The sequence below is a fragment of the Mycobacterium sp. IDUB_9 genome, from assembly GCF_055419505.1.
Genome location: NZ_JBVAXU010000001.1, coordinates 111884 through 166102 on the forward strand (window position 1 = coordinate 111884; position 54219 = coordinate 166102).

The 54219-nt window shown below is 66.6% G+C and carries 59 protein-coding genes and 1 riboswitch (2 of these 60 only partly in view); of the genes, 36 read left to right on the forward strand and 23 right to left on the reverse strand.

The annotated features are described in order from the left end of the window. The 3 genes in view from ACZY08_RS00620 to ACZY08_RS00630 are tightly spaced (at most 1 nt apart) and all read left to right on the forward strand, a layout consistent with a single transcriptional unit that may run on beyond the window. On the forward strand, nucleotides 1-340 hold the end of the coding sequence (locus tag ACZY08_RS00620; protein WP_463742686.1) for a phosphatidylserine decarboxylase. The gene continues 362 nt to the left of window position 1, outside the view; the window shows 340 of its 702 coding nt (coding positions 363-702); the start codon falls outside the window, past its left edge; its stop codon occupies nucleotides 338-340. Next, nucleotides 337-1218 carry a CDP-diacylglycerol--serine O-phosphatidyltransferase gene (pssA, locus tag ACZY08_RS00625; protein WP_463742687.1) on the forward strand — a complete coding sequence of 294 codons (882 nt, stop codon included), beginning with the start codon at nucleotides 337-339 and terminating at the stop codon, nucleotides 1216-1218. Before ACZY08_RS00620 ends, pssA begins: the two co-directional genes overlap by 4 nt. Nucleotide 1219: 1 nt before the next feature. Further along, nucleotides 1220-3442 carry an AAA family ATPase gene (locus ACZY08_RS00630; protein WP_463742688.1) on the forward strand — a complete coding sequence of 741 codons (2223 nt, stop codon included), beginning with the start codon at nucleotides 1220-1222 and terminating at the stop codon, nucleotides 3440-3442. A 474-nt stretch (nucleotides 3443-3916) separates the two neighbouring features. On the opposite strand, the gene ACZY08_RS00635 is transcribed toward ACZY08_RS00630, so the two are convergent. Both ACZY08_RS00635 and ACZY08_RS00640 read right to left on the reverse strand, forming a co-directional pair. Next, nucleotides 3917-4372, reverse strand: coding sequence for an SRPBCC family protein (locus tag ACZY08_RS00635; RefSeq protein ID WP_463742689.1), 456 nt, complete (start codon nucleotides 4370-4372; stop codon nucleotides 3917-3919). Between the two features lie 37 nt (nucleotides 4373-4409). After that, complete coding sequence (locus ACZY08_RS00640; protein ID WP_463742690.1) at nucleotides 4410-4994, reverse strand: TetR/AcrR family transcriptional regulator; 585 nt, start codon at nucleotides 4992-4994, stop codon at nucleotides 4410-4412. Between the two features lie 21 nt (nucleotides 4995-5015). Here ACZY08_RS00640 and ACZY08_RS00645 point away from each other — a divergent pair, with 21 nt between their 5' ends. From ACZY08_RS00645 to ACZY08_RS00655, 3 genes are read left to right on the forward strand one after another with little or no spacing between them, the layout of a single operon-like run. Then, a complete protein-coding gene (locus ACZY08_RS00645) occupies nucleotides 5016-5405 on the forward strand; it encodes a hypothetical protein (RefSeq protein ID WP_463742691.1) in 390 nt (129 codons plus the stop codon). Further along, on the forward strand, nucleotides 5402-5896 hold the full coding sequence (locus ACZY08_RS00650) for a hypothetical protein (RefSeq protein WP_463742692.1): 495 nt from the start codon (nucleotides 5402-5404) through the stop codon (nucleotides 5894-5896). The genes ACZY08_RS00645 and ACZY08_RS00650 overlap by 4 nt, the downstream gene beginning before the upstream one ends. Nucleotides 5897-5956: 60 nt before the next feature. Beyond that, nucleotides 5957-6406: a DUF1707 domain-containing protein gene (locus ACZY08_RS00655; RefSeq protein WP_463742693.1), complete on the forward strand. Its 450-nt coding sequence runs from the start codon at nucleotides 5957-5959 to the stop codon at nucleotides 6404-6406. A 5-nt stretch (nucleotides 6407-6411) separates the two neighbouring features. Here ACZY08_RS00655 and ACZY08_RS00660 read toward each other — a convergent pair whose 3' ends face one another. Then, a complete protein-coding gene (locus ACZY08_RS00660; RefSeq protein ID WP_463744094.1) occupies nucleotides 6412-7845 on the reverse strand; it encodes an FAD-dependent oxidoreductase in 1434 nt (477 codons plus the stop codon). Nucleotides 7846-7995: 150 nt separating this feature from the next. Between ACZY08_RS00660 and ACZY08_RS00665 the strand changes: the two genes are divergently transcribed. Genes ACZY08_RS00665 through ACZY08_RS00700 form a run of 8 tightly spaced genes read left to right on the forward strand, consistent with a single transcriptional unit; the run spans nucleotide 7996 to nucleotide 15793 of the window. Next, nucleotides 7996-10878 carry a Na+/H+ antiporter subunit A gene (locus tag ACZY08_RS00665; protein WP_463742694.1) on the forward strand — a complete coding sequence of 961 codons (2883 nt, stop codon included), beginning with the start codon at nucleotides 7996-7998 and terminating at the stop codon, nucleotides 10876-10878. Then, nucleotides 10875-11339 carry a Na(+)/H(+) antiporter subunit C gene (locus tag ACZY08_RS00670; protein WP_463742695.1) on the forward strand — a complete coding sequence of 155 codons (465 nt, stop codon included), beginning with the start codon at nucleotides 10875-10877 and terminating at the stop codon, nucleotides 11337-11339. Before ACZY08_RS00665 ends, ACZY08_RS00670 begins: the two co-directional genes overlap by 4 nt. Next, nucleotides 11336-12937, forward strand: a complete 1602-nt coding sequence (locus ACZY08_RS00675; protein WP_463742696.1) for a Na+/H+ antiporter subunit D — start codon at nucleotides 11336-11338, stop codon at nucleotides 12935-12937. The genes ACZY08_RS00670 and ACZY08_RS00675 overlap by 4 nt, the downstream gene beginning before the upstream one ends. Before the next feature lie 2 nt (nucleotides 12938-12939). Next, nucleotides 12940-13482 (forward strand): Na+/H+ antiporter subunit E, encoded by a 543-nt coding sequence (locus ACZY08_RS00680; RefSeq protein WP_463744095.1) that lies wholly within the window; start codon nucleotides 12940-12942, stop codon nucleotides 13480-13482. Then, nucleotides 13479-13778 carry a monovalent cation/H+ antiporter complex subunit F gene (locus ACZY08_RS00685; protein ID WP_463742697.1) on the forward strand — a complete coding sequence of 100 codons (300 nt, stop codon included), beginning with the start codon at nucleotides 13479-13481 and terminating at the stop codon, nucleotides 13776-13778. Before ACZY08_RS00680 ends, ACZY08_RS00685 begins: the two co-directional genes overlap by 4 nt. Continuing rightward, nucleotides 13775-14128, forward strand: a complete 354-nt coding sequence (gene mnhG, locus ACZY08_RS00690) for a monovalent cation/H(+) antiporter subunit G (RefSeq protein ID WP_463742698.1) — start codon at nucleotides 13775-13777, stop codon at nucleotides 14126-14128. Before ACZY08_RS00685 ends, mnhG begins: the two co-directional genes overlap by 4 nt. After that, complete coding sequence (locus ACZY08_RS00695) at nucleotides 14115-15029, forward strand: SAM-dependent methyltransferase (protein WP_463742699.1); 915 nt, start codon at nucleotides 14115-14117, stop codon at nucleotides 15027-15029. The genes mnhG and ACZY08_RS00695 overlap by 14 nt, the downstream gene beginning before the upstream one ends. Beyond that, nucleotides 15026-15793 carry a hypothetical protein gene (locus tag ACZY08_RS00700; RefSeq protein ID WP_463742700.1) on the forward strand — a complete coding sequence of 256 codons (768 nt, stop codon included), beginning with the start codon at nucleotides 15026-15028 and terminating at the stop codon, nucleotides 15791-15793. The genes ACZY08_RS00695 and ACZY08_RS00700 overlap by 4 nt, the downstream gene beginning before the upstream one ends. A gap of 155 nt (nucleotides 15794-15948) precedes the next feature. Here ACZY08_RS00700 and ACZY08_RS00705 read toward each other — a convergent pair whose 3' ends face one another. Together ACZY08_RS00705 and ACZY08_RS00710 are read right to left on the reverse strand one after the other, a co-directional pair. Beyond that, nucleotides 15949-16755 carry an alpha/beta fold hydrolase gene (locus tag ACZY08_RS00705; protein ID WP_463742701.1) on the reverse strand — a complete coding sequence of 269 codons (807 nt, stop codon included), beginning with the start codon at nucleotides 16753-16755 and terminating at the stop codon, nucleotides 15949-15951. 18 nt (nucleotides 16756-16773) lie between these two features. Continuing rightward, nucleotides 16774-17400 carry an LON peptidase substrate-binding domain-containing protein gene (locus ACZY08_RS00710; RefSeq protein WP_463742702.1) on the reverse strand — a complete coding sequence of 209 codons (627 nt, stop codon included), beginning with the start codon at nucleotides 17398-17400 and terminating at the stop codon, nucleotides 16774-16776. Between the two features lie 61 nt (nucleotides 17401-17461). On the opposite strand from ACZY08_RS00710, the gene ACZY08_RS00715 reads away from it, so the two are divergent. After that, a complete protein-coding gene (locus ACZY08_RS00715; RefSeq protein WP_463742703.1) occupies nucleotides 17462-18463 on the forward strand; it encodes an Lrp/AsnC family transcriptional regulator in 1002 nt (333 codons plus the stop codon). Here ACZY08_RS00715 and ACZY08_RS00720 read toward each other — a convergent pair. Genes ACZY08_RS00720 through ACZY08_RS00740 form a run of 5 tightly spaced genes read right to left on the reverse strand, consistent with a single transcriptional unit; the run spans nucleotide 18441 to nucleotide 21527 of the window. Continuing rightward, on the reverse strand, nucleotides 18441-18854 hold the full coding sequence (locus ACZY08_RS00720) for a hypothetical protein (protein ID WP_463742704.1): 414 nt from the start codon (nucleotides 18852-18854) through the stop codon (nucleotides 18441-18443). The genes ACZY08_RS00715 and ACZY08_RS00720 overlap by 23 nt on opposite strands. A gap of 11 nt (nucleotides 18855-18865) precedes the next feature. Continuing rightward, entirely contained in the window at nucleotides 18866-19996 is a 1131-nt protein-coding gene (locus tag ACZY08_RS00725) for a glutamate--cysteine ligase (protein WP_463742705.1), read from the reverse strand. Beyond that, nucleotides 19977-20687: a superoxide dismutase[Cu-Zn] gene (gene sodC / locus ACZY08_RS00730; protein ID WP_463742706.1), complete on the reverse strand. Its 711-nt coding sequence runs from the start codon at nucleotides 20685-20687 to the stop codon at nucleotides 19977-19979. Before sodC ends, ACZY08_RS00725 begins: the two co-directional genes overlap by 20 nt. 9 nt (nucleotides 20688-20696) lie before the next feature. Further along, the gene (locus ACZY08_RS00735; RefSeq protein WP_463742707.1) at nucleotides 20697-21167 is read right to left on the reverse strand and encodes a LytR C-terminal domain-containing protein; all 471 of its coding nucleotides are present in this window, start codon (nucleotides 21165-21167) and stop codon (nucleotides 20697-20699) included. A gap of 48 nt (nucleotides 21168-21215) precedes the next feature. Further along, nucleotides 21216-21527, reverse strand: a complete 312-nt coding sequence (locus ACZY08_RS00740) for a DUF3263 domain-containing protein (protein WP_217154878.1) — start codon at nucleotides 21525-21527, stop codon at nucleotides 21216-21218. A 138-nt stretch (nucleotides 21528-21665) separates the two neighbouring features. Here ACZY08_RS00740 and ACZY08_RS00745 point away from each other — a divergent pair, with 138 nt between their 5' ends. Genes ACZY08_RS00745 through ACZY08_RS00780 form a run of 8 tightly spaced genes read left to right on the forward strand, consistent with a single transcriptional unit; the run spans nucleotide 21666 to nucleotide 30031 of the window. After that, the gene (locus ACZY08_RS00745) at nucleotides 21666-22259 is read left to right on the forward strand and encodes a peptide deformylase (protein WP_463742708.1); all 594 of its coding nucleotides are present in this window, start codon (nucleotides 21666-21668) and stop codon (nucleotides 22257-22259) included. Nucleotides 22260-22267: 8 nt separating this feature from the next. Next, nucleotides 22268-23173 carry an N-acetylglutamate synthase, CG3035 family gene (locus tag ACZY08_RS00750; RefSeq protein WP_463742709.1) on the forward strand — a complete coding sequence of 302 codons (906 nt, stop codon included), beginning with the start codon at nucleotides 22268-22270 and terminating at the stop codon, nucleotides 23171-23173. An 18-nt stretch (nucleotides 23174-23191) separates the two neighbouring features. Next, a complete protein-coding gene (locus tag ACZY08_RS00755) occupies nucleotides 23192-24004 on the forward strand; it encodes an exodeoxyribonuclease III (protein WP_463742710.1) in 813 nt (270 codons plus the stop codon). Between the two features lie 51 nt (nucleotides 24005-24055). After that, nucleotides 24056-25624: an AAA family ATPase gene (locus ACZY08_RS00760; RefSeq protein ID WP_463742711.1), complete on the forward strand. Its 1569-nt coding sequence runs from the start codon at nucleotides 24056-24058 to the stop codon at nucleotides 25622-25624. After that, nucleotides 25621-26235, forward strand: coding sequence for a hypothetical protein (locus ACZY08_RS00765; RefSeq protein ID WP_463742712.1), 615 nt, complete (start codon nucleotides 25621-25623; stop codon nucleotides 26233-26235). The genes ACZY08_RS00760 and ACZY08_RS00765 overlap by 4 nt, the downstream gene beginning before the upstream one ends. Then, complete coding sequence (locus tag ACZY08_RS00770; protein ID WP_463742713.1) at nucleotides 26232-28106, forward strand: hypothetical protein; 1875 nt, start codon at nucleotides 26232-26234, stop codon at nucleotides 28104-28106. The genes ACZY08_RS00765 and ACZY08_RS00770 overlap by 4 nt, the downstream gene beginning before the upstream one ends. After that, a complete protein-coding gene (locus ACZY08_RS00775; RefSeq protein ID WP_463742714.1) occupies nucleotides 28099-28722 on the forward strand; it encodes a hypothetical protein in 624 nt (207 codons plus the stop codon). The genes ACZY08_RS00770 and ACZY08_RS00775 overlap by 8 nt, the downstream gene beginning before the upstream one ends. Further along, nucleotides 28715-30031, forward strand: coding sequence for a phenylacetate--CoA ligase family protein (locus ACZY08_RS00780; RefSeq protein WP_463742715.1), 1317 nt, complete (start codon nucleotides 28715-28717; stop codon nucleotides 30029-30031). Before ACZY08_RS00775 ends, ACZY08_RS00780 begins: the two co-directional genes overlap by 8 nt. Here ACZY08_RS00780 and ACZY08_RS00785 read toward each other — a convergent pair. The 4 genes from ACZY08_RS00785 to ACZY08_RS00800 are packed head-to-tail and all read right to left on the reverse strand — an operon-like array spanning nucleotide 30009 to nucleotide 34117. After that, nucleotides 30009-30746 (reverse strand): LOG family protein, encoded by a 738-nt coding sequence (locus ACZY08_RS00785; RefSeq protein WP_463742716.1) that lies wholly within the window; start codon nucleotides 30744-30746, stop codon nucleotides 30009-30011. The two genes, ACZY08_RS00780 and ACZY08_RS00785, sit on opposite strands and share 23 nt — an antisense overlap. Continuing rightward, on the reverse strand, nucleotides 30743-31384 hold the full coding sequence (locus ACZY08_RS00790) for a class I SAM-dependent methyltransferase (RefSeq protein WP_463742717.1): 642 nt from the start codon (nucleotides 31382-31384) through the stop codon (nucleotides 30743-30745). The genes ACZY08_RS00785 and ACZY08_RS00790 overlap by 4 nt, the downstream gene beginning before the upstream one ends. Nucleotides 31385-31403: 19 nt before the next feature. Beyond that, nucleotides 31404-32300, reverse strand: coding sequence for an LppU/SCO3897 family protein (locus ACZY08_RS00795; RefSeq protein WP_463742718.1), 897 nt, complete (start codon nucleotides 32298-32300; stop codon nucleotides 31404-31406). 53 nt (nucleotides 32301-32353) lie between these two features. Continuing rightward, on the reverse strand, nucleotides 32354-34117 hold the full coding sequence (locus ACZY08_RS00800) for an MFS transporter (protein ID WP_463742719.1): 1764 nt from the start codon (nucleotides 34115-34117) through the stop codon (nucleotides 32354-32356). A gap of 242 nt (nucleotides 34118-34359) precedes the next feature. Continuing rightward, nucleotides 34360-34468: riboswitch (TPP riboswitch) on the forward strand. Between ACZY08_RS00800 and thiC the strand changes: the two genes are divergently transcribed. The 9 genes from thiC to ACZY08_RS00845 all read left to right on the forward strand — a co-directional run bounded on the left by thiC (nucleotide 34459) and on the right by ACZY08_RS00845 (nucleotide 42734). After that, nucleotides 34459-36102: a phosphomethylpyrimidine synthase ThiC gene (gene thiC, locus ACZY08_RS00805; RefSeq protein WP_463742720.1), complete on the forward strand. Its 1644-nt coding sequence runs from the start codon at nucleotides 34459-34461 to the stop codon at nucleotides 36100-36102. It overlaps the preceding riboswitch by 10 nt. Before the next feature lie 7 nt (nucleotides 36103-36109). After that, complete coding sequence (gene thiD, locus ACZY08_RS00810) at nucleotides 36110-36946, forward strand: bifunctional hydroxymethylpyrimidine kinase/phosphomethylpyrimidine kinase (RefSeq protein WP_463742721.1); 837 nt, start codon at nucleotides 36110-36112, stop codon at nucleotides 36944-36946. Next, a complete protein-coding gene (locus ACZY08_RS00815) occupies nucleotides 36943-37581 on the forward strand; it encodes an alpha/beta hydrolase family protein (protein WP_463742722.1) in 639 nt (212 codons plus the stop codon). Before thiD ends, ACZY08_RS00815 begins: the two co-directional genes overlap by 4 nt. Then, nucleotides 37578-38132, forward strand: a complete 555-nt coding sequence (locus ACZY08_RS00820) for a septum formation family protein (RefSeq protein WP_463742723.1) — start codon at nucleotides 37578-37580, stop codon at nucleotides 38130-38132. The genes ACZY08_RS00815 and ACZY08_RS00820 overlap by 4 nt, the downstream gene beginning before the upstream one ends. 46 nt (nucleotides 38133-38178) lie before the next feature. Beyond that, nucleotides 38179-39576: a cytochrome P450 gene (locus ACZY08_RS00825; protein WP_463742724.1), complete on the forward strand. Its 1398-nt coding sequence runs from the start codon at nucleotides 38179-38181 to the stop codon at nucleotides 39574-39576. Nucleotides 39577-39657: 81 nt separating this feature from the next. Beyond that, nucleotides 39658-40596 carry a DUF5996 family protein gene (locus ACZY08_RS00830; protein ID WP_463742725.1) on the forward strand — a complete coding sequence of 313 codons (939 nt, stop codon included), beginning with the start codon at nucleotides 39658-39660 and terminating at the stop codon, nucleotides 40594-40596. A gap of 15 nt (nucleotides 40597-40611) precedes the next feature. Continuing rightward, nucleotides 40612-40908: a CDGP domain-containing protein gene (locus ACZY08_RS00835; RefSeq protein ID WP_463742726.1), complete on the forward strand. Its 297-nt coding sequence runs from the start codon at nucleotides 40612-40614 to the stop codon at nucleotides 40906-40908. A 58-nt stretch (nucleotides 40909-40966) separates the two neighbouring features. Next, on the forward strand, nucleotides 40967-42448 hold the full coding sequence (locus ACZY08_RS00840; protein ID WP_463742727.1) for a flavin-containing monooxygenase: 1482 nt from the start codon (nucleotides 40967-40969) through the stop codon (nucleotides 42446-42448). 16 nt (nucleotides 42449-42464) lie between these two features. After that, entirely contained in the window at nucleotides 42465-42734 is a 270-nt protein-coding gene (locus ACZY08_RS00845; protein WP_463742728.1) for a hypothetical protein, read from the forward strand. Here the strand turns inward: ACZY08_RS00845 and ACZY08_RS00850 are convergent. Next, the gene (locus ACZY08_RS00850) at nucleotides 42701-43948 is read right to left on the reverse strand and encodes a TetR/AcrR family transcriptional regulator (RefSeq protein ID WP_463742729.1); all 1248 of its coding nucleotides are present in this window, start codon (nucleotides 43946-43948) and stop codon (nucleotides 42701-42703) included. The genes ACZY08_RS00845 and ACZY08_RS00850 overlap by 34 nt on opposite strands. A gap of 96 nt (nucleotides 43949-44044) precedes the next feature. Here ACZY08_RS00850 and ACZY08_RS00855 point away from each other — a divergent pair, with 96 nt between their 5' ends. From ACZY08_RS00855 to ACZY08_RS00865, 3 genes are read left to right on the forward strand one after another with little or no spacing between them, the layout of a single operon-like run. Beyond that, nucleotides 44045-44269 (forward strand): hypothetical protein, encoded by a 225-nt coding sequence (locus ACZY08_RS00855; protein WP_463742730.1) that lies wholly within the window; start codon nucleotides 44045-44047, stop codon nucleotides 44267-44269. 10 nt (nucleotides 44270-44279) lie between these two features. Further along, entirely contained in the window at nucleotides 44280-44606 is a 327-nt protein-coding gene (locus tag ACZY08_RS00860; protein ID WP_463742731.1) for a hypothetical protein, read from the forward strand. Nucleotides 44607-44649: 43 nt separating this feature from the next. Next, the gene (locus ACZY08_RS00865; protein WP_463742732.1) at nucleotides 44650-46308 is read left to right on the forward strand and encodes an HNH endonuclease signature motif containing protein; all 1659 of its coding nucleotides are present in this window, start codon (nucleotides 44650-44652) and stop codon (nucleotides 46306-46308) included. A 110-nt stretch (nucleotides 46309-46418) separates the two neighbouring features. On the opposite strand, the gene ACZY08_RS00870 is transcribed toward ACZY08_RS00865, so the two are convergent. The 4 genes from ACZY08_RS00870 to ACZY08_RS00885 form a co-directional block, all read right to left on the reverse strand. Next, the gene (locus ACZY08_RS00870) at nucleotides 46419-47012 is read right to left on the reverse strand and encodes a twin-arginine translocation pathway signal (RefSeq protein WP_463742733.1); all 594 of its coding nucleotides are present in this window, start codon (nucleotides 47010-47012) and stop codon (nucleotides 46419-46421) included. Continuing rightward, a complete protein-coding gene (locus ACZY08_RS00875) occupies nucleotides 47009-47716 on the reverse strand; it encodes a hypothetical protein (RefSeq protein ID WP_463742734.1) in 708 nt (235 codons plus the stop codon). Before ACZY08_RS00875 ends, ACZY08_RS00870 begins: the two co-directional genes overlap by 4 nt. A 159-nt stretch (nucleotides 47717-47875) precedes the next feature. Beyond that, complete coding sequence (locus ACZY08_RS00880; RefSeq protein WP_463744096.1) at nucleotides 47876-48286, reverse strand: hypothetical protein; 411 nt, start codon at nucleotides 48284-48286, stop codon at nucleotides 47876-47878. 16 nt (nucleotides 48287-48302) lie between these two features. Further along, nucleotides 48303-48635: a hypothetical protein gene (locus tag ACZY08_RS00885; protein WP_463744097.1), complete on the reverse strand. Its 333-nt coding sequence runs from the start codon at nucleotides 48633-48635 to the stop codon at nucleotides 48303-48305. Nucleotides 48636-48822: 187 nt separating this feature from the next. On the opposite strand from ACZY08_RS00885, the gene ACZY08_RS00890 reads away from it, so the two are divergent. Next, entirely contained in the window at nucleotides 48823-49335 is a 513-nt protein-coding gene (locus ACZY08_RS00890) for an Rv2253/PknI dimerization domain-containing protein (protein ID WP_463742735.1), read from the forward strand. Between the two features lie 44 nt (nucleotides 49336-49379). Here ACZY08_RS00890 and ACZY08_RS00895 read toward each other — a convergent pair whose 3' ends face one another. The 4 genes in view from ACZY08_RS00895 to ACZY08_RS00910 are tightly spaced (each overlapping or abutting the next) and all read right to left on the reverse strand, a layout consistent with a single transcriptional unit that may run on beyond the window. Then, complete coding sequence (locus tag ACZY08_RS00895) at nucleotides 49380-50969, reverse strand: MCE family protein (protein ID WP_463742736.1); 1590 nt, start codon at nucleotides 50967-50969, stop codon at nucleotides 49380-49382. Beyond that, a complete protein-coding gene (locus ACZY08_RS00900) occupies nucleotides 50969-52195 on the reverse strand; it encodes an MCE family protein (RefSeq protein ID WP_463742737.1) in 1227 nt (408 codons plus the stop codon). Before ACZY08_RS00900 ends, ACZY08_RS00895 begins: the two co-directional genes overlap by 1 nt. Continuing rightward, on the reverse strand, nucleotides 52192-53649 hold the full coding sequence (locus tag ACZY08_RS00905) for an MCE family protein (RefSeq protein ID WP_463742738.1): 1458 nt from the start codon (nucleotides 53647-53649) through the stop codon (nucleotides 52192-52194). Before ACZY08_RS00905 ends, ACZY08_RS00900 begins: the two co-directional genes overlap by 4 nt. Further along, nucleotides 53646-54219, reverse strand: partial view of an MCE family protein gene (locus ACZY08_RS00910; RefSeq protein ID WP_463742739.1) — the 3' portion only. Its footprint extends 509 nt past the window's final position; 574 of the gene's 1083 nt are visible here — the last part of the coding sequence; its start codon lies beyond the right edge, outside the window; the stop codon is at nucleotides 53646-53648. Before ACZY08_RS00910 ends, ACZY08_RS00905 begins: the two co-directional genes overlap by 4 nt.

Here is a 54219-nt window from a genome sequence, read left to right on the forward strand (position 1 = left end):
GCGCGCCCCGATCGGCGGTGACGTGGTCGCCGTGCAGCACCGTCCCGGGCGTTTCCACTCGGCCGAACTCGAAGCCGCCAGTGAGGACAACGAACGCAACAGCGTCGTCATCCGCACCCCCGAGGGCACCGAGGTGATCGCGGTGCAGATCGCCGGTCTGATCGCCCGGCGCATCGTGTGCGACGCCCGTGTCGGCGACAAACTCGCCATCGGTGAGACCTACGGCCTGATCCGGTACGGCTCCCGGCTGGACACCTACCTTCCTGCTGGTTCGAAATTGCTTGTCACTCGGGGTCAGCGGACGCTGGCCGGAGAAACCGTCCTGGCGGAGTTGCCATGATCAAGCCGCGCATGAGGCCCCCGTCGTTGATCAAGGGCCGCATGAAGCCGCCGCCGTTCTCCGTGCGGATGCTGCCGAGTGCGATGACGGTGGCGGCCATCTGCCTGGGCCTGTCGGCGATCAAGATGGCGCTCGACAACCGGCCCACCGAGGCGATGGCGTTTCTGGCGGTCGCGGCGATCCTCGATGCGCTGGACGGCCGGGTGGCCCGGATGCTCAACGCCACCTCCAAGATGGGCGAGGAGATCGATTCGCTCGCCGATGCGGTGAATTTCGGTGTGGCACCGGCGCTCATCATCTACGGCACCATGCTTTCGCATTCGCGCATCGGGTGGATCGTGGTGCTGCTGTACGCGGTGTGCATCGTGTTGCGGCTCGCCCGCTTCAACGCGCTGCTCGACGTGGATCAGCCGGCGTACGAGAAGGAGTATTTCGTCGGCATGCCCGCCCCTGCGGGTGCCATCGGCGCGATCGGTCTACTGGCTGCCAAGATGCAGTTCGGCGAAGGTTGGTGGACCAGCGAGTGGGCGGTGTCGATCTGGATGATCGGCGTCTCGCTCCTGGTGGTCAGCCGGATCCCGATGCGCAAGATCCACACGTTCGCAGTTCCGCCGAACATGGTGGCGCCCTTGCTGGCCTTGGTCGCCATCGGGGTAGCGGCGTCGGTGTTCTACGGCTACATCGTGATCATGGTGATCATCGTGGCCTACGTGATCCACATCCCGTTCGCGATACGCACCAAGAAGTGGGTGGCCAGCCACCCCGAATCATGGGACGACAAGCCGCAGCAACGGCGCGCCGCCCGCCGTGCGATTCGGCGGGCCCAGCCGCACCGGCGGTCGATGGCACGACTGGGGCTGCGGAAGCCGGGGCGCTGACATGTCGCAGCTCGAGGCCGAGGAAGATCAACCGCTCGGGCATCTGCGCCTGACCGCACGGCTGAACACCGCCGCACTCGACTCACGTCGTGGGGTGGTTCGGCTGCATCCGGAGGCGATCGCCGCGCTCGGGATCCGCGAGTGGGACGCGGTGTCACTGACCGGATCCCGTACCACTGCGGCCGTCGTCGGCCTGGCCCCTGGCGGTACCCCGACCGGTACCGCCCTGCTCGATGACGTGACGTTGTCCAACGCCGGGGTGCGGGAGAACGCCATAGTGATCGTGTCGCCGGTGACGGTGTACGGCGCCCGGGCGGTCACGGTGACCGGGTCCAAGCTGGCGACCGATTCGATCTCGTCGGCGACGCTGCGCCAGGCGCTGCTGGGCAAGGTCATGACGGTCGGCGACACGGTGTCGTTGCTGCCCCGCGATCTGGGGCCGGGTACCTCGACGTCGGCGGCCACCGCGGCGCTGGGCTCGTCGGTGGGCATCACCTGGACCTCGGAACTGCTGACGGTGACCGGGGCCGATCCGGCCGGACCTGTGAGCATTCAACCGAATTCGGTGGTGTCGTGGGGGTCGGGCCTCGAGGGTGCCGGGCCGGGGCCGTCGGATTCCACCGGCGCGCACACGATCAGCCCCGCACGCGCCGAGCCTGCCGTCAGCTTCGACGATCTCAAGGGTTCCCATACCCAGGCCGGCAAGCTCACCGAATGGCTCAAGCTGTCACTCGATGAACCTCAGCTTCTCGAAACTCTGGGTGCCACACCGAATCTCGGCGTCCTGGTATCCGGCCCCGCCGGTGTGGGCAAGGCCACCATGGTGCGGACCGTGTGTGCCGAACGGAGGTTGGTGGAGCTCGACGGCCCGGAAGTGGGGGCACTGGCCGCCGATGACCGGTTCGGCCGGGTGTCCGACGCGGTCGCTACCGTGCGCGACGGCGGTGGGGTGCTGCTGATCTCCGATGTCGACGCGCTGCTGCCGGCCGCCGCCACCGACCGGGCTCCCGAGCCGGTCGCCGCCCTGATCATCGGTGAACTGCGTGAGGCCGTCGCCACCCGGGGCGTGGCGTTCGTCGCGACGTCGGCGGTGCCCATCGGGGTGGATCCCCGGCTGCGGGCACCGGATCTGTGCGACCGCGAGCTTGCCCTGACCCTGCCCGATGCCGCCACCCGCAAGGCACTGCTGGAGGTGCTGCTGCGTGGCGTTCCGTCCGCCGAGCTGAGCCTCGGCGAAATTGCCGACCGTACACCGGGTTTCGTGGTCGCCGATCTGGCCGCCCTGGTCCGTGAGGGCGCTCTGCGGGCAGCCTCGCGAGCCAGCGCCGAAGGCAACGAGCCGGTGCTGTGGCAGGAGGATCTGACCGGGGCGCTGACCGTGATCCGGCCGTTGTCGCGGTCCGCGTCCGAGGAGGTGTCGGTCGGCTCCGTCACGCTCGACGATGTCGGCGACATGGTCGAGACCAAACAGGCGCTCACCGAGGCGGTGTTGTGGCCGCTGCAGCATCCGGACACATTCCAGCGCCTCGGCGTGGAGCCCCCACGTGGTGTGCTGCTGTACGGTCCGCCCGGTTGTGGCAAGACCTTCGTGGTGCGGGCGTTGGCCAGCTCGGGGAAGCTCTCCGTGCACGCGGTCAAAGGTGCTGAGCTGATGGACAAATGGGTCGGTTCTTCGGAGAAGGCCGTGCGCGAACTGTTCGCGCGGGCCAGGGATTCGGCACCGTCACTGGTGTTTCTCGATGAGATCGATGCGCTGGCTCCGCGACGCGGGCAGAGCTTCGATTCCGGCGTGACCGACCGCGTGGTGGCCGCGTTGCTGACCGAACTCGACGGCATCGAGCCGATGCGCGACGTGGTGGTGCTGGGCGCGACCAACCGTCCCGACCTCATCGACCCCGCGCTGCTGCGGCCGGGCCGGTTGGAGCGGCTCGTGTTCGTCGAACCGCCCGATGCCGACGCACGTCGCGAAATCCTGCGTACCAGCGGCAAATCCATTCCCCTGGCCGCCGACGTCGATCTCGACGCCCTCGCCTCCGAGTTGGACGGCTACAGTGCGGCCGACTGTGTGGCGCTGCTGCGGGAGGCAGCCTTGACGGCGATGCGCCGGTCGATCGATGCGGCCGACGTCACCGCGGCCGATGTCGCCAAAGCCCGGGAGACCGTCCGGCCGTCTCTGGATGCATCCCAGGTGGCGTCCTTGCGGGAGTTCGCGGCCGGGCGCTGAGATTTTTCGGCTGATGCTGGGTTCCACGCCTGGCCGCCGGCCGGCCCGGCGGCCAGGAGCCACACCTGTCCCATCGACCACGGCTCCGAGGGCACTACTCGAGCTGCCCACCTGCGCGCGACAATCGAGCGACAATCGCCTCCTGAATCACCTCCGCAACACCGTTCCCACCACTGCTCGCCACATCCGGCCCTTGTACCACTGAGACCTCTGCCACCCCATCCGTCCGGTGTCCAGCTACCAGCGACACTGTCGCTGGTAGCTGGACAAGTCGAATTCCGTTGCGTACGAGGCGAATGGGGCGTCAGTGACCCGAGTAATGAATGGACTCGTGACCTGAGTTGTCACCGTGATGCATGTGGCGATTGTCGCTCGATTGTCGCTGACAGGCGGGCACCACGACACCACTCGCCGAGCCGGGCCTATTGAGGTGGCTATCGAGACTGCTTCGGCAGTGAGACCGCCCGGCGCCCCCTATGTTTCTGCGAGCGCCGCCATTCGGTCGATCGAGGCCTGCAGCTTGTCCGCAGTGGTCGCGCGGGCACGAACCAGCCGCTTCTCGTCGGTCAGCTGGGACCAGTCGTAGGTATGGGTGACCAGAGTTCGGTTGTCGCCCAACGGTTGCAACTCCCAGCGCCAGAGGTGGCCGGGTGGCTCCTTGCCGACCTCCGACGGCCGCCAGGCGATACGCCGGCCTTCTTCGAACTCCACGATGTGGTTCTCGCGGTCACCGCCCTGCTTGATCGTCAGGACGAACACGTCCCCGACCGCACGCACCCGCTGCCCGGACGCGGCCTGCGCCAGGTTCTCGTTGCCGTCCCAGCGGGGCTGTTGGGCCGGGTCGGCGATGAGCTCGAAGATGAACTCTGCCGGTGCGGAGATCTCACGACTGGCTGCGACCACCCGTGAGCCACTGGACTCAGAATCCATACGCCTGACCATACCCACAGATCGACGCTGAACCGATTCACTTCACGGTCAACAACTTCCGAATCGCGTCGGCCAGGTCTTCCTCCATCCAGGCCGGCAGGGCAGCATCGTTGGCGTGGCGTCGCACCATCGCATAGGGCAGATCGACGACGGCCCGCGACATGGCGTCCATCGTGCGGGCGTCGTCGGCGCCGTAGATACCGCGCGCCAACTCGCGCAACCGCTCGATGAGTGGCGTGTTCATCGCTGCCAGCGTCGCGGTGAACTCCGCATCGGGGGCGCCGTCGAGCAGGTCGCTGGGCCGGATGGTCAGCAGCAACCGGGCGTCGTCGGGAACGTCACGGGCGAAGACGACGGCAGCGACACCCATCGCCACCGCGGCCTCCACCGCGTCTCCCCCGGACGCCGCCATCGCGCGGGACTGAAACCGTTCCAGCGCCCGCAGCCAGGCCGCGGTCAGCACACCGTTTCGGTTACCGAACCGGTGATACAGCGTGCCCGCCGGCGCCCCGCTGACCTTGGCAATCGCCGCAACGCTTGCGGCCCTGGGCCCTTCGGCGAGCACCAACGCCCGGGTCGCATCCAAAATCGCGTCGGTTTCATGCTTCCGCGGAGGCGCCATGATCTAGTACAGTCCTTCTATATGGAATGTTTACCCTATATTGATGAGCATGCCATAACCCTCGATGCGGATGCGGCCACGACATGGGCCGCCGTCCTGCGCACGATGTGTAGCGATCCTGCCGAGCCGCGCGCCCCGTTCGGGTTCGCCATCGGCGAGTGCACGCCGCGTCAACGCCTGATCCTCAAGGGGCGTCATCCCTTCTCGATCTACAAGTGGGTCTTCGAGCTGGACGAGCTCGGTCCGCACTGCACCCAGGTGCGGTCACAAACCTGGGCAGCCTTCCCGGGCATCCACGGAAAGATCTACCGCACCCTGGTGATCGGCTCCGGAGCCCACGTGGTGGCGGTGCGCCATGCGCTCAAACGCATTGCGGGGCAACTGCGTCCGCGGCCAGGCCTCGCGGCGTGATCCTGAACTGGGGCGCGACCGAAGGCGAACGCGCCACCCCCCTTCCGTGCGACGCGCTGTCCCCCGGCGCCAAAGTCTCCGCGGACCGCGCGATCACCATCCACGCACCGCCTGCGACCGTGTTCGGCTGGCTGTGCCAGCTGCGCGTCGCGCCCTACAGCTACGACCTGCTGGACAATTTCGGTCGACGCAGTCCACGAACGCGTGACCCGGAACTGTCCCGCCTCGAAGTCGGCCAACGCTTCATGCAGATCTTCACCCTGCACTCGTTCGTCGACGACGAGCACGTGACGCTGCAATCCGGGAAGGTCACCGTCACCTACGCAGTTCGGGGCCACGCGGAAGGCAGCCGCCTGCACGTGCGGGTGCGCTTCGGTGGTCCGGCGATCACCGGCCGGGCGCTGGCACTGGGCGACGTGGTGATGATGCGTAAACAGCTGCTCACCTTGCGCGAGCTGGCCGAGCAGGAAGCCATCCGGCCAATATCTTGACGGTGACTAGTTACAGTGGCATAGTTCAACTTGTCACTGACTAGATTCACGGGAGTTGAGATGGCCGACACCGCCCTACACACCGTTGAAACAGCCCGGGCCGGCGACCGGGAGCGCGCACGGACCGCGAATGACCTCGGTCAGGCCCTCACCCAGGGCTACCTCACGATGCCCGAGTACGAAGATCGGTTGCAGTCCACGTTCCAGGCGCAGACCGCCGACCAACTGCACCGGCTCGTCGCCGACCTCCCCCTCAGCCGGCTACGACGTCACGATCCCCGACGTCACGCCGCCCAGCAGCGGGCCGCCCGGATGAGCGTCACGATCCACCTGGCCGCCTACCTTGCCGGCGCCCTGCTGATGCTCGGCATCTGGCTTGCCGTCGGACTCGGCGGTGGCGGCTGGTACTTCTGGCCGGTCTGGCCGATCATGGGCTGGGGCATCGGCGTTGCGTCACATGCCATTCCGGTATGGGCACACGCCCAGGCGCACTCCATCCCCGTCACGTAACGCGGTCAGCCGGCGGCCGACGTCCAGTGCGTGATAGCCGCACGCACCTCCGCCGCGTCCGGCAGCCGCTCACTGGCCCAGGCCACATAGCCGTCGGGCCGGATCAGCACCGCGTCGGGCAACTCGGGCCGATTGTCGATCGCCTGCACCACATCCGCGTCACCGACATCCACCGGAGCAGCGGTGACGAGTACGAACTTCTCGCCGCGCAAAAGCTCGTACAGCCTGGGCCCGCCACAGTTCACGTCGGCCATGCGGCGACCCACGAGCCAGTCTTCGTCCTTCGACCGCGGATACGCGATGCCGATGCCGCTGAGCCGCTCGGCCACAAAGCGTCGGGCGCGCGGAATGCGTAATACCGTCCCCAACACGAGCACGCGCAGCCGACGCGTCGCGGCCGAACTCAGGACGATCTGGTTGAACGTATCGGTCAACCGCAGCACCGCGGCACCCACTGGATGGCGCTCGCGTTCATAGCTGTCCAGCAGCCACGACGACGCATGCCCTCGCACCGCCAAAGCCAGCTTCCAGCCCAGATTGAACGCGTCGCCGAGCCCGGTGTTCATGCCCTGCCCGCCGAGCGGCGAATGCACATGCGCGGCGTCGCCCGCGAGGAACACGCGCCCCGAACGGTAGTGGCGGGCCTGGCGGCGCTCGCTGAGGAACCGCGAACTCCACCGCATCTCACTCATACCGAAGTCATCCCCCGCGATGCGTCGAAACGCCTCCCGCATCTCCTCCAACGTCACCGGTTCGTCCAGCGGCGCCTGTTCCCTCAGCCGGTCCCACCCGATGGCGCGGAACCAACCGTCGCCGAAAGGCACGAACAGCACCACCCCTTCCGTGCCGGTCCGGGCGAACAGCGTTTCCTCGGGAGGTGACGCCAACCGCACGTCGGCGAGCAGGATGTGCGTTTCGTACTGTTTGCCGGCGAAGTCGATCCCGACCAGTCGTCGGACCGTGCTGTGGGCCCCGTCGCAGCCGACCACGTAGTCGGCGCTCAGGCTCTCCCCGCCCGCCAACTCCACGCTCACCCCGTCGCCGTCCTGGCGCAGCCCCACCACCCGAGCACCGCGGCGCACCGTGACGCCCAACTGCGCCGCCCGCTCCTCCAGTACGTGTTCGGTGCCGCTCTGCGGAACGATCAGCACCATGCCGAACCGGGTCGGCAGCTCCCGCAGATCCAGCGTGGCTCCGCCGGGCGGTGCCACTTCGTGCACCTCGACTCCCCGGCTCAGCAACTCATCGACCAGTCCTCGGCCGTCGAGCAGTTCGAGCGTTCGCGCGTGCACCGCGAAGGCCCGGGTGATGTTGGGCGTCGAGTCCCGTTCATCGACCACCGTGACCGCCGCCCCGCCGAGCGCGAGCTCACAGGCCAGCATCAAACCCGTCGGCCCGGCGCCGACCACCAGAACACCTTTGGTTGCCAACAGATTCACCTCCGTAGCGCGTTGGTGACTCTGCAGGCTGATGGTAGCCACAACGGCCCACGTAGAATGCGGGAAAAGCCATAGCCACCCATGCCGATGCTCTTCGCGACAAGCGCTCATCGGTAGCCGACACCCCGACCCCAACCCGATCGGAGTGCCATGCTCGCCGTTCTGCTCGCCCACGCGGTCGCCACCGCGCTGGCGCCACTTCTGGTGGCCAGATGGGGACGGATGGCGTTCTATCCGCTGGCACTCGTCCCGTTGGGCTCGCTGGTTTGGGTGGCCCTGAACTGGCCCAACGCTGAGCGTGTCCCCACCCTGAACATCCCGTGGGTGGACGGGCTGTCGATGAACATCACGCTGCGCTTCGACTCCCTCGCGGCGATCATGAGCGTGCTGGTCCTAGCCATCGGGGCGCTGGTCCTGTTCTACTGCGGCGAGTACTTCCATCACCACGACGGAAAGATCGAGAAACGCCTGCCCAGCTTCGCGGCCGAGTTGGTGGCGTTCTCCGGCGCCATGTTCGGCCTGGTGATCAGCGACAACATGCTGGTTCTCTACATTTTCTGGGAAACCACGACGGTGCTGTCGTTCCTGCTGGTCGGCCACTACGCCGAGCGGGCCACCAGTCGGCGGGCCGCCACCCAGGCGCTGTTGGTGACCACGTTCGGCGGCCTGGCCATGCTGGTCGGCATCGTCGTGCTGGGCAACATGGCCGGCACCTACCTGCTGTCGGAGTTGATCGCGGCGCCGCCCGGCGGGACGGCCGCCGCGGTCGGGGTGGCGCTGATCCTCGTCGGCGCGCTGTCGAAATCGGCCATCGTGCCACTGCACTTCTGGTTGCCCGGTGCCATGGCCGCCCCCACCCCGGTGAGCGCCTATCTGCACGCCGCGGCCATGGTGAAGGCCGGGGTCTACCTGGTGGCCCGGATGACGCCCGGGTTTGCCGAAACGTCGTTCTGGCGTCCCATGGTGGTGGGCCTGGGGCTGCTGACCATGCTGCTGGCCGGCTGGCGTGCGGTCCGTGAATATGACCTGAAACTGATCCTGGCGTTCGGCACGGTGAGCCAGTTGGGTCTGATCACCGTGATGGTCGGCGCGGGTGGCAGCGACATGATGCTGGCCGGGCTGGCCATGCTGTGCGCGCACGCGATGTTCAAGGCGGCGTTGTTCATGGTGGTCGGCGTGATCGACCACGCCACCGGGACCCGCGACATCCGCCGGCTGGCCGGGCTGGGACGCCGCCACAGACCGTTGTTCGCCATCGCCATCGGGGCCACCGCGAGCATGGCGGCCCTGCCCCCGTTCTTCGGGTTCGTCGCCAAGGAAGCCGACTTGGAGACGGTGGCGCACAGCCCCGCTCTGGGCTCCGCCGCGCCATATGTGTTGGCCTGCATCGTGATCGGCTCGGTGTTCACCACCATCTACAGCCTCCGGTTCATGTGGGGCGCATTCGCCGCCAAGGGAGCGCCGGAACCCAGCACCCGGGTTGCCGAAATGCGCCGTCCCTCAGCCACTTTCCTGACCGCACCCGCGCTGCTCGCCATCGCCGGCCTGGTCTTCGGGTTGTGGCCCGCCGGAATGGACGCAGTGCTCGACGAGTACGCCAACACCATGCCGGGCGGCTCGGGCTACCACCTGGCACTGTGGCACGGGCTCGGCCTCCCGCTCCTGCTCTCGGTCATCGTGCTGGCCGTCGGTACCGCCGTGTTCTTCGGGCGGAACAGGTTGCCCCGGGCGCAGCTGACCTACCAACCGCTGGGCAACGCCGACCGCATTTACGACGCGACGATCCGTGGCCTGGACGTACTTTCGCTGCGGCTGACGGGGTCGACGCAGCGCGGTTCGCTGCCGGCCACGCAATCGGTGATCCTGTGCACGCTGGTGGGTTTGCCCGTCGCGACGCTGGTTCTCGGCCCTCGCGACCATCCGGATTTCGCGCTGTGGGACTCGCCACTGGTCGTGGTGGTCGGGTTGCTGATGCTGGCCGCTGCGTTGGGCGCGATCGTGATGCGCAACCGTCTGGCCGCGGTGCTGCTCGTCGGTGTGACGGGCTACGGGTGCGGCGCGATCTTCGCCTTCCACGGCGCACCCGATCTGGCGCTGACCCAATTCCTGGTCGAGACACTGGTTTTGGTGATCTTCGTGCTGGTGCTGCGGACACTTCCGGCCGAGGCCGATGCCGCAAACATCAACAGTCACCGAATTCCGCGGGCTCTGCTGGCCCTGGCGGTCGGCGCCGCCGTCACGTCTCTGGCGGTCTACGCGATGGCCGCCCGCACCGGGGCCGGTATCGCCGAGCTGTTGCCGGATGCCGCCTACTACCGCGGGCAGGGCGCCAACACCGTCAACGTGCTGCTGGTCGACATCCGGGCCTGGGACACGATGGGCGAGGTCATGGTGCTGCTCGTCGCCGCGACCGGCGTGGCTTCACTGGTGTTCCGGCACCGCCGGTTCGGCGCCGCCCCGCGGGTCAGTACGGCCGCCGGGCAGCCCGACATCGGACCGGTCGGCGCCTACACTCCGGCCATCGGCGATATCACCTGGCTTCGCGGTTCAGAAATGCGTGATCCGCGGTACCGGTCGCTGGTGCTGGAAGTGGCCACCAGGGTGATCTTCCCGCTCATCATGGTTTTGTCGGCCTACTTCTTCTTCGCCGGGCACAACACCCCCGGCGGCGGCTTCGCCGGCGGGCTCACCGCAGGGCTGGCGCTGGTGCTGCGATATCTGGCCGGCGGACGCTATGAGCTCGGCGAAACGCTTCCGTTGGATGCGGGCAAGATCCTGGGCACCGGGCTGGGGCTGTCGGCCGGGACGGCCGTCACCTCGATCCTGCTGGGCGCGCCCGCGCTGTCCTCGGCGGTGCTGCAGTTCGACATTCCGGTGTTCGGCCACGTGAAGCTGGTGACCGCGCTGTTCTTCGACCTCGGTGTGTATCTCATCGTGGTCGGCCTGGTGCTCGACGTGCTGCGCAGTCTCGGTGCACGGGTGGACGTGGAAACCGCCGCTGCCCCCGCAACCTCGAAGGCGGTGGCGCGATGACAACCGTCCTGATTCCGTTGATCCTCATCGGCGGACTGACCAGCGCCGGGGTGTACCTACTGCTCGAGCGCAACCTGACCCGAATGTTGTTGGGCCTGTTGCTCGTCGGCAATGCGGTCAACCTGCTGATCCTGACCGTCGGCGGGGCAGGCGGCAATCCGCCGATCCGCGGACGCACCAGCGACGGCGCCACCACCACGGCGGATCCGCTGGCACAGGGCATGATCTTGACGGCGATCGTCATCAGTATGGGCATCGCGGCCTTCGTCCTGGCGCTGGCGTACCGGTCCTACCGGTTGACCACGGTCGAAGAGGTCAGCAACGACCCCGAGGACACCCGCGTCTCGCAGCGGGCGGATGCGGAGGAAACACACGAGGAGATCCCCCAGATCGACACCCTCCGCGACACCGATGCGCCCGACGAGCTCGACGCGCTGCCCGGGTTCGAGGGTTCGAAATGACGGCCCAGGCGTTGATCCCGCTGCCGGTGCTGATCCCGGCACTGGCAGCGGCACTCACGCTCGTCGCCGGGCGTCGTCCGCAGTTGCAGCGGATCATCACGCAGGTCGCGTTGACGGCCGTGGTCGCGGTGTGCGCGGCGCTGCTCTACCTCGCCGACCGCGACGGCACCCTGGTGCTGCACGTCGGCGGTTGGGGGCAGACCGTGCCGGGCATGGGGCCGCTGGGCATCACTCTCGTGGTCGACCGGCTCTCGGCCCTGATGCTGGTGGTGTCGTCGATCGTGCTGCTGGCGGTGGTCGCCTACGCCATCGGGCAGGGTATCCGCGACGGCGACGAACGCCAGCCCGTGTCGATCTTCATGCCGACCTACCTGGTGCTCTCGGCCGGCGTCTGCACGGCGTTCCTGGCCGGCGACCTGTTCAACCTGTTCGTGGGTTTCGAGGTGCTGCTGTCCGCGAGCTTCGTGCTGCTGACCATCGGCGCCAGTGAGGAACGGGTCCGGGCCGGCATCTCGTATGTGATGGTGTCGATGGTGTCGTCGCTGATCTTCCTGATCGGCATCGCCCTGGTGTATGCCGCCACCGGCACGCTGAACCTGGCGGAGCTCGCCGTGCGCCTCGACGATGTGCCCGCCGGTACCCGCAACGCACTGTTCTCGGTGCTGCTGGTGGCGTTCGGCATCAAGGCGGCGGTGTTCCCGCTGTCGACGTGGCTGCCCGACTCGTACCCGACGGCGCCGGCGCCCGTGACCGCGGTGTTCGCCGGGTTGCTGACGAAAGTCGGTGTGTACGCGATCATCCGGGCCCATGCGTTGTTGTTCCCCGGCGGCAGCCTCGACGCGGTGCTACTGGTGGCCGGGCTGCTCACGATGGTCATCGGCATCCTGGGCGCCATCGCGCAGAGCGACATCAAGCGGTTGCTGTCGTTCACCTTGGTCAGCCACATCGGCTACATGGTGTTCGGTGTGGCGCTGGGCAACCAACTGGGCATGTCCGGTGCGATCTATTACGTCGCCCACCACATCGTCGTGCAGACCACGCTGTTCCTGGTGGTCGGACTGATCGAGCGGCAGGCCGGGGCATCCACCTTGAACCGGCTCGGCGGGCTGGCCGCGGCCAGCCCGGTTCTGGCGTTCGTGTTCGTCGTCCCCGCCCTCAATCTGGGTGGTATCCCGCCGTTCTCGGGCTTCATCGGGAAGGTGGCGCTGATGGAGGCAGGCGCCGAGAACGGGTCGGCGCTGGCGTGGACGCTGGTCGCCGGCGGCGTGGTCACCAGCCTGCTGACGCTGTACGTGGTGGCGCGGGTCTGGACGAAGGCGTTCTGGCGGGCGCGGGCCGACGCTCCCGAGGGGCACCTGGCCGGGGCGGCGCCCGCGGTGCTGCTCGACGACATCGAGGACATCGAGTTCGCCGACCGCGACAGCGTGGGACGGATGCCCGCGGGCATGCTGGTGCCGACGGCCGCATTGATCGCCGTGGGATTGGCGCTGACCGTTGCGGCCGCACCGATCTTCGCCTATACCGAACGCTCGGCGGCCGAGGTGCTCGACCGTGGGCAGTACGTCTCGGCGGTCCTGGGAGGTACGGCGCACCCATGAGCATGAGACACCTCGCGTTGCGCATCTGGCTGTTGTGCTTCCTGATGCTGGTCTGGGTTCTGTTGTGGGGCCATGTCACGGTCGCCAATGTGGCGAGCGGGCTGATCATTGCGGCGGTCATCATGGTGCTGCTGCCGTTGCCTTCGGTGCCCGTCGAAGGCAAGCTACATCCACTGTCGCTGTTGAAACTCGTTGTGCTGGTGGGCTATTACCTGGTGCTGTCGTCGTTCCAGGTGGCTTGGATGGCGATCCGGCCGGGCCCGCCGCCGTTGGTCGCCGTGCTGCGCGCGAACCTGCCCGCGCTGAAATCGGATCTGGTGCTGGCCCTGGCGGTCAACATCTTCAACCTGATCCCCGGATCGATCGTGCTGGAGATCGACCAGGCCCGCCGCATCCTCTACGTTCACCTCATCGACGTCGGCTCGGAGGCCACCGTGCAGCGGTTCTACCGTCAGGTCGAGCAGGTCCAGCGGTTGCTGGTCGCGGCCTTCGAGCGGGAGAGCGACTGGCGGCCGTCACCTGAACAGGAGGCGGGGCGCGCATGACCATTGTCTGGATCATTGCCGCAGTCATGTTGACCGCGGCCGCCACGATCACCATGTTCCGGGTGCTGGCCGGGCCGAGCACCCTGGACCGGCTGGTGTCCCTGGACACCCTGATCGCGGTGACGATGTGCGGTATCGGCACGTGGGCGGCGTTCAGTCTGGACACCACGGTCACCTACAGCCTGACGGCGCTGGCATTGATCAGCTTCGTCGGCTCGGTGAGCGTCGCCCGGTTCCGCGTGCCCGACACCGACGATCGGCGGCCGGGCCTGCGGTCACGGCGGGAGCAACGATGAACATTCTCGACATCATCACCGCGGTGCTGATTCTGAGCGGGTCCACGCTGGCGTTGACCGCAGCGATCGGCGTGGTCCGATTTCCCGACACGTTGTCGCGCATGCACGCCGCCACCAAGCCGCAGGTACTAGGTCTGCTGCTGGTGCTGGCGGGTGCGGCGATCCGCCTGCGCGGGCACGCCGATATCGGCATGGTGATCCTCACCGGGTTGTTCACCTTGATCACCGCACCGGTGGTCGCCAACCGGGTCGGACAGCTGGCTTATCGCGAGCAGAACATCCGCGATGATCTGCTGACCCGCGACGAGATGGCCGAGTTCGGGGAGACTGGTGGCGATGGCCAGAACTGACGACGACAGCTGGGATATCACCGAGAGCGTGGGTGCCACCGCGCTCGGGGTGGCGATGGCCCGCGCCAACGAGACCGCGGCGGAATCCCCGTTGTTCACCGATCCGTATGCACGGATGTTTCTCGATGCCGCGGCCGCGCGGGGCTGGCGTCCGCCCACCGGCGCGATGGCCCAGCGGATCCGCGCCATCGGCAATTACGCCGCTTCGCGGACCAAATGGTTCGACGAGTTCTTTGTCGCCGCAGGCGCAGCCGGTATCCGTCAGGCGGTGATCCTGGCCGCCGGCCTGGATGCCCGTGCCTGGCGGTTGCCGTGGATCCACGACAGCGTGGTGTTCGAGATCGACCAGCCGCAGGTACTGCAGTTCAAGGAGAACGTCCTGGCTGCGCATCGGGCGACGCCGAAGGCCCTGCATGTCGCGGTCCCGGTCGATCTGCGTCAGGATTGGCCGAAGGCCTTGCAGGACGCGGGTTTCGACGCCACCCAGCCCACGGCATGGTCCGTCGAGGGGCTACTGCCCTACCTGCCCGCCGATGCACAGGACCTGCTGTTCGAGCGCATCACCGAACTTTCCGCGCGGGACAGCCGGATCGGGGTCGAGGCGTTCAGCGCCGGGTTCTTCTCCGAAGATCACCTGGCACGCCGCCGTGAGAGCATCGAGAAGATGCGCGCCGAGGCAGCCGAAGCCGGCGACGACATGCCCGATCCCGAGCAACTGTGGTTCATCGAGGACCGCGCCTACGTCCCCGATTGGCTCGGCGAACGCTGCTGGGATGTGTCGGCGCTACCTGCCGACGATCTGATGGCGCGCTACCACCGTTCGCTGCCCGCCGACACCACCGAGGGCACCATGGCCACCGAATTCGTCGAAGGCATTCTGACCGAGCCATATTCGCGGTGACGGGGCTTCGGCAGCCGGAGAATTGGAAGAACCGGACAGCCCTGATCGTCATGGCGTTCGTGATGATCGGCGGGATGGGTGTCTACTGCGTCGCCATCACGCTCAGCGCACTGGAGCGCGACGACGATGTCTACGCCACGGTCGCCGCCGGTTTCGCCGTCACCGTCTGGAGCCTGCTACTGGGCAGCACCCTCGGCTTCATCGGGACGACCAGGCTACGCGGGGTATCGACGGACGCCGGAACCACACTTCGGGCCAACCCCGCGGTGCAGTGGTTTGTGGGGATCACCGCGATCAGCTTCCTGTACACCTCGGTGCTCTACCTCGTCTGTGCGCAGGAGCGAGACGACCTGCCGTTCATGGACCCGAACAACCCGGGGGACGCCACCACGATCATGACAGTGCTCCTCATCGGCACGGTGATCGGTATCGTGTGGTTCCTCGTGAAGGGCCGAGCGGCAAGCCTGCGTCTCGGCCCGGACGGGGTCACCTATGTCGACGGCTCACGCTCACACAGTGAATCCTGGGACGGCATCATCGATATCACCGACGTCCCACCGCACCGCAACTCGCGCCGGCCGATCTGCCTCATCCGTAGGGACGATCGGCCGGTCGTCGTCGAAAACGCGAATATCTACGCGCCCGGCGGCGCGGCCCTGTATTGGATGGTGCGCCACTATTGGCGGCATCCGGAGCGCCGAATGGAACTAACCGACGGCCGCGCGCTGGAGCGGCTCGAAAGCGCAGACTTCGTTCCCGAATAGCGGTCGGCCATGGGGATGTGTCGGGTATGTCCGACGCCGGCCCCTGTGACGAGCGTGCAGCGTGTTGTCCGCGAAATTTGCAAATCTGGGTGAAAGCCTGCACGTTCGCCACAACAACCCGCACAGCACTTCTGAACCTGACCCGACGCGACGCGTCACACGGTGGCAAAGAAGCTCTGAAGCTCCTCGGCAATACGTTCGGGCACCATGGCGGTGGCGAAGTGGGACTGGTCAGACCAAACGACTCGCTCAGCGTGTGGGAGTACCGCCGCCAGGCGGTCCATTCCTTCCGGCAGAGGCGGCCAACTCAGGCCGCCCTGCATGAGCAACACCGGCACGGTGACGGCCGCCCACCGGTCGACGTCACGTCCGTCATGGGCCATCGCTTCCAGGTCTGCACCAGCAGACAGCGTGGTGATCCGGCCTGTTTCTTCGCTTTCGACGTCGAACGAGGCCGCCTCCACCAGTTCAGAAGGAACGCAGGCGACCTCGCGGGCGAAAAGCTCCAGCGCCTCCGGATAACGGGCTTCCGTGCACAGCCGCCGGTAGCGGCCCAGGACCGGCAACAGGTGCGCACCGGACAACAACAACAGGGGCGGCTCGAACAGCGCCAGGGAAGCGATGCGTCCGGAGTCGGCGACCGCGGCGTGAAGGGCGACTGTCGCCCCGAAGGATCCGCCGACGACGTGCGCGCCCGTTCCGGACGCATCGGTGACCGACCTCAGCACGCACTCCAGATCCGCGGCCTCCACCACGAAACTGTTGGGCGGCGTACCAACTGCGCTCGGTGGGTGGTTTCGGCGCGCATACCGCACGACCTGGTGACCGGTCAGGCGTCGACCAATGTCGGCCCAGGAATCCAGGCCGCCGTTGGACCCGTGCACGAAGACGACCGGAGCTCCGGTTCCTGTCGTCTCCAACGCCAGATCGGTGCCGTCCGAGGTTGTCAGCACAGAAGCCATACTCTGAGTATTACGCGGTCAGTCCGAGAGCTGGAACTCCACCATCGCGGTGACGGAATCCACGGCCTCGCTGAGCACCTCCACACGGGCGGCATCCGACGGCGCGGCCAACAGTGAATAGCGGTCGGCCTGCCCCATGGGTAGCCGAGCAGCCAAGGCGTACAAGCGGTTCCCCGGGTCGACGCCGGCGGATTCCACGATCTCGCGGCTGCGGATCGGCGTGCCACGGGCCTCACCGATCCGGTCGAGCAGCGCCACCATCCGGTCTTCGACGTCGCTGATGCGGGCGGTGTCCACCGGGTCGCCCGGTTCATCGGGCCAGAGTTCGATCTCGGCGCGGGGATACGGATCGTCGTCGAGCCAGCGCTGCACCCGAATTCGCTCACCCATCACACACAGCAGCCGGTATTTGCCGACCCCGATCTCCTGGCAGTCGACGATGTTGGCCAACGCCCCGACGTCGCACCGACGGTCACCGCCGCCCACCTCGCGACCGGCCGAGATCAGAACCACCCCGAAAGACGGTTCCGACATGGCCATACAGTCGTTCACCATGGCCACATAGCGCGGTTCGAAGATCCGCAGTGGCAGTTCCTGACCGGGCAGCATCGCCACTTCGAGGGGAAACATCGGTGAGACTGTCATGGGGTCAGAATCGTCCTCGCCTCCGGTTTGGTCAATGAGCACGAGCCGGTAGCCTCGGGTGATGCCACCATCAGCGGAGCTTGAGATAGCCCGCACGCTGCTCTCTGATCCTGGCTACACCGACCTCGACGCGGTCGACCGCCAGTTGATCGAACTGCTGCAGGCCGACGGCCGCCTTCCCTACGCAGAGTTGAGCCGTCGGGCAGGCATCACGGAAAAGACTGCGCGCCGCCGTGTTTCGCGATTGTTGGGCGAGGGGTACATGACCATCGCCGCCGTCACCGATCCGGCCGTCCTGGGGTTCGGCGCGCTGGGTCTGGCCATGCTGACCGTCGATGGATTGCGTACACCGGTCGAGCTCGCAGCGGAGCTCGCCCACTTGCCCGAAGCGGATTACGTGACGGCCACGACGGGTCCGTACGGAGTGGTACTGGAGCTGGTCTGCACCGACGCCCGGGAACTGCACGATGTGGCCTTCGGACGGATCGCGACGCTGCCGGGGGTGCGCTCGGTGGAGGTGCTCCCCTACCTGCGGCTGCACTATCAGCAGGCCCGGCTGTCCGGTGCGCTGACCGGAGGTGCGGTGCGGCCGCGTCCGCTCGATGACATCGACCGAGCGATCCTTGCCCGGCTCGCCGTCGACGGCCGTGCCGCTTTCCGCGACTTCGCTTCAGCGCTGGGCTTATCCGAGACCACGATCCGTTCGCGCTACGGCCGGATGGTGGATACGGGCGCGGCCCGGGTGATGTGCATCGCCAACCCGCTGCGCCTCGGCTATCGCCACAGCAGCTGGGTGGCGATCCGCACCGACGGCCGGGCCGGCGCGCAGAAGGTCGCCGAAGCGCTGACGCGCGTGGAGACGGTGTCGTATGTGGCGCTGACCGCGGGGCGTTGGGATGTCCTGGCCGAGGTGGTGACCGCCCGTGACGAGGATCTGCTCAACGTGCTCGACGAGAGCATCCGTGGACTCGACGGCGTCACCGCGATGCAGGCCTGGCCTTATATCTCAGTGCACTACAAGGCAATTCATCCCAGGGATGTCAGCCCGGCACCTTTTTGTTGATCGCATCGACCACGGTGGCATCCCGGTCGCCCAGAACGCACATGGCTCCGATGAACGACGTCCAGATGTACGGATTCTTCTTCATTCCCGCGTAGCCGTTCTTCACCAGTAGCTCGACCATGCCGAGCTGGCCGGCCTCGTCCATCGACGAGTACTCGCGACACGTGGTCGACATCCCGTTGGGCGGCGGGGTGCCGGCTTTTCCACTGGTCCCCGGAGGCGGGAAAGCCGGGGTCGACGGCGCCGCCGTACTACTGGGCCTGCGCTTGGTGGTCGTGGGAGTGGAGATCCCGGTCTGATCGGGATCGGCCATGGGCGTTCCGGCCGTGACGGTGCTGCAGCCCGAAAGGGCAAACCCCGCCACCACAATCCCCGCCACGATCCGCCGCATAACCCTCATCCTCACAGTTGGAGTTCGCTCACCAGGGCGTCAACGACTTCGCGCAGGTCGCCGTCATTCTCTTCGGCCACGCGACGCTGCCGTTGATAGGAGCCGCCGCCGCGGTAGATATCGGTCACCGAGGCGAGCTCGTCGGAGCATCCCAGCGACTTGGCAACCGGCTCAAGGTGATTCAGCAGTTCGTCGAGGTCTTCGGTGACCAGCCGCTCATTGCTGTCGGCGTCGAGGATGATCACCGCGTCCAGGCCGTAGCGGGCGGCACGCCACTTGTTCTCCTGCACATGCCACGGCGGCATGGTCGGCAACTGTTCACCCGCGTCGAGCCTGCGGTCGAGGTCGACGATCAGGCAGTGGGTCAGCGCGACCAGCGCGCCGAGCTCACGTACGTTCGACACGCCGTCGAAGATCCGCACCTCGATGGTGCCCAGATGCGGCGAGGGCCTGATGTCCCAACGAATCTCGTTGAGGTGGTCGATGATGCCGGTCTTCTTCTGATCGTGGACGAAGCCCTCGAACTCGGACCAGGCCTGGAACTGGAAGGGCAGGCCCGCTGTGGGCAGCTGCTGAAACATCATCGCGCGGTTGCTCGCGTATCCGGTGTCCTCGCCGTCCCAGAACGGTGAGGACGCCGAGAGCGCCAGCAGATGCGGGTACTGATTGAGCAATGAGGAGATGATCGGCATCACCTTGTGCGCCGACGAGATCCCGACGTGCACGTGCACACCCCAGATCAGCATCTGCCGGCCCCACCACTGGGTGCGCTTGATCAGCTCGGCGTACCGCGGCGCATCGGTCAGCTGTTGCGCCGACCATTTCGCGAACGGGTGGGTGCCCGCGCAGAACAACTCCATGCCGCGGTCGTGCACGATCTTGCGCACGGGGCCCAGAGTGGCGCGCAGGTCATCCATCGCCTCACCGGTGTTGTCACAGATTCCGGTGACAATCTCAATGGTGTTGCGCAGTAACTCCTTGTGCACGTGCGGGGTCTCACCGACTTCGGCGATCACCTCTGCGGCGCCGTTGCTCAGGTCACGAGTGTCGGCGTCGACGAGAGCGAACTCCCACTCGACACCGACGGTGGGCCGGGGCGACCCGGCGAAATCGATGCGGCTGTCAGCCTGCGCCGATAACACCGCACGCCACCCGGCTTCCGGCGTCGCCGGTGGCAATGGTCGCCTGATCGGGGCCGGGAGCGCCGCCGACGACCTGCTGGTACTTCTCCGGCGGAATGTTGGCGAAGTTGTCCGCCTTCTCGTGGATCATGATCGCGGTCTTGGTGCCGGCCAACAGATCCTCGGCGGTGAACGCGTCGGTGGTGGTCACCAGCTTGCCCGAGCCGTCTGCGCGGATCTGCAGCGAGCTCAGGTCACCGCTGGAGGGATGACCGCTGTGTCCGGACACCTGGAAATGGCCACCGGCGGAGTTGAAGTCACCGGGCGCACCGCCGGTGGGGGCCACCGAGTTGGCTTCGCACTTGCCGACGGAGTGGATGTGCAGACCGTGGAATCCCGGAGCCAGCTTGCCCGGGGTGGTGGTCTCGACGGTCACGGTCGCGAAGCCGTCCGCGAACTGGAAGTCGGCGGTTGCCACGGCCGTGCCGTCGGCGGTCTTGAGCTCTGCGGTCAAGGTCTCGCCGCCGGTGGTGCCCTGAGCACCGTGCCCGCTGCCGTGCTCACCGGGAGCGGCCGAGGGCGAAGGCGATCCAGTCCAGATCGCCGGGGTGGTACCGGGCGTGTCGGAGGGCACCTGACCGGGAGGGCTGCAGGCGCTCAGCGCAACAACAGGGGCAGCGAACAGGACGGCAACACTGACGGACTTCAGCATGCCCAAAGCCTAGCCGGTGACTACCACGATCACGCCCGGTGGTTGCTCGAGAAGTTCGGGGCGCCGGGGTTCGACGGGCGCCTGGATTGCCTTGCCCACGGCCTCGGCGGCTTCCTTCTCACCTGAAGTCTCACCGAAGAACACCGTGGTGCCGGCAACACCTTCAAGTGTCAGGTTGCCGGTGTCGGTGACATTCCAGTGCGCCTCACGCAGACGATTGGCGGTGGTCTCGGCGGCACCTGGGACATCGGAGATGTTGTACACCCGCACGTCGGCCTTGGCCTCGGGGGCGGGTTCGGCCTTTGCCGATGTCTTCGTGGTGGTCGTCGCGCTCGTGGTGGCCACGGACGACGACTGGTCCGAACTGTCGTCGTCGGAGCCGAGCGCCTGGAAACCGACCAGCAGGAACACGACCCCGAGGAACAACAGCACCATCACCATGGCGCGCACGGGCAGCCCGGAGGAGTCTCGCTGATTCATCGCCACCACTGTATCGAGCGAACGGCCCGATGCCTCACCGCGTGACCTTTAAGTGGTGATATCGAAGCCGAGTCGCCGCGCAGCACGTGCCTTCTGCCGGGTCGCGCGCATTCTCCGCAGCCGCTTGACCAGCATCGGGTCGGCGGCCAGCGCCTCGGGGCGGTCCACCAACGCGTTGAGCACCTGGTAGTACCGCGTGGCCGACATCGAGAAGAGCTCCTTGATCGCGTCTTCCTTGCTGCCGGCGTACTTCCACCACTGGCGTTCGAAGGCCAAAATATCGTGCTCGCGCCGGGTGAGCCCATCACCCAGGTCAGAGTCGTCCCCGGATTGCTCAGTCCGCGCCATGGCGCCGTCCATATTGCTCCCTGGACCCTTCCGACACGTGAGAAATAACATCGCTGTGGTTCGGCGATTATTCAACCACGGCTTGCTGGGTTGAGCTGACACATAAACCCGCGAGTCGGGTGAGAAGGATTGCCACCTTAAGCTTCACCCATGGCCGTCGTACCGATTTGCATCGTCGGAGATCCCGTTCTGCACACACCGACCGAGCCGGTGCCCGTCGGCCCGGACGGCTCGCTGCCCGCAGACCTGCCCGAGCTCATCAAGACCATGTTCGACACCATGGACGCCGCGAACGGCGTTGGCTTGGCGGCCAACCAGATCGGCGTGGCCAAGCGGTTGTTCGTCTACGACTGCGCCCCGACGCGCGGCCAGACCACGCGCCGCCGCGGGGTCGTCATCAACCCGGTACTCGAGACGTCCGAGGTTCCCGAGACGATGCCCGACCCCGACGACGACGAGGAAGGCTGCCTGTCCGTGCCGGGCGAGAATTTCCCGACCGGCCGGGCCGACTGGGCACGCGTCACGGGCCTGGATGCCGACGGTTCGCCGGTCACTCTCGAGGGCACTGACTTGTTTGCCCGGATGCTGCAGCACGAGACCGGACACCTCGACGGATTTCTCTATATCGACCGCCTCGTGGGCCGGCACGCGCGGGCCGCGAAGAAGACCGTCAAGCGCAACGGCTGGGGTGTTCCAGGGCTGTCCTGGACGCCGGGCGAGGTCCCCGACCCGTTCGGTCACTGAGGCCGCCGATGCCTGAATTACCCGCGCTCGGGTCGCGGGTCAGCCTGCGCTATCAGCTGCCCGTCGGGTCGGCCAAGCCACTCACCGACGTCATCGGGCACCTCGAACAGCTGGAGCCGACGGTGGTGATCCGCACCAAGGACGGCGAGATCGTCGACGTGGCGCCGGCCGACATCGTCAGCGTGCGCGAGTTGTCGCATGCCCCGGTGCGGGCCTCGGAGATCCGCGCGCTCGAGCATGCGGCGGCACTGGCGTGGCCGGGAGTCGAGCAGCACTGGCTGGGCGGCTGGCTGCTGCGCGCCGGCCACGGTGTCACCAGCCGCGCCAATTCGGCGATCCCGTTGGACATGTCGGCGCAGATCGCCGATCTTTCCGCGGTGCGCGACTGGTACCGGGAACGTGACCTGCCGGCCTGGCTGGCCCTGCCGGAGCGGCTGCTGCCGATACGTACCCCGGGGGTCAAGCCGACCCGGGTGATGGTGCGCCCGCTGGATTCCCGGTCCGGGCCCTCGCCGAGCGTCACGCTGGCGCAGCAACCGGACGCACAGTGGTTCCAGATCTACGAACGCGAGGTCCCCGCCGATGTCCTGACCGCCGTGGTCGACGGGCGGCTGACCTTCGCGTCGGTGCCCGGTTGCGCCGTCGGCCGGGGTGCGGTGACGAGCGCTCCGGATGGCGCGGCCTGGCTGGGCATCTCGTCGGTTCGGGTCTCCCCCTCCCATCGCCGGCAGGGCCACGCCCGGGCAGTGTGCGAGGCGCTCTTGACCTGGGGCGCCGAGGCGGGTGCCGGGCAGGCCTACGTCCAGGTGGAGGTCGACAACCACGCCGCCATCGCCTTGTACACGGCACTGGGTTTCCGGCTGCACCACCAAACCCGTTATGTCGCGGCCGACGATGTCCTCGGCTCACGCTGACCCGTAGTCTCTACCTCCATGCGCCTGGCCACCTGGAACGTCAACTCGATCCGAACCCGAGTGGACCGCGTCGTCGACTGGTTGGAGCGTGCCGACGTCGACGTGCTGGCGATGCAGGAAACCAAGTGCACCGACGCGCAGTTCCCGATGATGCCGTTCGCGGCGTTGGGCTACGAGGTGGCCCACGTCGGGCTCAACCAGTGGAACGGCGTGGCCATCGCGTCGCGGGTCGGCCTCGACGACATCGAGATCGGGTTTCCGGGCCAACCCACCTGGAGCAGCAAGCCCGAGGAGGAGGCCACCGCCGAGGCCCGCGCACTGGGGGCCACCTGCGGCGGGGTGCGGGTGTGGAGCCTGTATGTGCCCAACGGTCGCACGCTGGCCGACCCGCATTATGCCTACAAGCTGGATTGGCTTGCCGCCCTGCGGGATACCGCAGGCGGTTGGCTGAAGGAGGATCCGGAGCAGCCCATCGCGCTGGTTGGCGACTGGAACATCGCGCCCACCGACGAAGATGTCTGGGACATGGCGGCTTTTGACGGCCGCACCCATGTGTCCGAGCCCGAGCGGGCCGCCTTCCGTGCCATGAACGACGCCCAATTCACCGATGTGGTGCGGTCTTTCACGCCGGGGCCGGGGATCTACACCTACTGGGATTACACGCAGCTGGCGTTCCAGAAGCGTCGCGGTATGCGCATCGACTTCATCCTCGGCTCCCCCGGCCTGGCCGCACGCGTCACGCACGCCGAGATCGTGAAGGACGAACGCCGCCCCAAGAAGGGGACCACCGCGCCCAGCGATCATGCCCCGGTCGTGGTCGATCTCGGCTGACACTGTCGGCCGTCGCGGGGCGGTTACCATTGGCCCGACGGGAGGGGGCAGATGACGACCAGGTGGAGTGCGGTATCGAAATCGCCGACCCTGCCCGTGGGCCACGCGCCGGCCGCCGGCCTCACTGCCGCCGATCTGTTCACCCCGCCTGTAGAGCCGACGGTCACTCTCGACGAGAAGCTGCGCCGCGCCTATTTCTGGCTGATCAACAAGGCCGTCATCTCCCCGTTCTACGACGTCGAATTCGGTTCGGACACCACCGTCAACTACCCGCTCGGTGATGCGGGGGCGTCCTTGAGCCTGCCCAAACAAGCCGCCTATTCCTCCAATGTCCTTGTCCCGCTGCTGACTTTCGCTGTCGGTGGAAGGTGCCTGCTGATCGGCGGCCCGGGCCGCGGCAAGACCACCCTGGCGGTACTGATGGGGGTGCTGGCCGGGTCCACCCCCGCCGACGTGCGTCGCCATGTCCAGCAGGGCCAGCCGCAGTTGACCGTGGGTGATCTGGTCGGGATTCCGTTGCCGCGCGATCTGGTACAGGCCGGCAGCCTGGCCGAGATCACCATTGCGTGGAAGAGCTGGCTGACCGCACCGGTCAAGATCGTCGACGAGTACAACCGGATTCCCACCAAGACCCAGTCCGCGCTGCTGACCATGGTCGCCGAGGGCTACGTCGAAAGCCACGACCAGATGCACGTCACCGCACCCGAACACGGTGTGCAGAGCTGGTTTTTCACCGCCAACGACGACGGCGGTGGCGGCACCTTCCCGGTGATCCAGGCGCTGCGGGACCGCATCGACGTGACGGTGCAGGCTTTCGGGTTCAACAGTAGATTCCTCGATGAGCTGGTGAGCCGGGTGGAGGCCGGTGACCGCCCGGAGGACAACGTGCCCGCCGAGTTGGTGTTCGGTGCTGCCGAGCAGGCCGCGATGGTCGAGGCGATTCGTGGGATTCCGGTACCCACCGAGGTGCGCCGCCGGTTGGAGTTCTTCGTCAGCCACTTCGAGTTCGTCCAGCACGGCGGGCGCCGCTTCGAGTACCGGACCAAGGACGTGGTGGCTACTGCCGGTCTCGAGGTCGAGCAGATCATCGACGCCAATTCGGGCGCCGATCTGCAGGTCGATCTCGGCGCACAGACCGTCAACGGGGTGTCGGTGCGCTCCCTGCAAAACCTGGTGCTCTACGCCAAGGCGCTGGCCTGGTTCCGGGGCAACGACACCGTCACGCTCGACGACGTGCGGGCGATGGTTCCGTTTGCCTTGCGCGGCAAGCTGTTACCGAATACTGCCCATCCCCGATTCGACACCGGTGCGGACCGGGAGCTGGCGTCGGACCCGGCGAGCTGGCTGACCGACCTGTTCGACACCTCGTGCCGGGAGTTCGTCGCACTGGCGCGCGAGGGCGAGGATCCGGTGGCCGAACTGCTCGACGAGTTCGGCCACGGCCTGGACGGCTTGGACGCGCTCGAGGTGTCGCGGCGCCTCACCACCATCGAGGCCCGCATCTCGTCGATCTCGGGCGTCGGCAAGATCTACGGGCGGGATTTCGATGATCTGGTCGTGTTGAAGTATCTCTACCAACGGTATTCGAACTATCTGCACTGGCTGGAGAGCGGCCGGTGATTGCCCGGGCGTACCACCAGGTCAACCTTGACCTGCCCGCGCCCGCCGACCTTCCGACGGTGCCCGGACTCGATCTGGTGCACTCGGCTGACAATGTGGCCCGCTTCGGCGGCGACCCACACCGTTACCGTCACGCGCTCAGCCGCATCTCGGCGCCGGCCGAAACAATGTTCAACGCGGCGGCGGTGGCTGCCTGGCGGTCCGGGGTGCTGGGGATCCGCGACGACGCGCTGTCCCGCTTGCAGCTGTTACCAATCGATCTCGCGGCCTCGGTGCTGGGGCTGCCGGTCGACGCGGTCGTGCCTTTCACCGATGGGCAGGCGGTCGACCGGTTCTACTGGCCGTTGCGCCCGCCGGGTGAGTTGATCGCCCGGATCGGCGGCTTTACCGGCCTCGGCGGCAGGTGGGACCAGCCGCCCACCGATCCCACACCTCGTGGGTCGGGCGGCTGGACGGTGCACGTGGGTGCCCAGCGCTGGCAGATCGATGCCGACGTGTTCGGCCACGTGATCTCCGATGCGCCCGCGGCCGGTCCCCAGTCCGCCGGACCCGGCACGGCCCAACTGGTGGTGCGTCCCACTTCCTTCCTGGCCGAGATCTGGCCGACATGACCGGACGGGCGCCCACCGACGCCGAGCTCATGGCCTGGCGGGCCGCACTCGACCTGTGGGGTGTGCAGCTGCATCCGCCGAACATGGTGCGCGACAGTGCTACCGGTACGTTCGCCTGGTTCTCGTTTCCGCCGTCGATCTCGATCGACGTCGACGAGCTGGCGCGCCAAGGCGCTCAGCACCACCTGGTCAGCGTATTCGCCCACGAGATCGGCCATCACGTGCTGTCGCCGAGCACCCGCATCGTCTCGTTCAAGCTGCTGCAACAGATGGCCCGGGCGATCGTGGCCAGCGATCCGCGACGGGCCATCCCCGTCACGGCCACGGCCCGGCACCTGTCCAATCTGTGGTCGGATCTGCTGATCAACGACCGGGTGGTCCGCTTGCAGCGGAGGCTGCACCCAGGCGCCGAACCGGACATGATCACCTTGTGGCGCAGCCTGACCGCACGGGAACCCGTGTCGAACGCGGCCTGGTGGGTGCTGATGCGCGCCTACGAGCTGCTGTGGTCGTTGCCGTCGAACACGTTGTGCCCCAAAGATCCTCCCTCGGTGCCCCGGACCGTTCGAGATGAGGTGCAAGCTCGCCAGCATGTCGACCCGGCCACGCTCGACGTGTCAATGGTCCGCGAGGATCTGCAGGAGAAGGAGCGCGTCCACCGGGCCGCGGCCTTGCGGGTACGCGCGCTGCAGGACGAGCTGCTGCTGAGCCAGCCGGTGCAACCCGTCGCCGACGCCGAGTATGTGGCGCAGGCGATCCGCACCTTCGGGGCGGATCCGGTGGGCGGCGCCCTGACGTTCGGCATGGTGCTGGTGCCCTACCTGGTGCTGGAATCCATGATTGCCGACGGCACCGCGCTGCCCGGTGGCGGATGCGCCGAGCAGGGCGGCGCACCGGCCACCACAGCCGAGCTTGGCCAGGTGCTGGCCGATCCACGGCTCAATGAGCCTGCGGTGCACCCGGCGGCGGCCGCCGTCGGCGCCTCTCCACCGGGCCAGGCGCCGGGTCAAAGTTACGGTGTGGCGCAGACATTGGACCTCTTCGCCGGGTCTGATCCCGGCGCCGTGATGCTGGCGTGGTACGAGGCGCAGGCCCGGCCGTGGATCCGCCCGCTCCTGCAGTCCGGCCGCGGCGTCGCCACGCACGGGATTCCCGGGCCGTTGGAGACATGGGAGCTCGGCGACGATGTCGCCGAGCTGGACTGGCCCGCCACCCTCGCCGTGAATCCGGTGGTGGTGCCCGGGGTGACCACGCGTCGTCGCACCCAACTGCCCGACGATCCGGTGATCACCACCGAATCCGTCACCTTGGATCTCTACATCGACTCGTCCGGCTCGATGACGCGTCCCGAACGTGGCTCCCCGGCCGTGCTGGCCGGCATGATCCTCGTCCTGTCGGTACTCAAAGGCGGTGGGCGGGTTCGGGTCACGTCATGGTCGGGTCCGGGTCAGGTAGCCGGGGACAGCGTATACACGCGCGACCGATCGGAGATCATGCGCCAACTGACCACGTTCTTCGGCGGTAGCACCGTGTTTCCCCTCGACCTGCTGGCGCACCGATATGCGCCCGGCGACCACGGTTTTTCAGGCGGCCATGATGAGCTGCGCCACCTGGTGGTGTTGTCCGACGACGGCCTGATGTCGCTGTTCGGCGCCGGCCAGGAGGAGTACGCCGGAGTGGCGGCCGCGGTGCGGCGGCAACTCGACACCGCCACCCTGCTGGTGCAGAACCGGTCCCGTTCGGTGGCCGTTCCGGCCGCCGAGGCCGGTTACGACGTCGACTATCTGGACAAGATGTCCGACGCCCCGGCGGTCTGCGCGCGGTTGGCCGCGCACATCGCCGGGTATCGGCGGGCGGTGTCGCATGGCTGAGGAGATTGGGGCATTGGCGAACTGGTTCGCCGAGGGACTGGACGAGAAGGCGGTGTGGTCGACGCTGAAGCCCGGCCCCGCGGTCGATGAAGTCGCGGCGCGGATGGCGAGTACGCCGCAACCGTTTCTCGCCGACACCGTTGACGTGGTGGCGCTGGCATGCGACGTGTTCAACCACACCGGTTGCGCGGCAGCGGCCCAGCGCATCGCCGAGCGGGGCACGCCGGCCTCGTGGCGCGGCGCCGCCATCGGGTTGTGGTTGTTCGCCAGTGCGGATCTCATCGGCCCGTTCACCGCACCGCTAGATGACCGCAAGGCTGCGACCGCGTTGTTGGCATTGGCTTTTCGGGTGGCCCCGCTGGTCGATCCCGGCCGCTGGCTCAGCGATGCGGAACGCCGTGACGAGGCGGTGCGCACGTTTCTGCTGTGGAACGGCCTGTTGCCGCACGGCGAGGATGCCGTGCAGGCCCGTTCGTTGTTCGAGATGCGCGATTCGGTGCGACGCGAGGGGGCCCTGGCGCAGGCATTGGCCGATCACGAGCACCGTATGGCCGTACAACGCCGCCTGGCCGACGCCAAGGCGAAAGAAGCTGCGGCTAGGTACAACAGTGAGTGACGATCCGCTGCGGCTCGATGACTACGTTCCGTTCGGCCAGGTGGCGCTGACCGACGAGCAGCGCTGGCCGGGCCTGTCGACGGCCGGGCGGGACCGGCTGACCGCCCTGGAACAGCACCCCCTCGCGCCGGCCTGGTGCCACCGCGTCGGGCACCGGCTCACTCCCACCCAGCAGGAAGCCGCCACCCGGCAACTGCCGCTTGATGATTGGCTGCCGCGGCATCTCGCGCTGGCCCGCACCCTGCCCGCCTATCGGCACCTCACGGGCCCGCTGGACAGTCTCACCGACTTCCCGCTGATCGGACGCGAAGACCTGGTCGATGACATCGCGGCGTTCGTCCCGCCGGGTGCCGACCTGAGCCGGATGCTGCACGGCACGAGTTCGGGCAGCACTGGCGCCGCCCTGGTGATGCCCGACGACCCGGACGAGTTGGCTCGAGGATTTCACTGGCTGCGCGGGCTGGTCGGCGCCGAATGGGAGCCGGTGGACCATCGGATGGCATTGGCACAGACGGTGTTTCAGCGGCAGGCGTTCACCTATACCTCGGTGGTCCCCGGCTTCGACGAGGCGTTGATGGCTCGGCTGAACCTGCATCCGGCCGCCTGGGCAGGTGGGGACACACAGCGCGACGCGTATCTGAGGCACACCGATCCACAGGTGATCAGCGGGACCCCCACTTCGCTGGAGGTGCTGCTGGAACCCGGGCTCGCCGCGGTATTGCGGCCGCTGGCCCTGATCTCCGGGGCGATGACGCTGACCACCCCGTTGCGCCGGGCCCTCGAGGCGGCCTACGACTGCCCGGTCCTGGATGTCTACGGCCTGCACGAGACCCGACCCATCGCGGTCAGCGACGACGGCGGACCGTTCGTGGTGGCCGAGCGACGCGTACACGTCGAGGTGCTGGCCGGTGAGGTGGTGGTGACGTGTGGAGAGAACCAGTTTCTGCCGCTGGTGCGCTACCGCACCGGCGACTACGCGCGGTTGGTGACCCACCGAGGACGACCGGCCCTTGCCGAGCTGGAGGGCAGGGAGGCAACGGTTTTCGTGTCGGCGACAGGCATCGCGGTGCCGTGTGTCGACCTCACCCAGCAGTTGCAGGCCGCGGGCGCGCGCGGGTGGAGCGTCAACCAGGACGCGGACGGACGCGTCTCGGCGGTGATAGCGTCCGGTGACCAGCACCGGGTGACCGAGGCGCTGGCTCTTCTACTCGGGCAGCCGGCCGAGGTGACCCGCGTGACGACGCTGGCCGAGTTGGGGCCGGGCAAGCCGCGCCGCTATTCGTCGGCTACCGCGCTGACGCGGCGATGAGGTCCACCGCTTCGGCAACGCTGTCGGTGCAGTGGATCAAGGCCAGGTCGGATTCGGACACCTTTCCCTCGCGCAGAACCGTGTTGCGGATCCAGTCGATCAGGCCCGACCAGTAGTCGACGCCCAGCAGGATGATCGGAAACTGGGTGACCTTGCGGGTCTGCACCAGGGTCAGCGCCTCGAACAGTTCGTCGAGGGTGCCGAATCCGCCCGGCAGGCACACGAATGCCTGCGCGTATTTGACGAACATGGTTTTGCGGACGAAGAAGTAGCGGAAGTTGATGCCGAGATCGACCCAGTGGTTGAGGTGTTGCTCGAAGGGCAGTTCGATGCCGAGTCCGACCGAGTAGCCCCCGGACTCGCTGGCCCCGCGGTTGACCGCCTCCATCGAGCCCGGACCGCCACCGGTGATCACCGCATAGCCCGCTCGCACCAGCGCAATACCCAATTCCTCGCCCAACCGGTACTCCGGCGAGTGCGGTTCCGTGCGGGCTGATCCGAAAACCGTGACAGCTCTCGGCATTTCAGCGAGGGCATCGAACCCGTCGACGAACTCGCCCTGGATGCGCATCACCCGCCACGGATCGGTGTGCGCCCAGTCAGCGGGGCCGCGCCGGTCCAGCAGCCGCTGGTCGGCGGTTGTTGTGGCACAGCGATCGCGGCGCAGTTGCACCGAACCGCTGATCTGGGGCTGGCTGTCGTCGTTCTCGGTCATGACGGTTTGACCCCCACGGTGATGGCGTCGGAGATCGGCGTCCACACCGGCCGGCGTACCCGATGCTGTTCGGCGACGGTGAATCCGGCAGCCTCGAACAGAGCGCGCATCTCCTTCTCGGTGGGGCTGTGCGCGGGCGCAACCAGGTCGGCCGACAGCGCATGCAGCGGCAGGAACGTCCGACGGGGGCTCATCGTCGTCACCGCCACCATCCCCCCGGGCGCCAGCACCCGGTAGAACTCCGCGAGCGCGGCGGGCTGATCGAAGAAATGGAATGCCGACGTGGTCACCACCGCGTCCAGGAAGGCGTCCTGGAAAGGCAACTCCTCGGCAGGGGCCGACTTCCACCGCACGTCACCCGAACGCTTGCGGGCCTGGGCCAGCATGCCGTCGGACATATCCAAGCCATAGACCTCATCGGGTTGCAGTTCCCGCTGGATACGGTCGGCCAGGATGCCGGTACCGCAGGCGATGTCGGCGATCGCACGGGCGCCGCGCCCCTGAACTTGGGCGATCACCTCATCCTGGGCCGGCCGGTACACCCACCGCTGCAGGCAACCCTGGTCGTAGGCCGGTGCGGCAAAACTCCAGAAGCGCGTGATCGCGTCGTTGAATCCGCGGCGCTGTGTAGTCGTCACCGGCCCGAGTCTAGGTCGGCTACGACGGCTTCCCCGCGCAGTAGACCCGCGCCGGCTCAGGGAAGGCCACCGCGCGTGAGCCGGAACCACAGACTGCGGGGTCGGTTGAACCGTCAACCCGCTTGACGATCCTGATGGCAGCCTTCGGGTCGGAGCATTCCGTCGGGGTGATGAGCTTGTCGTTGATGTTGAAGCACTCGCCTTCCTCGACGTCGAGGATGAAGCAGTAGGTGCGGGACTCGTCCATGAGCACGGAGTAGTCGGATTCGGCCCGTTTGCCGTCCGGGCATGTCGCGGATCCGCCACCTTTGGACACCAACTCGTAAATGGCCTCCGGGTTGCTGCAGCCGGACGGGGTGAGGTCCATTCCCGCCGTGGCGTACTGATCGCTGGTGATGCACTCCCCCACTGCCAAGTCACCAGAGGCCCCGAACTTCGAGGACCCGGAATCTGAGCTCGAGCTAGGCGCGGCGCTGGAATTCGACTCCGAACGCGAACTCGACTCCGGCTTGTGTGAGGCCACCCGCCCCGCCAATCCCAACAGGCCGAGCACCAGCAGAACCGCACCGATCACGATCAATGCCGTGCCCGACTTCTTGGGTGGCGCGCCGTATGCCTGCGGCGGGGCCGGTGGATAGCCGGGCTGTTGTGGGTAACCCTGCTGCGGATAGCCGGGCTGCTGCGGGTAACCCTGGTACGGGTAACCCGGCTGCGGATAGCCCTGCGGGTACCCGGGTTGCGGATAAGCGCCCGGCGGGTGCCCGGGCTGGCCGCTCAGCGTCGACCGAGACGACGAACGCCGAACCAGGCCGAGGATGAGCAGCAGCAGCCCCAACCCCGGGATCAGCAGCGAGCCGATGACATAGCCCGCGGATTCCGCGGCGCTTCCGGCGGCGGCCAACGTGTGAGCGACCATGGCGGGCAGTATCCCATGACAGGCGACCAAAAACCGTTTGCTGACCGGCCCGATCAGGCCTCGTTGTCGGCTCCCGCCTCCGTCCCATAGCGGCCCGCGCTGAACATCGACGCCACCGCGCCGATCACCATCATCACCGCCGCGGCGGCGAACACCACCGTCAGGCCGGAATGGAACGGCTCGGTGATCAGCTGAGGGAAGAATGTCTGTCCGGTGATGACGTCCGCGTTCACTCCCGGTTGGTGCAGCGCGTCGTACGGCGCGAGCAGCTCAGCCATCGGGTTGTAGCCCAGGAAGGCCGCGAACAGGCTGCCGACCGGGGGCAGATTGGCCACGTCGTGGGCCACCGAGGCCGAAACACCTTGCTGCGTCAGGCCGGTGGTCAACGCCGCGGGCAAGGTGTTGGCCAGTCCGACGATCATCAGTGAGAAGAAGATGCCGATCGACAGCGAGTTGCCGGCGTTGAAGAAGGTGGACCGCACGCCGGAGGCAGCACCGCGTTGATCGGCCGGCACGCTGGACATGATGGCCGCGGTGTTGGGTGCGGTGAAGATGCCGCCGCCCAAGCCGTTGAGGAACACCAGGATTGCGAATTCCCAGTAGTCGAAGTTGACCGGGATGAGCAGGAGCGCCACGAAGGTGGCCGCCATCAGCAGCATGCCGCCCACGGTCAGCGGGCGTGCGCCGATGCGATCGGAGAGCGATCCGGCGATCGGTGCGGCGACCAGGAATCCGACGGTGACGGGCAACAGGTAGATGCCGGCCCACAGCGGGGTGGACTCGAAGCTGTAGCCGTGTAGCGGCAGCCAGATGCCCTGCAACCAGATGATGAGCATGAACTGCAGCCCACCGCGGCCCACCGAGGACATCAGGCCGGCCAGGTTGCCCATCCCGAAGGCCGCCGATTTGAACAATCGGATGTCGACCATGGGCGACGACACCTTCGATTCGACGACGCAGAACGCCACCAGCAACAGCAGGCCCACGGCGATGGAGCCCAGCACCCACGGGCTGGTCCAGCCGGTGGTCGAGTCGCCGTAGGGCTGGATGCCGTAGGTGATGCCGATCAGCAGGACCGTGAGGCCCAGCCCGAAGGTCAGCGTGCCGGCCCAGTCGAGGCGTCCGGCGGTGCGGACACCGAGCTCCTTGAGCGAGCGGTAGCTCCAGATGGTGCCGATGACGCCGATCGGCACGCCCACCCAGAAGACGGCCTTCCAGTGCCACTCGGACAGGAAGCCGCCGATCAGCAACCCGAGGAAGGACCCGGCGACGGCGGCCACCATATTGGTGCCCAGCGCCATGCCGCGCTGGTTGGCCGGGAAGGCGTCGGTGAGGATCGCCGACGACGAGGCCATCAGCATGGCACCGCCGACACCCTGGACCACGCGCCAGCCGATGAGCCAGACGGCGCCGCCTCCGAGTTGGAACGGGTCGAACGACAGAGCGATCGCGGCCACCGTGAACACCACGAAGCCGAGGTTGTAGATGCGGACCCGGCCGTACATGTCGCCGAGGCGTCCGAACGGCACGACGAGCACCGCAGTCACCACCAGATAGCCCATCAGCATCCACAGCAGGTAGCTGACGTTGCCGGGAGCCAACGGGTTCAACCCGATGCCACGGAAGATCGCCGGCAGCGAGATCAACACGATCGACGCATTGATGGAGGCCAGCAGGATGCCCAACGTGGTGTTGGACAGCACCACCCACTTGTAGAACGGGTGATCGTGATCCATCCGTTTGCGGCGGTCAGCGGTCTCGGCCAGGGCGGAGTCGCCCCCGCCCGGCGGGTTCGTCACTTCGGCGTCAGTCGTCATTTGGTGTTCGCATCTCGTATCGCGTCAAGGGCTATATCCAGGGCCGTCGCCGGCCCAAAACGTGCAAAACACATATATTAGCTATGCAAATCAAGCCGCGGCAACTCCAAGCCCCCGAGTTCGCGAACTCGCCGGTTTCCACCTCAGGGTCGCACCATCACCCCCGACACAGCCCGGTTGTCGGAAACGGCAGCCTCCGGGGTTCCCCACCGCGCAGCGTCTGCGCTAGGTTGGGCCCTGCAAACCACACACGCGGGAGTGCGCACGAGCGCGCTGAGAGGACGGGTAGGCCCGTCGACCGTACGAACCTGACCGGGTAATGCCGGCGTAGGGAGATTTTCATGAGCAGTTCTGTTTTTGACGGCTTTGCCGACCCTTCTGTCACCACCGGTCCGATCACCGGAAGCACCAAGGTCTATCGCGAGATCAACCATGACGGCACGACGCTGCACGTGCCGTTTCGCCGGGTGAACCTCACCAACTCCGAACATCTGGACCTGTACGACACCTCGGGGCCGTACACCGACGACAGCGCGGTGATCGACCTGAACGCCGGCCTGCCGGCGCGCCCCGGGGTTCACAAAGACCGCGGCACCCAACTGCAGCGGGCCCGCGCCGGGGAGATCACCGCCGAAATGGCGTACATCGCTGAACGCGAAGGCGTTTCGGCTGAATTGGTGCGTGCCGAAGTAGCCCGGGGGCGGGCCGTGATACCGGCCAACCACAATCACCCGGAGATCGAGCCGATGATCATCGGCAAGGCATTCGGAGTGAAAGTCAATGCCAATATCGGCAATTCGGCCGTCACCTCCTCGATCGGCGAGGAGGTCGACAAGATGGTGTGGGCCACCCGGTGGGGTGCCGACACCATCATGGACCTGTCGACCGGCAAGGACATCCACCTGACCCGGGAGTGGATTCTGCGCAACTCCCCGGCCCCGGTCGGGACCGTGCCGATCTACCAGGCGCTGGAGAAGGTCAACGGTGACCCCACCAAGTTGACGTGGGAAATGTACCGCGACACCGTGATCGAGCAGTGCGAGCAGGGCGTCGACTACATGACCGTGCACGCCGGGGTGCTGCTGCGCTACATCCCGCTGACGGTCAAGCGTGTCACCGGCATCGTGTCCCGCGGCGGGTCGATCATGGCGGCCTGGTGCCTGGCGCACCACACCGAGTCGTTCCTGTACACCCACTTCGAGGAACTCTGCGAGATCCTGGCCCGCTACGACGTGACGTTCTCCCTGGGCGACGGGCTGCGGCCCGGGTCGATCGCCGACGCCAACGACGAGGCCCAGTTCGCCGAGCTCCGCACTCTGGGTGAGCTGACCAAGATCGCGAAATCCCATGGCGTGCAGGTGATGATCGAAGGTCCGGGCCATGTCCCGATGCACAAGATCGTGGAGAACGTGCGGCTCGAAGAGGAATGGTGCGAGGAGGCACCGTTCTATACCCTCGGCCCGCTGGCCACCGACATCGCCCCGGCCTATGACCACATCACCTCGGCGATCGGCGCGGCCATCATCGCCCAGGCCGGCACCGCGATGCTGTGCTACGTCACACCCAAGGAGCACCTGGGCCTGCCGGATCGCAAGGACGTCAAGGACGGCGTGATCGCCTACAAGATCGCCGCGCACGCCGCCGATCTGGCCAAGCAGCATCCGCGGGCGCAGGAAAGAGACGACGCACTCTCCAAGGCACGCTTCGAGTTTCGCTGGCACGATCAGTTCGCCCTGTCCCTCGATCCCGACACCGCGCGTGAGTTCCACGACGAAACGCTGCCCGCCGAACCGGCCAAGACCGCACACTTCTGCTCGATGTGTGGTCCCAAGTTCTGTTCGATGCGCATCACGCAGGACATCCGGGATGCCTATCCGGACGGCACCGCACCGGAGTCGGCGGACGAGATCACGCGCGGCATGGCAGAGAAATCCCAGGAGTTCGCCGACCACGGAAACCGGGTTTATCTACCCTTGACCACGTGAGGCCACTGTGAACTTCTTGCCGCTGGTCGCCGCGGGTGACACGCCGCTGCGAGTGATGACCATCGCCGGATCCGACTCCGGCGGTGGTGCCGGCATCCAGGCCGACATGCGGACCTTCGCGATGCTCGGCCTGCACGGCTGCGTCGCGGTGACCGCGGTGACGGTCCAGAATTCGGTGGGCGTCAAGGGTTTCCACGAGATCCCACTCGATGTCGTGGCCGGCCAGATCTCGGCCGTCACCTCCGATATCGGCATCCAGGCCGCCAAGACCGGGATGCTGGCGTCCTCGGAGATCATCACCACCATCGCCGAGACGTGGCGGGCCGAGGGTCTGGCGTCGAACGTGCCCCTTGTCGTCGACCCGGTGTGCGCGTCGATGCACGGCGACCCACTGCTGCACCACAGCGCCCTCGATGCACTGCGTACCGAATTGTTCCCGCTCGCCACGCTGGTCACCCCGAACCTCGACGAGGTGCGATTGCTCGTCGACATCGAGGTCGTCGACGAGGCCTCGCAGCGGGACGCGGCGCGCGCGCTGCACGCGCTGGGCCCGCAGTGGGCGCTGGTCAAGGGCGGGCACCTGCGCTCGTCGTCGGCCAGCCCGGATCTGCTGTTCGACGGCACGGAGTTCCACGAGTTCGCCGCGCCGCGGATCGATACCGGCAACGACCACGGAGCGGGTGACACCCTGGCCGCGGCGACGGCTTGCGCACTGGCACACGGCTATTCGGTTCCTCAGGCAGTGGAGTTCGGCAAGGCCTGGGTGACCGAATGTATCCGGGCTGCCTATCCCCTGGGGCACGGCCACGGCCCGGTGAACGCCCTGTTCCGGTTGCAGTCATGAACCTCGACGCCATCGCGGGCGTCGCCCACGAACCCGAGACCACCCCGGCCGGCGTCGTGGTGCTCACCCATGGCGCGGGCGGCAACCGGGACTCGGCCATGCTGGTCAAGATCTGCGACGAATGGGCCGCCCGCGGCTGGCTGGCCATCCGGTACAACCTGCCCTACCGTCGTCGCAGGCCCAAGGGCCCGCCGTCGGGATCGGCGGCAGGTGACCAGGAAGGCATCGCCGAGGCGATCGCACTGGCCCGCGGCCTCACCGAAGGCCCCGTGATTGCCGGTGGGCATTCCTACGGCGGGCGGATGACCTCGATGGTCGCCGGCGAAGGAAACGAGCCGACGGCGGTCCCCGATGTGCTCACTCTCTTCTCCTACCCGCTGCATCCGCCGGGCAAGCCGGAACGCGCCCGCACCGAACATCTGCCCGGCATCACGGTGCCCACGGTATTCACCCACGGCACCTCCGACCCGTTCGGCACGATCGACGAGCTCACGGCGGCTGCTGCATTGGTGAGCGGACCGACCGAGCTGGTGGTCATCGACGGTGCCCGTCACGACCTCGGATCCAAGACTCTGAACGTGCCGGGCCTTGCGGTGGACGCGGCGCTGCGGGCACTCGATATCGTCGAACCATGACCTATCCGCCCGGTTCTCCCGGCCCGCAGGGCCCGCCGCCTCGCGGTTACCCGCCACCCCCGCCGCAGCCGTATTCCACCGGCCCCGATCAGTTCTCGGTGACACCGAAGAAGTCTCCCGCGCTCAAGTGGGCGCTGTTGGCGGTCGTGGTGCTGGTCGCGATCGTGGTCGCCGCCGGCGCGGTGTTCTATCTCGTCCGGGACCGCGGCGCGACGGAGGCCAGCCAGGTCCGCTCGGGCGATTGCCTGACCGAGATACCCGACAGCAGCCGGGTGCTGTACGTGAAGACAGTGGGTTGCGATCAGCTGCACAAGGGTGAGGTGTTCGCGGTGCTGCCACTGCCCGACGGGGATTTCCCGGGCGATGCCACGGTGGTGAAGTACGCCGACAAGTGCGCGCCGGCACTGGCCCAGTACGCCCCCGACGCCAACTCGGAATCCGGGATCCAGCTGTTCGTCCTGTACCCGACGGTGGACTCCTGGCAACGCGGGGACCGTAGCGTGACGTGTATCGCCACCAGCAAAAACCCCCGCACCGGCAAAATAGGGTAACGCGCTACTCTAGGCCGCCCAGACCGCGTGGTCAGACACTCGATCCATGGTCGAGATCGATACGCGCGCCGCAGCCACCCTGCCGCTCGCACCGCGCAATCCGCTGTCCTACCGACAGACGATCAAGGCGATGCGGTCCTTCATCGAGGGGCATCAGCGGCTCCGCGATGCCGGAGGCCCCGTCAGCCGGATGGTGCTCGGCCCGCGGTGGCTGATGCCCCCGGTCCTGTTGGTCACGTCGCCGCAAGGAGCGCGCGACGTCCTGGGCCGCCGTGATTCGATCGCCGATCGCGGCACCGCCCTCAACATGGTCGAGCTACGCCGGTTGATGGGCGGCAACCTGTTGAACCTGCCGCACGATCGCTGGCTGCCGCGACGGCGAACGCTGCAGCCGATGTTCACCAAGCAGAACGTGCCACGGTATGCCGGGCACATGGCCGCCGCGGCGGATTCGATCGCCGGTGACTGGCGCGACGGTACGACGGTCGATCTGGATGTCGCGTGCCGGGCGCTCACGCTGCGGGCATTGGGCCGCTCGGTGTTCGGCGTGGATCTCGACGAGAGCGCGGACGACGTGGGCCCCGCGCTGCGTACCGCGTTGTCCTGGATTTCCGATCGGGCGGTCCGCCCGGTCAACTTCCCTCAGTGGGTGCCCACCGGCGGCCAGCGTCGGGCCAGGGCGGCCAATGCCCAGCTGCATCGGCTGGCCGCCGAGATCCTCGCCGCGGCATGCGCCGATCCCGATCGGGATGCACCGCTCGTGCACGCGCTCATCGAGGCTCGTGACCCGGAAACCGGCCAGAAGCTGACCGACGACGAGATCTGCGATGAATTGGTGCTTTTCATGCTCGCCGGGCATGACACCACCTCGACGACGCTGTGTTACTCGCTGTGGGCGCTGGGCCGCGATCCCGATCTGCAGTCCCGCCTGTATGACGAAGTCGCGGCACTGGGCGACCGCACGCTGACGCCCGAAGATGTGCCGCACCTCGAACACACCGTGCGAGTGCTGCACGAAGCACTGCGGCTCTGCCCGCCCGGTGCCGGCACCCCACGGATGCTCAACGAGGAGATGACCGTCGACGGCTACCGCGCCGAGGCCGGCACCATGGCGATGGTCAATTTCTACGTCATGCACCGTGATCCGGCGCTGTGGGACGATCCGCTGAGCTTCGACCCCGACCGGTTCAGCCCGGAACGATCAGCAGGTCGAAACCGTTGGCAGTACCTGCCTTTCGGTGGTGGCCCGCGGTCCTGCGTCGGCGATCACTTCGCCATGCTGGAGGCCACCTTGGCGCTGGCGACCATCGTGCGCGAGGTCGCTGTGACCTCCCTGCACGACGACTTCCCGGTGGAGACCCCCTTCACCGTCATCGCCGCCGCGCCGATCCCGGCCCGCATCACGAGGAGGAGTACCGAGACGGTGCCATCGTTCCGCCGCTAACCTCGGTGACACGCAGCTAGGCTTGCGTCACCGAGGTTGGAGATCGACGAGTCGTCAGGGGCGGAAGGTGGCATCTGTCTCATGAGCGCCCGATCAGGCAACGCTTGGCCCGCGCTACGGGTATCGGATTGGGAGCCCACCCGCGAGACCCTGCATATGTGGACTCAGATCGTAGGGAAGATCCGGCTGACGCAAACACCACTGATGAATCATTGGTGGCAGGTGACCTTCTATGTGAGCCCGCGCGGGCTGACCACGTCGTCGATTCCGTATCGAAACCAGTTGTTCGACATGGAGTTCGACTTCATCGACCACGTACTTGCGATCCACACCAGCGATGGCGGGTCGCGGACTGTCGCATTGAAGCCGAAATCGGTAGCCGAGTTCTACGACGAAACCTTCACCGCGCTGCGACAACTGGGCATTGAAGCGCAGATCTCGGCAAGCCCCAACGAGGTCGCCGCCGCCATACCGTTTGCCGAAGATCACCAACACGCCTCGTATGACCCCGATGCCGCGAACCTGTTCTGGCGCCAGCTGGTCCAGGCGCACCGGGTGATCAGCGACTTCCGTTCGTATTTCATCGGCAAGGTGAGCCCCGTGCACTTCTTCTGGGGCTCGTTCGACATGGCCTGCACCAGATTCTCCGGCCGGCCCGCTCCCGAACACCCCGGTGGTGCACCCAACTGCGGCGATTGGGTGATGGTGGAAGGGTATTCGCACGAGTTGAGCAGTTGCGGTTTCTGGCCCGGCGGTGGCGACGAGGGCGCCTTCTACGCTTACGCCTATCCCGAGCCGGAAGGCTTCGCCGACTATCGTGTGGGCCCGGCCGCGGCGTTCTACAGCCCGGACTTCAGGCAGTTCCTGCTCCCCTACGAAGAGGTGCGGGCGGCCGCCGAGCCGGACCGCGCACTGATGGATTTCCTGCAATCGACCTACGCCGCAGCAGCAGATCTGGCCCGCTGGGACCGGGCCGGTTTGGAATGCGACCCGCAGCGTTGGCGAAACCCACCCGGATAGGACAGGGAGAACCTCATGAAGCTCTACATGGTCGGCGGCGTAGCTGTCGCGCTGATGGCCGGCGGGTTGATCGCCTCGGCGCCACCGGCCGTCGCCGGCTGCCAGTACGGCGGGCCGGTGATCAGTAAGTGCGACGGGCCTGTCCAACCAGACGGCACCTGGCAGCGGTGCATGGGCACCTGGGGCTACGTGCCCAGCGGCTTCAGCTCCCACCTGGTGCCGGTCAAGCGCTGCGATTTGATGGGTCCCGGCCACGAGATCGCTCCGGGGGATCTCCCGTTCGCCGACCCGCCGACGCGCATCGACGACTGAGCCCCGAGGTAACTGAGCCCTCGACAAAGTACCCGGTACCTGCGGTACTGTCTGCAGCATGAGCCCGGGATATGAGGCAGTCGTCGTCGGCGCGGGATTCGCCGGCATCGGCGCCGCCATCCAGCTCAAACGGCTGGGTATCGACAACTTCGTGATCCTGGATCGCGAGGACGACCTGGGTGGCACCTGGTACGTCAACCACTACCCAGGGCTGGCCGTCGACGTGCCGACCACGACGTACTCGTACTTCTTCGAGCCGAATCCGAACTGGTCGAGGCTGTTCTCCACCGGCACCGAGATCAAGCAGTACGCCGACGATGTCGCCGACAAGTACGACGTGCGCCGCCACATCCGGTTCAACACCACCGTCGAGGGTGCCCACTGGGATGACGAGGCCGCCCTCTGGCAGGTGGCCCTGGCCAGTGGCGAGACCGTGAGCACCCGCTTCCTGCTCACCGCCACCGGCTTCCTCTCCCAGCCCCATACACCCGACATCCCTGGTATCACCGATTTCACCGGCAAGCTCATCCACACCACCGACTGGGACGACAGCTACCGGCCCGAAGGCCGCCGGATCGCGATCATCGGCACGGGCGCCACTGCCGTGCAGCTCATCCCGGAGCTGGCCCGCAAGGCCGCGGACCTGACGGTCTACCAGCGCACCCCGATCTGGGTCGTCCCCAAGATCGACCTGCGGTTCTCCGAGCGCGTCAAGGCGCTGTTCGCCCAGGTCCCCCTGACCCAGCGGGCCTTGCGCGCTGTCACCGACGCCATCTACGCATTCATGGTCGACACTGCCGTGCTCAAGCACCGGTACTTCCGGCGGTTCAACATCGCCGCGGCCGACCTGGCCAAGCTGCACCGGTTCGCCTCGATCCGAGACCCCGAACTGCGCCGCAAGCTGACCCCGGACTACGACTTCGGCTGCAAGCGCCCGACGTTCTCCAACGGCTACTACCGCGCGTTCGCGAAACCGCACGTGCACCTCCAGGCCGACGGCATCGAACGCATAGAACCGGGGGCGATCGTCAACGCCGACGGCACCCGGACGGACATCGACACCCTGGTGCTGGCGACCGGGTTCGATCTGTGGGACGCCAACTTCCCGGCCATCGAGGTGATCGGGCGTGACGGCCGCAACCTCGGAAAGTGGTGGCGGGAGAATCGGTTCCAGGCCTACCAGGGCGTCTCGATGCCGTACTTCCCGAACTACCTGAGCCTGGCCAGCCCATACGCCTTCCTGGGGCTGAACTTCTTCAACACGATGGAGTATCAGATGCACCTGATGGACCGGTTGTTCGGCGAACTCAAGCGCCGGAACGCGACGACGTTCGAGGTCACCGAGCAGGCCAACTCCCGTTATCTGGACCGGATGACCGACGCGCTGGGCGATTCCCTGTTCACCCTCGGTAACTGCGCATCGGCACGGTCGTACTATTTCAATCCGAGCGGCGAGGCAACGCTGCTCCGGCCGATGACGACCCGCCGGGCCGTCGCCGAAGCTTCACGATTCCCGTTGAGCGACTACACATTTGCCTGATCAGAGAGGATCACACATGGCAGAGGGCAAGAACTCCAAGCTGGTCAAGCTCGCCGGCCTCGGCATAACCAGTGCGGGTGCGGCGCACTTCATCAAGCCGCAGCTGTTCGAGTCGATCACCAAGCCGGCGTTCCCCGAGAACACGCAGAAGCACATCTACACCAATGGCGGTATCGAAACCGCCATCGGCGTGGGCCTTCTGCTGCCCAAGACCCGCAAGCTGGCCACCATCGGCACGCTCGGCTATCTGGCCTACCTGGCCGGCAACGCCGTCCGTAACCGGTAACGGCCCAGCAGCGTCATTTCGACCATGACCGCGACGACGGCTCGGGTCTGCTCCGAATTCTGATAATTCATGAGCCGGCCCAAGTCGATCACCAACGCCATCGCCGCATGAACGGCGAAGCGCGCCTGCCCCGCACTCCACCGTGGGCGCACCGGCATGACCACCTCGACCCACGATTCCACCGCCGCCCGCTGCAGGTCGCGCAGGATTTTCTGGTCGGCGGGTGTCATGTTGAGGCGTTCGGTGTAGTAGACGTAGTCGAGCTCGGGGCGGTCGAAGGATCTCGCCACGTAACCATCGATCAGGGCGCCCAGCGCCTGCTCCGGGTCCGTCGCCGCGCCGAGCACCTCGGCCATGTCGGCCGACAACCGGTCGGCCGCTCGCCGGAACCCGGCGGCCAGGATGTCGGACTTGCCGGAGAAATACCGGTAGATCCCCGAGGCGGGCATGCCTACCGCGGCGGCGATGTCCTCCATCGTGGTGTCGCGATAGCCGTTCTGGTTGAACAGCCGCATCGATTCGGTCAGCAGCGCTTCGTATTTCGTCGCGCTCACGACTGGTGGCGGCGCCACCACGGGGTCCGCCTCGTTGGGGAAATCCGGCAACTCGGCTGCCAGCACGGCGTCGCAGATGTCGGCGAGCAGTTCACGGACCTGGCCGGCAGGCAATTTGGACCTGTGGTCGACGACGCTGCCGATCACGCCGAGCACCGCGGTCGACAAGGTCCAGCGGGCCCGCGAGCTCAGTTCGGGCCGCAATTCCATCAGCGGGCGGTGAATCCGGCGGTGCACCGTACGCACCTGCGCGTCCAGGGTGCTCTGGTCGTCGCCGCGCAGATAACGCGCCTCCCAGCGGTACAGCCCACCAGATTCGCGATTAACCAAAGCGGTGTCACTGAGCGCGGCGACGATGAGGCGCAACCGCTCCCGAGGGTCGCCATCGGCGTCGTCGGCGAATGCCGTTCCGTCGACAAGTTGCTGACTGAGGTTGAGCACGGCGTCGCGGAACAATTCGTACTTGCTCGAATAGTGCCGGTACAACGCGGCCGCAGAAATCCCGACCCGCGAGGCAATGGCTTCCATGCTCACGCCGTGATATCCGAGAGCACTGAAAGACTCCGCCGAGGCCCGCGCTATCTGCGCCTTTCGGTCTTTGGGTCGACGCCGCACACCATCGCCGCCGCTGCCGATCGACCGGGGCGAGATGCGCGCCATTCCGTCACACTAACGGACCGAACAGCCGGGTCAAAATGGTAGTTCGGCAGAGAATAGGCGTTAACATAGATGGCGTTGCGGCCAGACGGGGGTCACGTGTTTGCCAAGTTGCGGAGGTTGCTGGCCCACCGTGTCGCAGTCGGCGAACTGATCGTCGTAGCTGTAGTGCTCGGTGTGCCGTACCTGTTGATCGGTACCGTCTGGTCCGGAACACACACCGACCATCTGCAATCGATGGGCGGTCTCGACGCGGTGGTGTCCTTCCTGGGGGCGATCGTCTCGTGGCCGGTGCTGTTGTTCACCGACATATGTATGACGTGAAAGGGGAACGGTGAGTTTTCGCGCCGTCTATATCGGAATCGCCGGGGCCGTGGTGCTCGCCATCGGGCTGTACCTGTTGAGCCTGCCGGTCTACCTCGACGACTTCGACCAATTCGGCATGCAGATCCCCTGCGGTTCCGGGTACAGCGCACACCTCGTGCAGGCCACTGCCGCCGGCCAGGAGTACGTGGACAAATGTGGGTCGGCCGTGATGACCCGCCGGCTGTGGACCATCCCGGTCGTTGCGCTCGGCGCGCTGGCCTTGATCGCGGTGTTGTTCCGCGCGGCAACGTCTTCGGCACACGAGACGCTGCTGCCGAACCGCGATACGCCTTAGGCGCCCTGGCGGTGGCGTAGTCGCCGTTCTTGTCGGTGGTCGAATGTATGTTCGAGTCATGCAGGTGGGTGCGGTCCAGGCGGTAGCGGGGTTGCGGGCCGCCTACGACGCGTTCGCCGCCTGCGACTTCGGATCGTTGTCCCGGCCTGAACTGGTCGCGGTGCTCGACGAGTACGAGGCACTGACCTGCCAGATGCCGTCCTCGTTGCATCGGCTGCTGGCCGGGCTACAGGCCGAGTCCACCCCGCAGGAAATGGGCGCCAAATCATGGAACGCGGTACTGCGGATCCGGTGGCGGCTGACCACCGCGGAAGCCGGCCGCCGCCTACATGAGGCCGCCGCACTCGGACCGCGCCGCACCCTCACCGGTCAACCCCTGCCCCCGCTACTACCCGCGGTCGCTGCGGCACAATCGGCCGGGCTGATCAACGCCGAGCACGTCAAAGTGCTGCGCGACGCGATCGAGCGGCTACCCGGATTCCTCGACACCATCACCGGCGACCAGTTCGAAGCCGACCTGGTGCGGATCGCTACCGGGGTCGGGCCCAAAGAACTCAAAGACACCGCCGAACTGCGACTGTTCCTGCTCGATCAGGACGGCCCCGAACCCGATGACACCGAACGCGCCCGCAAACGCGGCCTCACCATGTCTAAGCAGGGCCGCGACGCCATGACCTCGCTGACGGCGCACCTGAGCCCCGAAGCGGCCGCCGTGCTGGAAGTGTTGTTCGCCAAATTCGGTGCACCGGGCATGTGCAACCCCGAGGATGAGGAACCCTGCACCACCGGTACCCCCACCCAAGCCCAGATCGACAACGATCACCGCACCGAGGCCCAACGCCAACACGATGCCCTGCTGGTCATCGGACGCATCGCATTGATGAGCGGTGATCTGGGTCAACTCAACGGGCTACCGGTGTCGATCATCATCCGCACCACCCTGCAAGACCTGGAGTCGCGCGCCGGGATCGGGGTCAGCGGCGGGGGCACCAAGATCCCCATCAAAGACGTCATCCGGATGGGCGCCCACGCCAACCATCACCTTGTCGTGTTCGACCAGGCCACCGGGGCGGCCCTCAACTATTTCCGGGCCCGGCGCACCGCCAGCCCCGCCCAGCGGATCGTGCTGATCGCCCGCGACGGGGGCTGCACCAAGCCCTGCTGCACCGTCGGTGCCTACGGCTCCCAGGTGCATCACGCCGTCGCCGACTGGGCCGACGGTGGCAACACCAATGTCGATGAGATGGCCTTGGCGTGTGGGCCCGATAACCGGATGGTGCACACCGACGGTGGCTACACCACCCTCATCAATCCCGACGGTGAAGTGGAATGGCATCCACCACCGGGACTGGACCACGGCCAACACCGCATCAACTACCACCACCGACCCGAACTACTCCTGACCCCACCCGACGAACCCGATGAACCGCAACCGCCACCAGACCGGGAACCACAGCCCGAGCCCGAGCCCGCCGAGCAGGAACGGCAACACGACCCCCAGTGGGACTCCGCGTGTGACCCCGCGTGGGACCCGCAGTGGGACATCGACTTCGACCAGCCCACCCCGACCCCACCCAACGTCGAACACCTCTGGGACACCGACCCATCCGACCCACACCCACCCGACCCAGGACTTCCACCCGGGTGGATCCTGCTCGACGACTGCGATGCCGTCGCTGGCCCGGCAGCGCGCGGACCCTAACTACGCATTACGTCCGGGGCCGCCGGCTTCGCGTCGGGTCCGCCGAGTCACTCCGGCCCACGTACCGGATGCTCATTCAATGGGAGTCGATCCCATCACAGTTCAGCCTGCTAGATGGGATCGAACGATGAGATCAACCAATTCCCATCGATTTTCGTGAGCCCGACCTTGACCGCACTGGCGGCCTGCGCCGGTTCGGGGTTGTCGCGGCTGGTGGTCGCCTGATTCAGGAAGACCAACACGTTCGCGGTATCGGATTGCACCTCGATCGTGGCAGTGCGAACGACCGCTGCGGTGGCGCGAATGTCTTTCTGCTTGGCTGCCGGCACAACGAACTTCTGCGCAAACTCGCTGTAGTAGTCCAAGAAATCACCGGTCAGGTGGGATCGTGTGCCCGCAATGTCTTGATCCAAACTGTCTGGCGCATAAGACAACAACGCCACCGCACCTTCAGTTGCTGCTTCGACTGCCGCCGTCGACGCTCCGGCATGCCCGTGATCCGCGCGGTACACGCCGAAATAAAGTGCTGCTGCCGACCCCGCCGAGGCGAGAAGGACGCAGACGACAGCGATCGGCCGCCATCGCCGCGCAATTCGACGAGTCCAGCGCTCCGTGGGTTCAAGACCCTCGTCGGCTACGCACTCCTCTGCCTCAATACTATTGACGTCGACCACTTTTGGTTCTTCGACGATGGATGCGCTCACGGGACGAACTCGACTTTCGACATCTTGATCTGTTCCCCGTCTTTGACCATGGTGAGGCTCAAGCGCCAGTTTCGGGGCTGCTGATTCGCTCCGGCCGAGTTACTGACCGTGGTGGCCGAACTGACGAGGACGACGGCGGAGTCGCCATCCATCGACTGCACTGCCGAGGCGTGCGCCGTCGCCTTCGTCGCTGATTTCGAGTCCTGCGCCGTTTTCACCAGATCCTTGGCGGAGGACTCGATGTCGTCTTTGAATTGGCCAGTCGAGTTGTCGATGATCTGCCGTACGTTGTCCTGCGCCGTGGCGCTGTCAATCGACATCAACGTGACGGCGGCTTGCGAAGCGGCCGCCGCGAACTCCACTCGGCGCTGCTGCTCACGGTCGGCCTGCTCGTGGAACCAGATCATGTATCCGCTTGCCGCCAGTAGCGCTCCGCTGAACAGGATCGCGACTCCGGCGAGCAACGTCGCCAGTTTCGGACGCCAACTGCGTTTCGCACCCGTGGCCGACGGTCGATCCTCATCCTCAGAATCAGGATCGGAATCAGCGGAGGAGGAGGAGGAGGAGGAGGAGGAGGAGGAGGAGTCGGAGGAGGAGGAGTCGGAATCGAGGTCGCCGGCGTCCGCGTCAACATCGTCGACATCGCCGGCGTCTTCGAGCACGGCTGTCTCAGTTTCCTGTTCGGAGCGGCTGAGTAACCGCATAGTGCACCTCCGTTTGTCTCGGCCAGTCGCGGATGGCACTAGATACTGTGGTCCGCCTCACGGCCGATGTGACTGCTGCCGCACGCTAATGCGGCCGAAACCGGCTTCGACGCCGGTGTCCCACCCAGCGGACAAACCCGCCCTGACGAACTGGCGCCGTCACCAGTTCCGCAGGGAGCACAACGCCCCTTTGGAGCCATCAGCACGGTCGACGACGATCCCGTCGATGGCCAGCTCACAGCGCAGAGTTTGGGCCGGTTGCGGAGCCAACCCGGCCGTGGTGACGGTCACCATGGCCCATTTCATGGGGTCGGCGAGCACAACCTCGCGGATCCAGGGCTTGCCCGGTTCCAGCGTCAGATCGTCCTTGGGGCTGAACTCGTACGGATTGTGGCTGTAGTCGGCCCATGTCGGCGGGTCGGTCTCGCGGAAATAGATGCCGACCGTTGTCTGCTGCTCGGCGGTGACCGTATAGGTCACGCGGTGCAGCATCGGGCCCTCGTCCGCATGCGCCGGTGCTGCCAAGGGGAAGTACGCACCGAGGGCCACGGCGGCCATCGCGCCCACCATGCCCGCACGCCTCAACTCACAGGTCACCACGAAGCCACCTGCTCGCACCGTCACTGGAAACACAACTCAGAAAAAGCCCGTCGGGCGCCTGGGCGACGGAGTTCTCGAAACCTGTGCATGGTTCGTTCTCCTCGCGAATGCCTTTCAGCGGCGGTGACCGGAAGTAGCGCGGCTCGTACCGGCGCGGCGATCCGCAGAAGACCACCCGGCCCCACGAGGTGGTGCCGAAGACGTAGTACGCCGTATCCGAACACGGCGCGCCGAGCACGACGCCGCCGGTGATCCCCGGTACGCACGAGGGTTCACTGCATCCGACGGGTTCAGCGCTCGCTGGGGCCGGCGTGATCATCGTCGCGACGAGAAGCCCTGTCGTTACTGCGATCGGTATCCGCACGTACGACACTGTGGCACGGTTGAATCCGGCCGCCAGGTCATGGCCCACTAGGTGGGACATTGTCCGTCAGAAGTCGGCAGAAGTTGCACAGTGAACACTGCCGCGGCGACCACCGGTGGCCGGCGTACAGAGGAGTTTGGTCATGCGGGTGTCGACGGCATTCATTGGGGCAGGGGTGCTCGCTGCCGCTGGCGTGGGCGGGCTGTGCGGCCCCGTCGCCGCAGCCTCCCCGAATTGGGGCCTCAACGGAACCTACATCGCCACGTCGAACGGCGAGTGGGCGAAGACGAACGATATCTTCCACGACGAGGCCAGCATTCGTGGCACGTGGACGATCTCCACGACATGCAGTTACCCGAGCGAGTGCACCGGCACGGTCGACACCGACTGGGGTTGGAGCGCACCGATCTACAAGAAGAGCGGCGTCTGGTACGTCAAGAAGACGGTGGACAACTGGCAGCCGTGTGGGGACGGCACCGCAGGCCCGGGTCTGCAGGTGTACCGCTTCTTCCCCTCGAACGAGGATGCCACCGCAACCGATCCAGCGTCGACGACACTGCTCGGCGAGGATTCGACCACCGGCGTCAGCGGATCGTGCGGCACCAGCAGGGTCGTGTTCATCACGATGCCGTTCAAGCTCGTGAAAACGGCCTGACCGGACAGCTTTCCAGCTGCCCGGTCAGGCCCGGGGTTTTCGGCTCAGGTGGTGAAGAGGTCTTCCCACGTCCTGTCACCGGTACGCGGCACGAGGTCCGCCTGCCGGTACACCTTGCCGTCTGGTGTTGCGTACCGACCCGTCCGCGGGTCGTAGGTGGCGATGGCAACCGATGGTCCACCGGATCCGTTGGGGCTGAACGCACTAGGCGACATTGCCGGCTCCACGCTGCCGCTCGGCGGCACCTCACCCGCCGGCGTCTCACTTTGCGGCTCGCCGGCCGGGGCCTCCGCGGGCGGCGCTGCAGGTGGGGCCTCCGCGGGCGGACGCGGCGTGCCCTCCGTCGGCCCGTGGATGAACGTGTCACGATCGACGCGGGAATCCGGTGCGATCCCCTGGGCGAGCAGGTTGGGGTCGATCGGGTACGGACCGAGGGCGTGCTGGCGCATCGCCAACGGCTCGTAAGGCTGGTCACTGTCACAGATTTCGACCGTGGGAGCACGCTTCCCCGGCTTGCCCATGCACGGGTAGTTGCGGGCGCCGCGGACGCCGATCGCCGAATCCTGCGGCAGCTTGCAGTACAGCCCGTCGGGCGTGTCGATGTCGCTCGTGTCCTCTGGAGACCGCCACGACGACGGCGGCAGGAATCCGACGGTGCACGCCGGTGGGTCGCCCATCGTAAGAGTGAAGTCGCCCAACGACATTCCGACCGGATTGTTCTTCGGCGCGCCGTACGACTGCGTTGCAGAGATGGACGGCGGCAGAAGTACCAGGAGTTGCTCCAGCGAGGGATGGTAGGTCACGCCGACCTGACCCAGGCTGGTGAGATTGGCCAGCAGCAACGGCAGGGTGGGCTTGACCTGATTGAACAAGCGGGACGCCTCGTCGGCGGTTCCCGGTCCGTCCTTCAACAGAGTGCGCACATGCTGGTCGTCGTCGGCTACCTGCTTGGTGATTCCGGCCATGCTCCGGGCCCAGGTACGGATCGCTTCGACGGATTCGACCTGCCCGTCGAGAAGCGGAGCGCCGTCGTCGATCAGCGCACGGGACTGATCGGAGGCCGCGTTCGCTTCGGCGATCAGTCGCGACGACGAGTCCAGTAGCGACCCCATGTCGTTACCAGAGCCGTTGAATGCCTTGAAGGTTTCGTCCAGCAGCGGGCTGATCTTGTCCTTCGGAATGCTGCCCATCAACGAACTGACCTGATCGAGCATCGGGCCGACGGCCTGAGGGATCGACGTGCTGGATGCCGGGATCACCGACCCATCGTGCAGATAGGGTCCCGAGTCGTTGCGGGGTTGCAGATCGACGTACTGCTCGCCCACTGCCGACACGCTCAGAACCGCGGCGTGCAGGTCGGCGGGAACCTTCGGTGAAGTGTTCAGCGACAGTGTGGCTTCCGCTCCCTCGCGGGTGGGCCGCACGTCGGTCACCTTCCCCATCTGCACACCGCGATATGTCACGTTGGAGAACTGGTAGAGCCCACCGGTCCCTTCCAGTTGCAGGGTCACCGTCATTCGCCCGATACCCAACAGGGTGGGGGCCTGCAGGTAGACGATGCCCATCAGGGCCATGCCGATCACCGACGCGACCGCGAAGATGACCAGCTGGATTCGGATGAAGCGGGTGAGCATCAGTTGCCACCTTCGTTTGACGCTGCCGGGTCAGCAGGTAGTGCAGCGGCCGGCGAGTCGTCCGCCGGTGCCGGGTCGATCAGCGGCGGCACCGTGGCCACCGCTGACGGGGGCTGCGGCGTCAGCGGCATCCCCAGCGGATCCTTCGTGTAGTTGGCGTACCAGGGGTCGCCAGGTGCCGGGGTGAGGGGCAGCCCCTCCTGACCCCACCGGGTTCCCAGGAACAATCCCCTCTTCAGCCTCGGAATGGTGAAGTCGAAGGTGATGAACTGGTTGAGGTAATCCCCGCGGATTGCCCGGTCGATGAAGTTCTGCGGGTAGGGATATCCCGGCGCGTATGCCAGCACGGTGCCCAGATTCGGTCCGACGTCAGCCAGCGCCCGCACCGTCGGTTCGAGGTTGCGCAGATTGGTCAGCAGGTCCTCGCGCGTCGCGTTGACGAGATTGGTCGCGGTGTCGCTGAACTGACCGAACTTCTCCAGCGCCGTGGTGATGCGGGGACGCTCGTTGACCAGGACATCCAGAGCCGGAGGTATCCGTTGCAACGCCGTCGTGATCACCTCTTGCTGCCCGGACAGCGTGCCGGCCAAGCGGTTCAGTTCCGTGATCGAGGCGTTGATGTCGTCTCGCTGGTTGGCGAACATCCCGACGATGTCGTCGAGTCGGGTGAGTAGATCACGGATCTTGTCCTCGCGGCCGTTGAGCGCGGCATTGAATTCGGTGACCAGGTCACCGATCTTGCCCAGGCCTCCGCCGTTGACGAGCACCGACAGCGACGACAGGGTCTGCTCGGTCGAGGGATATGTCGAAGTCTGGTTGAGCTCCAAGGTGGCGCCCGGGGTCAGCCTCCCGGACGCAGACTGTCCCAGCGGCGGATCGAGGGCGATGTGCATGGAGCCCAAGAGGCTGGTCTGTCCGACGGTGGCGACCGCGTTGGCCGGCACGACGACATCAGGCTTGACCGATACCTCGACGTCCGCGTGCCAGCCTTTCACCACCATGCGGGAGACACTGCCCACGATGACGTCACCGATCATGACGGGCGAATTCGATTCCAGTGTCCCGATATTGGCGAGTTCGACGTGATAGACCGTCGCGTCTGATCCGCGCCCGACGGTGCCGGGCAGGGGCAGTGAATTCAGGCCGTGGAACGCACAGCCGGTCAGCGTCGCCACCGTGCAGGCGGCTACCGCAGTCAGTCGGGTCAGCGACCGCCGGGTGATCACGGAGTACCTCCTGGTGCCGGCGGTGCGGGGATCGGGGCAGCCTCAGCTGGAAGCAGCATGTCCTGCAACGTCCTTGGCGCTTGCACTTGCGCATCCGCCGGAATCGGTGATCCCGGATACGCCGCGGGCGAGGTATTTGCGGGCAGGCCGTCGGGTGTGTACGCACCGGGCGGTCCCGGAGGTGCGCCCCATCCGGCCGGTGGCGCCACGTCGTTGGCACCGGTGTAGGCCGACACCGCCGGCGGTAGATCCTCGTAAGGTTGTGGACGCCCACCGGCCCCGCCCGGTGCAAGGTTTTGATCGGTGTACACCAGGTTCTCCGGGCTGGGCGACTTCTTGAGATAGGCGTTGAACGGCATCGGCATGTGGTTGAAATTCAGCAACGACAGGGCCGGTCCGAGGTACTGGGCGCACAGCTTGGACGATTCCGCTGCGGTGGCATTCTTGACCGCCCCGATCGCCGAACACACCACCGACAACGGGTCGGAGAAGTTCGCCAGCGCGAAAGCGCCGACCGCGGTTCCGCTGTCAGGGTTGTAGATGTTGTAGCCGTTGGCAATCGCATTGGGCGCGACGTGCAGGACGTTCTCGAGCTTGGTCTTGTTGTCCACCAGGTTCTGGGTGACGTTGTTCAGCCGCTGCAACTGCTCGGCGGTCTGGTCGCGGGTACCGGAGATGAATCGCCGAACGTTGCCGACGGCATCGGCAAGGTTGGTCAACGCGCCGTCCAGATCGGAACGACTGCCGTCGATGACGCTGGTCACGTTGGCCAATTGCCCTTGGAACTCGACGATTTGGGTGTTGCTGTCCCGCAGGGCCGTCACGAAGACCTGCAGGTTCTTGATGATACCGACGACATCGCCGCTCCCCTGTCCCAGAATCTTTGCGACACCGGAGAGCTGACTGATTGCCTCGTGCAGTTTCTCGCCGTTACCGTTCATTGCTGCGGCGGCACTGTCGACGAAGCGGCTCAGCGAGGTGGCCGACGTCCCGTTGATCGGCCCCAGATCACTCGCCAACCGCATCAACTGGTCCTTGACCTGGTCCCACTCGACAGGCACGGCGGTACTCTCCACCCCGATCTGCGCACCGTCAGCCATCGTCGGCCCGACATCTTCGTAGGCCGGCGTCAGCTGGACATATCGGGCGGCAACCAGGTTCTGCGCCATGACGATCGCCTTGGCATCAGCCGGGATCTTCACATCGTGGTCCACGGCGAGGGTCATCCTCGCCTGCCCTCCGGCGGGTTCGATGCTCTTGATGGAACCGACCTTGACGCCGGCGACCCGAACCTCGTCGCCCGGATAGATCGCGGTGGCAGAGGTGAAGTACGCGGTGATCGTGGTCGGCTTGAACACGGTCTGTCGCACGATCACCGCCGTACCGGCCACCGCCAGCGCAGCGAGCAGCACCAGTACGGTGCGGCTGATCTTCGTCCGATTGCGGGCGATCATCGACTTCCTCCGGGAATGCCGTTGTGGGGCCAGGGGAATTCGGCCCGCGGGCCGGCGTTGTCGGGAGGTTGTCCGGCGTTGGTGCCGCGCCGGAACCCGAATGCGTAGTCGAGGAAGGGCTGCAACGTCTGCGAGGGCAGGAGGTTCCCGACGAACGCGTTGTAATACCAACCGTTGTTCACCGATTCGCCCTGGGTGACTTGATATTTGGCGAGACCTGCCAATGCCCCTGCGATGTTCTCGCGGTTCTTCTCCAGCATCGCCGTCACCGAGTTGAGCTGCTTGAGCGTGGGTGCGAGCTCTTCTTCGTTGTCGTGTACCAGTCCGGAGAGCTGCTGGGACAGCGCCGAGGTATTGGCCAGCAGGTTGACGATCGCATACCGGCGTTGGTCGAGGACCCCCACCAACGCGTGCGCGTCCAGCAGCAGCGTGTTGACCTGCTGGCTGCGCTTCGACAGGATGCCGGTCACGTCGGCAGCGCTCTTGAGCAGGTTGGACAGCGACTCGTTGCGGCTGTTCAGCGTCTCCGACAACCGGGACAGCCCTTCGAACGTCGGCCCCAGCTGTGGC

What these genes read in the sequence shown, in the direction of transcription:
- ACZY08_RS00800 (WP_463742719.1), bottom strand. Translation starts at nt 34,117, where the DNA reads ATGACGACTGACGCCGAAGTGACGAACCCGCCGGGCGGGGGCGACTCC.
- ACZY08_RS00645 (WP_463742691.1), top strand. Translation starts at nt 5,016, where the DNA reads ATGGAATGTTTACCCTATATTGATGAGCATGCCATAACCCTCGATGCG.
- ACZY08_RS00710 (WP_463742702.1), bottom strand. Translation starts at nt 17,400, where the DNA reads ATGACAGTCTCACCGATGTTTCCCCTCGAAGTGGCGATGCTGCCCGGT.
- ACZY08_RS00735 (WP_463742707.1), bottom strand. Translation starts at nt 21,167, where the DNA reads ATGAATCAGCGAGACTCCTCCGGGCTGCCCGTGCGCGCCATGGTGATG.
- ACZY08_RS00740 (WP_217154878.1), bottom strand. Translation starts at nt 21,527, where the DNA reads ATGGACGGCGCCATGGCGCGGACTGAGCAATCCGGGGACGACTCTGAC.
- ACZY08_RS00640 (WP_463742690.1), bottom strand. Translation starts at nt 4,994, where the DNA reads ATGGCGCCTCCGCGGAAGCATGAAACCGACGCGATTTTGGATGCGACC.
- ACZY08_RS00715 (WP_463742703.1), top strand. Translation starts at nt 17,462, where the DNA reads ATGCCACCATCAGCGGAGCTTGAGATAGCCCGCACGCTGCTCTCTGAT.
- ACZY08_RS00720 (WP_463742704.1), bottom strand. Translation starts at nt 18,854, where the DNA reads ATGCGGCGGATCGTGGCGGGGATTGTGGTGGCGGGGTTTGCCCTTTCG.
- ACZY08_RS00675 (WP_463742696.1), top strand. Translation starts at nt 11,336, where the DNA reads ATGACGGCCCAGGCGTTGATCCCGCTGCCGGTGCTGATCCCGGCACTG.
- ACZY08_RS00705 (WP_463742701.1), bottom strand. Translation starts at nt 16,755, where the DNA reads ATGGCTTCTGTGCTGACAACCTCGGACGGCACCGATCTGGCGTTGGAG.
- ACZY08_RS00685 (WP_463742697.1), top strand. Translation starts at nt 13,479, where the DNA reads ATGACCATTGTCTGGATCATTGCCGCAGTCATGTTGACCGCGGCCGCC.
- ACZY08_RS00770 (WP_463742713.1), top strand. Translation starts at nt 26,232, where the DNA reads ATGACCGGACGGGCGCCCACCGACGCCGAGCTCATGGCCTGGCGGGCC.
- ACZY08_RS00850 (WP_463742729.1), bottom strand. Translation starts at nt 43,948, where the DNA reads ATGGCGCGCATCTCGCCCCGGTCGATCGGCAGCGGCGGCGATGGTGTG.
- ACZY08_RS00845 (WP_463742728.1), top strand. Translation starts at nt 42,465, where the DNA reads ATGGCAGAGGGCAAGAACTCCAAGCTGGTCAAGCTCGCCGGCCTCGGC.
- ACZY08_RS00795 (WP_463742718.1), bottom strand. Translation starts at nt 32,300, where the DNA reads ATGGTCGCTCACACGTTGGCCGCCGCCGGAAGCGCCGCGGAATCCGCG.
- ACZY08_RS00695 (WP_463742699.1), top strand. Translation starts at nt 14,115, where the DNA reads ATGGCCAGAACTGACGACGACAGCTGGGATATCACCGAGAGCGTGGGT.
- ACZY08_RS00885 (WP_463744097.1), bottom strand. Translation starts at nt 48,635, where the DNA reads ATGATCACGCCGGCCCCAGCGAGCGCTGAACCCGTCGGATGCAGTGAA.
- ACZY08_RS00760 (WP_463742711.1), top strand. Translation starts at nt 24,056, where the DNA reads ATGACGACCAGGTGGAGTGCGGTATCGAAATCGCCGACCCTGCCCGTG.
- ACZY08_RS00745 (WP_463742708.1), top strand. Translation starts at nt 21,666, where the DNA reads ATGGCCGTCGTACCGATTTGCATCGTCGGAGATCCCGTTCTGCACACA.
- ACZY08_RS00895 (WP_463742736.1), bottom strand. Translation starts at nt 50,969, where the DNA reads ATGCTCACCCGCTTCATCCGAATCCAGCTGGTCATCTTCGCGGTCGCG.
- ACZY08_RS00820 (WP_463742723.1), top strand. Translation starts at nt 37,578, where the DNA reads ATGACCTATCCGCCCGGTTCTCCCGGCCCGCAGGGCCCGCCGCCTCGC.
- ACZY08_RS00905 (WP_463742738.1), bottom strand. Translation starts at nt 53,649, where the DNA reads ATGATCGCCCGCAATCGGACGAAGATCAGCCGCACCGTACTGGTGCTG.
- ACZY08_RS00630 (WP_463742688.1), top strand. Translation starts at nt 1,220, where the DNA reads ATGTCGCAGCTCGAGGCCGAGGAAGATCAACCGCTCGGGCATCTGCGC.
- pssA (WP_463742687.1), top strand. Translation starts at nt 337, where the DNA reads ATGATCAAGCCGCGCATGAGGCCCCCGTCGTTGATCAAGGGCCGCATG.
- ACZY08_RS00865 (WP_463742732.1), top strand. Translation starts at nt 44,650, where the DNA reads ATGTATGTTCGAGTCATGCAGGTGGGTGCGGTCCAGGCGGTAGCGGGG.
- ACZY08_RS00655 (WP_463742693.1), top strand. Translation starts at nt 5,957, where the DNA reads ATGGCCGACACCGCCCTACACACCGTTGAAACAGCCCGGGCCGGCGAC.
- ACZY08_RS00830 (WP_463742725.1), top strand. Translation starts at nt 39,658, where the DNA reads ATGAGCGCCCGATCAGGCAACGCTTGGCCCGCGCTACGGGTATCGGAT.
- ACZY08_RS00775 (WP_463742714.1), top strand. Translation starts at nt 28,099, where the DNA reads ATGGCTGAGGAGATTGGGGCATTGGCGAACTGGTTCGCCGAGGGACTG.
- ACZY08_RS00665 (WP_463742694.1), top strand. Translation starts at nt 7,996, where the DNA reads ATGCTCGCCGTTCTGCTCGCCCACGCGGTCGCCACCGCGCTGGCGCCA.
- mnhG (WP_463742698.1), top strand. Translation starts at nt 13,775, where the DNA reads ATGAACATTCTCGACATCATCACCGCGGTGCTGATTCTGAGCGGGTCC.
- ACZY08_RS00890 (WP_463742735.1), top strand. Translation starts at nt 48,823, where the DNA reads ATGCGGGTGTCGACGGCATTCATTGGGGCAGGGGTGCTCGCTGCCGCT.
- ACZY08_RS00880 (WP_463744096.1), bottom strand. Translation starts at nt 48,286, where the DNA reads ATGGTGGGCGCGATGGCCGCCGTGGCCCTCGGTGCGTACTTCCCCTTG.
- thiC (WP_463742720.1), top strand. Translation starts at nt 34,459, where the DNA reads ATGAGCAGTTCTGTTTTTGACGGCTTTGCCGACCCTTCTGTCACCACC.
- ACZY08_RS00755 (WP_463742710.1), top strand. Translation starts at nt 23,192, where the DNA reads ATGCGCCTGGCCACCTGGAACGTCAACTCGATCCGAACCCGAGTGGAC.
- ACZY08_RS00835 (WP_463742726.1), top strand. Translation starts at nt 40,612, where the DNA reads ATGAAGCTCTACATGGTCGGCGGCGTAGCTGTCGCGCTGATGGCCGGC.
- ACZY08_RS00635 (WP_463742689.1), bottom strand. Translation starts at nt 4,372, where the DNA reads ATGGATTCTGAGTCCAGTGGCTCACGGGTGGTCGCAGCCAGTCGTGAG.
- ACZY08_RS00670 (WP_463742695.1), top strand. Translation starts at nt 10,875, where the DNA reads ATGACAACCGTCCTGATTCCGTTGATCCTCATCGGCGGACTGACCAGC.
- ACZY08_RS00875 (WP_463742734.1), bottom strand. Translation starts at nt 47,716, where the DNA reads ATGCGGTTACTCAGCCGCTCCGAACAGGAAACTGAGACAGCCGTGCTC.
- ACZY08_RS00840 (WP_463742727.1), top strand. Translation starts at nt 40,967, where the DNA reads ATGAGCCCGGGATATGAGGCAGTCGTCGTCGGCGCGGGATTCGCCGGC.
- ACZY08_RS00750 (WP_463742709.1), top strand. Translation starts at nt 22,268, where the DNA reads ATGCCTGAATTACCCGCGCTCGGGTCGCGGGTCAGCCTGCGCTATCAG.
- ACZY08_RS00785 (WP_463742716.1), bottom strand. Translation starts at nt 30,746, where the DNA reads ATGACCGAGAACGACGACAGCCAGCCCCAGATCAGCGGTTCGGTGCAA.
- sodC (WP_463742706.1), bottom strand. Translation starts at nt 20,687, where the DNA reads ATGCTGAAGTCCGTCAGTGTTGCCGTCCTGTTCGCTGCCCCTGTTGTT.
- ACZY08_RS00825 (WP_463742724.1), top strand. Translation starts at nt 38,179, where the DNA reads ATGGTCGAGATCGATACGCGCGCCGCAGCCACCCTGCCGCTCGCACCG.
- ACZY08_RS00680 (WP_463744095.1), top strand. Translation starts at nt 12,940, where the DNA reads ATGAGACACCTCGCGTTGCGCATCTGGCTGTTGTGCTTCCTGATGCTG.
- ACZY08_RS00815 (WP_463742722.1), top strand. Translation starts at nt 36,943, where the DNA reads ATGAACCTCGACGCCATCGCGGGCGTCGCCCACGAACCCGAGACCACC.